Raw genomic sequence first — 57,671 nt, forward strand, 5'->3', positions numbered from 1 at the left:
AGCACTTGCCAAGGAACTGGCGGAGCACGCTGTGCCAAACCCTGCGCTAACGTTATATTCCCCAACATATGGTGACCGCGGGGCGGATCTGGATCAGGTCATTGCAGATGCACAAACCAAATATATCATGGGCAAGATCGATCGAAGTGGCTGGGAAAAGGAAATTGAGAATTGGGGCAATGCGGGTGGAAACAAGATTCGTGAGGAATATGCCGAAGATTATAAAAAACAGGCTCAATAAAGAGCCGGAAGCGGAGGCTTGATCATGAAGGAAACATTGCAACTCACATCGGTGCGCATGGCACAGCAATTCATGGAAAGTTATCGCAACCATGAGCTGTACTCCACTTGGCATTATGAGAATGGCTGCTTTCTGAAAGCACTCGAGGAGCTGTACACGCACACCGGGGAGCAAAAGTATTTTGACTACATCCGTGAGCTAATGGATCATTTTGTTCAGGAAGATGGCTCGATTCGTTCCTATACGGTTGAGGAATATAACCTGGATCAGATCAATCAGGGAAAATCACTGTTCCTGCTGCATGAGAAAACGGGTGAAGAAAAGTACCGCAAAGCTGCGGATTTGCTTATGACTCAGCTCAAGGGACAGCCACATACGAGTGAAGGCGGATTCTGGCACAAAAAGATTTACCCTTTCCAGATGTGGCTGGATGGTTTGTATATGGCTACTCCATATCTCACCCAGTATGGCGCGGTAACGGGTGAAGAGAAGTGGTTCGACAAGGCGGCTCTGCAGCTCTTACTGGTGGAGCAAAGTACACGTGATCCGCGTAGTGGTCTTTTGTACCATGCCTGGGATGAGAGCAAAGAGCAGCGTTGGAGTTCGGGGGAGACGGGATGTTCTCCACATGTCTGGAGCCGGGCGATGGGCTGGTATGTGATGGCGGTTGTGGATACACTGGATCATCTGCCGGTAGATCATCCGCAGCGAGGGCAGATCGTGGGCATCTTCGAACGGGTAGCAAACGCATTAGTACATGTTCAGGATCAACAGACCGGACTATGGCCACATCTGCTGGATCAGCCGGGAAGAGAGCGGAACTATCTGGAGGCTTCAGGCACCTCAATGTTTGTCTATGCATTGGCCAAGGGTGTGCGTAAAGGATATCTGAGCGGCAAGTTCAAAGCGGTTGCGGAAAAAGGGTATCAGGGTCTGCTGCAGCATCTGCTGCAAACGGATCGTGAAGGCGTGCTGTCCTTGACGCAGTGTAATGGCGGAGCCGGTCTTGGAGGAAGCCCGTATCGTGACGGGTCCTACGAGTATTATGTGACCGAGTCCATTCGGATCAATGATCCGAAATCGGTCGCTCCGTTCATTTTGGCAGGGGTGGAGATTGAACTGGCGTAATGCTGGTTCTTCTCTCTAAATTATTTATGATAGCGCATACATGGTTGATATGAGTGAAATGAGGCAAGTTTGCTGAACAAATTGGCTAACCAAAAGGAGAGATGGTTCATGAGTCCAAAAGGTCCAATGTCCCGTTTAGGCGGAATCGTTGTAATTGGTGCAATGTCCGCTGGATTGCTTGCAGGTTGCGGGGGAGAAAAAGCGCCTGCTGCAGGGGAAGGTAAACTTCCCATTTCCATCTCTTTAATGCAGGTAGGTGATATACCGGCCAAGGAGAATGGGATTGAACAGAAGATTGAGGAATATACCAATACGGATGTCAATGTACAGTGGATTCCGCAGTCTGCTTTTGATGATAAAGTGAACGTTATGGTTGCATCGGGCGAGATGCCGACCATTATGCGTGTGAATTATGTACCGACAACGTTTAATGCCGCCAAAACGGGACTGTTCTGGGAACTTGGGCCTTACTTGAAGGATTATAAGAACCTGTCTGCCCAATCCGAGGCTTATTTTAACAATATCAAAATTGAAGGCAAGATCTACGGTATTCCGAACTTCCGGGATATTGGACGGACTGCGATCGTATATCGCAAGGACTGGTTCGATACATTGAAGCTGGATATACCCAAAACGCTGGATGACTGGTATGAAGTGATGCGCTCTATTCGTAAGGATGATCCGGACGGAAATGGTAAGGAAGATACGTACGGTGCACTGTTATTTAAGAAATATAACGAGGGAGTCTCTTCGCCACTGACGCGTATTGCTGTAAGTATTGGCGGTGTCAACAAATGGGGTGTGGATGATGCTGGGAAACTGACCCCGGAGTTCTTGACTCCCGAATATGTGGATACGATGAAACTCTTCAAGCGATTGTTCAGCGAGGGTCTGATTAACAGTGACTTCCCTGCCCTTGATCCTTCAGATGCAGACAAAAAAATGGATTCGGGCCTCGTTGGCATGAAGCTGAACGGTGTGGCTCAGAACGGAAAATCTTCTCAGCAACGGCTTACGCCAAATGCTCCGGATGGAGAGATTGATGTAGCTCCGTTCCAGGGACCCGATGGTATTCGCATCGCCGGAGAGCCTGGGAACTACGGAATGCTGGTCATTCCGAAAGCATCCGTTACAGATGAGGAGCAGCTGAAGAAGGTCCTTACGTTCCTGGATCAGTTGATGGATGAGGAACTGAGCACGTTGCAGCTCCGTGGATTACTCGATGTTCACTATACCAAGACTGCGGATGGGAAAACCGAACTCAAGGATTTCGACGCCTATCAGCGTGAAGTGAAGCCATATCGGGATAATTTGTTAAGCATTGAAGGCTATAACGTGGCTGAACTGGTCGATGTTCCCATTGGTATGAAAGGTACAAAGATGGCGCGTGAGAATGAGCAGTACGCCATTGCCAATCCGGCACTCACCTTGTCTTCGGCGATCTATACCGAGCGTGGTCAGGAGCTGGATCAGATGATCTGGGATGCGCAGACCAAGTACATTATGGGTAAAATCGATGATGCAGGTTGGGAGCAGGAAATTGCAAGCTGGAGAAAAGCCGGTGGTGATCAATTGATCACGGAATTGGAAGCTTCCTATAAGGAATTAAACGGAAAATAAAGCTTAGTGAGAAAAAAAGGTTGATCAATTGGAATGATATGGTTTATTCTATGAGTAAGTTGATTTTTCCAATATCATAAGAAAGACCACACACCTTAAAGCATAAGGCTATGAATCTGCGGATTCATGGCCTTTTTTTGTTTTAAGCGAATCAAGTGGGTCTATGGAAGGAGCGTTGCACGCCTTGAAGTGGTGGGGATGGACGAAAAATAATACCAATAGCCTAGTACAACATGGTAGAATATTGATTATTATGGCAAATTTAGGTTTTGGTTATGAAGAGAAGTACGAGAGGTTTTTTTTACAAGCAGTACTAAGCAGAAGTTGACCCCATATTAAATTAAGGTACATAGGAGGAAAGAAAATGAAAAAAGTAATGTTAACAGGAGTGGCCGCACTAACTTTACTTTCCGCTCAAGCATCCATTGATTTACATCCCGTAAAAGCAGCAATTACCGATGACCACAAGGTTGGACAAAAATTTAAAGACATTACTGGCCATTGGGCAGAGTCTAGTATTTTTCAGGCTATTCAACGAGGCTATGTCGATGGTTTTCCAGATGGAAAATTCCTCCCCAATAAAGTAGTTACCAGAGCAGAATTCATGAAAATGACTGTGTCTGCTTTAGAACTGGAGGTCGGCTCTACATCTGGGAGTTGGTACACTTCGTACGTCAATGCTGCTCAAATAGCAGGAATTTATAAAGCAGGCGACTTTTCAAGCTTAGATTGGACAAAGCCGATGTCTCGAGAGGAAATGTCAAAAGTAGCTGTTCGAGCACTTGGAATTACTGACGTTGAAGAAAAACAATGGATGTACTTGGCCACCAAGAACGGTGTTATCACAGGTACTGCACCAGGTGAAGTCTCACCAGAGGGAACAACCACTCGTGCTCAAGCAATTGCTGTTATTGAACGGGTGTTGTCGATAAAGGATGGTAAAACATTGGCATCCGATAAGTATGCTGTTGCGGCTGCGGAACTGTACTGGCACAAGACCAATATTTTCACTGTTGCAGAAGAAATCTTTAATGGTCCGAAAAACTCCAATCACAGATTTGGTATTACATCATGGAAACAGTCCAACCTCATCGTTTCAGCTCCTAATGGCTCTGTTCAGGGGCGCGTAAACAGTCTAATTGCAATTGATTGGAATGACCCGAAAGACCCTAATCGAAAATTGCTCCCCTCCAAAGATAAGTTCTTCTGGCTCTACGGGGGACAAGAAAAGAAATTCGCGGACAATGATGAGTGTTATATCTTGATACTTGACTCCGAACTGACACTTAATAAGAATCCACAAGGATACAGAACGAACCGGCTTGCCCTTTCTGTTCGAGGATATGACGGAGCACCAAGTAAAGATAAAATTAATCAAGCGATGCCTATTCTCTCTATTGATCCAAAAAAAGAAATATACGGCTTAGTGATTCCGAAGAAAGCTCTTTATTATGATGGCTCTTTGCAAGTTGGTGTAGAAACAATTACTGCTGGAGCTCCTGTCTACCAAAAAAGATTAGCAGTATCCGAGCTTTAAGAAGTCAGGAAGTGGTTCTTTGAAAAACAAAATTGTTCCCATCGTGTTGTTGATAGTTTTCCTTTCACAGTTACTACCAACTAGCATTTTTTTTAATACTATATCAGCCGCGGGAGAAGTTACAGCAATTATAGAGTATGAGATGAAAGGGGACGCTGATGATTATCTGTATGGAGGGCTTTTTTTCTCGGATAAGTCTACCTTGCCAACCGTTCCAATTGTAGTTCCCTCAAAGCCTGGGAAAATTATCAAGAAAATGGAGTGGACAGATAAGGACGGTAGGGTACTTCGTGTACTTTCCATTCCTACAGGAAAAGCGGAATTTAAAGCAATCGATAATTTGAAAGATACTTTAAACGGTACAAAGTATACTGTGCGTTCTAAAGAGAATTCAAATTACGGTGGAATTTACTATTGGGACAGATGGACAGCTGGTGATTCTGGAAACTTTAATGGTAAGTATTGGCGCGCCGGGGGAGGACAGGTAAGCGTTTATACCAGCGAACCTGGCCCAAACTGTCCAGGTGGTGTACCCACTGAAAACAAAAATCCTAATACGGGGCAAAGTTTCAACGGGAATTTGCCACGTTATCCTGGGTGTACAGACCCTAACTTGGCTGCCAATATTCCACGGACGGCAGCATTCTACATTGTTGCTAATGGAAATTCTCTACATGGTTTATGGATTAGGGATGGGGGCATCTCTAAGACTGATGTAAAAGCATCAAGAACTGAGATTGATTCCACCACTTTAATCGATGATGTGCATGGAACTCAAGGTTATACTGATCCAAGTACAGTTGCAGGCCAAGTAATCGACGTACCAAGCTTGAACATGACTACGATCAGTTTTAAACAAACATTTAACAATGATACGTATAGAAAATACTGGGCGAATCCAGGTGCAAAACAAGTATGGTACTTTTCGAAATTCATAGTCGACTTTGATTCCTATACCTACGTATATAAAGATAAGAAATTGAAAGTTACGTATGCGGATGGGACATCGGGACTCGAAATCAGTGGAAACACCTGCGTAGCGCCAAACGGAACAACCCAGTTAACAGCAACTTTGACAAAGATAGATGGAAGTGTTTGGCCATTACAGGGTCATGCCAAGCTCACATGGTCAAGTTCTGACACATCTACAATGACGGTCAGTAATACCGGATTAGTAGCGGCGGTCGCCTCAACTGGCACAGCAACGATAACTGCACATTTTATGGACGCGGCCCAAGCGCTTGATGAAGAGGATACCTTTGAGATGACAGTGGGTTCGGGAGCCTCCTGTACCGATAGTGGTGGTGGCGATAGTCCAGAAATACCTGAAGGTAATGGCTCGGGACAATGCAGCTGGACGATTGGGAGTCCCTCTCCAGGAATATCTATGAGGCAAAGTGACATGGATCCAGGTGCCAACGGAGTTATTCGGGCTGATGCTAGAGATTCCGAAAAATTCGATGTTCTTAAAGGGATTCCAACATCTGAATCTCTTTATACCAACGCGTTAGCTGATGAATATTTGTTCAAACAGGACTGGGGGAAAATGTCTGGAAAGACCACATATGACTGTACGGTTGAAGTTACTTATGCGCGTCAATGGACAGTACCCGGCCCTCAAGTCTGTACTGAAAATGGTTGTTCTCCAGGACCACCAGTGACAAAAACGGATACTCAACCCAAAACATATTCATTTCAATTATTCAGGGACTATTCGTACTGGCAAATTAATAATTTGGAAGTATACAAGATAGATCAGGCTGAAATGAATAATTATGCCTTGCCTGGCGGGAAGGTCACCATGGTACCCTCAGGCTACACGCCACCTTTACTGGAATCGAGTAATAATTCCGATGTTAATAGTCACGTAAGACCAGCTAATACATCATCAATCACTTTTTCTCCTCCGCTTCTAACAGGGGGCTTGAACTCGCCACCATCTCTTCCGGATCACACATCCACGCTTAAAGGGATGGCTGAAAGCAATACAGCCCAAAGTAAAGTTAGTAACGATATGGTTAATTTTAATGGCTCAACACTCATGAGTTCTTCGGAAACGATAAAGGATGGCCCAATGCCATCTAATATTCCAAATCCGACTACTATTAATCGTGATGTACTGTATAAGCCAAATAACATAATCAGCAATGCGCTCATAAATAAGGAAAATACCGAAAGTTTCGGTGAAATTTCTTACGATTTGCTCCCTGGCAATGTTAACGGTGGGCAGGATCAGAAGTTCCCCATTCTGGGCATCAACTCGGTGACAGTGCATACTCCAGTTGTGAACTATGCCTGGGTATCCGATGATCAGCCGCATAACCAGAAGACTACGCCTGATCCGACCAGAGCTGCACTTATTCTAGAGCGTCCATTTGTTGTACGAATTCCAACTTCAGGTCAACATTTGGATATAGGGAGTTACCCTGGTTATGGAAACCGTGATTATGCGAAATATTTCCGGATCAAACAGGTTCGTTTCCCATTCGATGTTTATAATGCAGCCAGAAGCCAATTTATCCCGGCCCTGACATGGGTGGATATTCCGGTAAATCAGTTGGACACCCCTTTTTATCTTCCTGTATGGGTAGATGAAGGGAACTATCAGATAGAGTTTCGTAATATTGCCGAAAATGCACCTGCAAACTTTACAGAACAACAGGATGCCAACACAAATCTGACCCATCATGTTGCAGCAGATACCGTTGCTGTAGAGGTTATCGGACGATTGTATGATTTTCACATCACCGATATTTCAGACTACAACTGGGAGAATGTGTTCCGCAAGCGGATGGGCAGCCCCGAACCAACGGGTGTGAGCTACTGGATCGGTGGAAATAGTATCGACGGAGATCCCCGAGGTAATTTGGCTCCTTATGTCCTGCCTATTCGTCCCGGCAGTCATCCGGTACAAGGCTTCCGAAATGCAGCGGTGAAGACGGGTTACCATTTTAAGTTTGATCTGAAAACCAAGGGTAATATGTTTGGGAAACAGGATGGTATCCGAATCACGCCAACGTTCTCTTTTGTGAGCAAAGATGGCACCATCCGGCAAGAAGTGGATTTATACTACCATCGGGGACAGGAACGACTTATTCGTATCGGATCGGCACAGGATTTAGAGAAACGCTTTGTTGTGCTGAACTCACGGTTGCGGAATGTACCCGGTACGGAGTTGGGGGATACGGCGCGCTACCAGTATACCTATGAACTGTCGGAGGAAGAACGTATTCAAGGGTCACTCGCCGAACATATGGTTCGTTTCGTGGATCAGACCTCTCATTATAAAACGTGGGTAGGTCGGTATAACTGGATGATTCTCCCTTCACAGATCCGCACACTTATTGGCCCAAATACAGATATTCCCTCCAGTGTTAATGTGGATCGGGCGAATGCAGCGATTCAGCGCTGGTATGGGGAATATAGCTTGCCAGCGGATGTATATGCAGCGCCCAAAGGAACCGATCTCGAATTACTTGCCAGACAAAACCAGTTGGATGAGAAGGCAACAGTATTTCTGAGGGACGGTTACATTGTAGTGAACTTCAATATCGAAACTTTGCGCAGTGGAAATACGAATGCACCCCATCTGCAATACATTCATGCGCCGTTAATGAATCAATGGCAAATGGAAGGTTTCGATTACAGCCCGGTAGATAGTCAGGGGAGAAGCTGGCCGATGCAAGATGGGGACGTGGTTTGGTACCACGCCGATCAATCCAGCCGTAATGATTTCCAATCCCAGGTACCGCATTAGAGAGAAGTTATCGATCCATTAAGAAGGCAGACGTTATGTGAATCTACATGACGTTTGTCTTCTTTTGTCTAATTGGGATTATGGTTGGGCAGCAGAACGGGTATAAAGGGTAAGGAGCACTCGTTCTATCCATATTCATAATTTTCTCAACGAGAGGGGAACAACACATATGATTGAAGAGGGTAAGCAGGAACTATTGATTTCAGATGATACATACAGAGGAAGAGATTTAGGTGTCACCTTAGAAGCACAAGCCTGTCGCTTCAAAGTCTGGTCACCGTTAGCCGTTCAGATGGAACTACTTCTGTACCCGCCTTTGACAGGAGGGAACCCTGAAGAAGAGCCCAATCAACGGAAACAGCAGGCGATACCTATGCAAAAGAAAGAACAAGGCACCTGGTTTCTGGAACTGGAGGGCGATTTAAGCGGCTACCGTTACATGTACAAGCCTACTTTCGAAGATGGACATTCGACCAATGCTGTAGATCCTTACGCACGAGCCGTGACCATGAATGGAGAAATGGGTGTAATTGTCAGACTGGAGCAGACACATCCGAACGGATGGAGTGAGGATATACGCCCCGAATTGACCAGTCCTGTAGATGCAGTCCTGTACGAACTGCATGTCCGTGATTTCTCCATTCACCCTTCGTCGGGAATAACGAATAAAGGCAAGTACTTGGCTTTTACCGAGACAGATCTGCGTGATTCGAAGGGCAACACACTAGGGATCGATCATTTGGTTGAACTCGGGATTACCCATGTGCATTTGCTACCCGTATTTGATTTTGCGACGGTAGATGAATCCAGAGTAGATGGTGATACGACGGATGCCTCCAACTATAACTGGGGATATGACCCGCTCCATTATAATGTGCCGGAAGGTTCCTATGCATCACGTGCAGACGACCCTGAGACACGAATTCGTGAGTTCAAATCCATGGTGCTTGCCCTTCATAACAAGGGAATAGGTGTCATTATGGATGTGGTGTATAATCATACGTTTGATACGGAAGGCAGCTCTTTTGAAAAACTTGTACCAGGGTACTACTATCGTCAAAACGCCGATGGGACCTATAGCAATGGTTCAGGTACGGGTAATGAAGTGGCTACTGAACGCGCCATGGTTCGCAAGTTTATCATCGACTCGGTACGTTACTGGGCAGAGGAGTACCATGTGGACGGTTTTCGCTTTGATCTGATGGGCCTGATCGACACCACTACGATGAAACAGCTTGCAGCGGAATTACACGCCGAAGTGTCACCTTCCATATTGTTATATGGTGAACCATGGGGCGCACTGGATTCGCCTCTTGGGGATGATATGACCCTAAAAGGAACGCAACGCGGGGCGGGTTTTGCTGTGTTTAACGATAATTTCCGCGGCGTGATCAAGGGAGACAGCGATGGAGTGGGTACGGGATTTGCGACGGGGGCGGACGGGAAAGAAGACGAATTGTGGATTGGCGTCCGGGGAGCCGTTCAGGATTTTACGGATGGTCCATCCGAGACGATCAACTATGTAACGGTGCATGATAATCTCAACCTGTGGGACAAAGTTGCACGTACACAAGGACTCCACGATACCTTGAATTTCCTCACCTATGACGAGGATGGGTGTATTCGCGGTTGCGAAAGTGTGGAAGAGGCTGTAGAGAAGGCTGAGCCTTACCTGCAGATTGATCCGGAACACATTCTTGAGAATGAGACCGTTAGGCGTTGTTTGCTTGCCAACGGTATTGTTCTAACCTCCCAGGGTGTACCCTTGATCGCCGCTGGAGATGAGCTGCTTCGCAGCAAATATGGGGATGCCAACAGCCACCAGAGTGGAGACGCAGTCAACGCCATACATTGGGAGCAAAAGCAGCTGTTCAAGCCAGTGTTTGACTATTACCGTGGGCTGATTCTTCTTCGGCGAGAGCATCCCGTATTTCGGCTTCGTACACGGGAAGAGATCGAGAAGCATGTTCGTCTAATCGAAAAAGATAATGGGCTACTGGCGTATGAACTGAACGGTACAGCAGCCAGCGATCCTTGGGAACGTATTGTCGTCATCTATAACTCGGCAAAGGAAAACCGAGACCTCTCTGTTCCCACAGGAACATGGAATGTAATTGTTGAGAAAGGACAAGCCGGCGTTGATACGATACGCACTGTACAGGACGGACAGGTACATGTGAATGGGCTATCCATAACGGTGATGTATTCCAATTCCTGATCGACCCTAATCCTCAAGCAAGAGAATGTAGTGTGCTAGTAAAAGGGAGCGTGCTTACAAGGACATGTCCAATTGTCCTGTAGATTGGGTTGAAAATGAAAATGAGTCGTCCTTCCAATCGGAAGGGCGATTTTTTGTCGAGCTAAAGAGCGACGGCTCGACCATAAACAGGAGTTTGTTATACTCGGAAGTACTAAAACATCCGCCAGTTCAATGCGTAGCTAAGTATAGCTTTGTTTAAAAGCAAATGACATCCTGCTGCAATATATTCTTGTATATTTTTTTAACTTTTTTTGTCAGGACAGGTACATATGCTGTCAATCTATGGCACTTGTTTTCATATCCTATATTTTGAAAGCGATTGCTAATTGAATACACAAATTGAACCGATATGATGAGTACAGACAACCCCGGGTTGACAAATCCCGTCCCGCTCCGTAACATCGGGACAACACGAAAACAATGGATATAAAGGCGGTGGGAACGATGCCGGAATGGACTTCTTTTCGTTACGAAGGCAACGATCTTGGCTTAACATATACTCGTGCTGCAAGTACTTTTAAATTGTGGGCACCTACGGCACAACAGGTTGATATATTGATTTTTGAAGATGAAGGGCATTACAACGAGGAAGGTAAGGTGCAAGAGCATAAGGGTGAAAGGGAACATTCCTTGACACGTGATGCGGATGGAATATGGACTTTAGAGCTTACAGGCGATTGGGCAGGTTATTATTATATGTACCGTATCACTCATAATGATCAGCGGATTGAAGTCGTTGTTGATCCTTACGCGAGAGCGGTAACGGCCAATGGGCAACGAACGGCTATTATAGATCCTGACACCACCAATCCGGTCGATTGGGAACTGGATGTCAAACCTGCTTTTCTGCGTCCTGTCGATGCCGTGTTATATGAGTTGCATGTCCGTGATTTCTCCTCAGACCCACATGCCGATATTCCGTATAAGGGAAAATATCTGGCATTCACAGCATCCGGTCTGACGGATAGAGCAGGCAATAGCATTGGTGTAGACCATCTTGCCGAACTGGGAGTCACTCATGTACATCTTCTGCCTGTGGCGGATTATCAGACGGTGAATGAACTCGCTACAGCTGACGTTGGTTCCAATGTCCGAGCACCATACAACTGGGGATATGATCCGCAACATTATAACGTTCCCGAAGGTTCCTACGCTACCGACCCTCGTGATCCGGCAGTTCGAATTCGGGAGCTCAAATCACTCGTACAATCTCTGCACCGACAAGGTATTCGTGTTGTACTTGATGTTGTCTATAATCATACGTACAGCGTGGAAGAGGGACCGTTTGAACGGATCGTACCCGGCTATTATTACCGTTATCGGGAGGATGGCACCCTCAGTGATGGTTCCGGTGTAGGCAATGAACTGGCGACTGAGCGTCCAATGGTGCGAAAATATATTGTGGATTCTCTCCGATATTGGGCAGAAGAATATCATGTGGATGGATTTCGATTTGACCTTATGGCTCTAATAGATACGGAAACGATGAATGAATTGACACGCGAATTGCGGGAACAGATCGATCCGGCATTTCTGATCTATGGGGAACCTTGGACGGGTGGAGATTCGCCTTTGGACCGCAAAACATTAAAAGGAACCCAGCGAGGTCAGGGATTTGCAGTATTTAATGATCATTTTCGCAGCGCAATCAAGGGGGATAGTGATGGAAGTGGCAGAGGGTTTGTCACGGGTGCCGGAGGACAGGAATATGAGATTCTCAGAGGATTAGCCGGGGCACTGGATGATTTTACATCTTCACCTGTGGAAGTTGTCAATTATGTAACTGCCCACGACAACCTCAATCTGTGGGATAAAATTGCAACAACCATGAACCTAAGACATGAATTAGGATTTCCCGTATGGAAGGACGGACAGCCCGTGGGTGGTGGAAGTGCTGAGTCCGCTGTAAAAGCAGCAGATCCTTATCGGTATGTGGATGCAGATAATGTTTTGGATGATGAGATGATTCGACGCTCGTTACTGTCTTCCGGCATTCTGCTGACTTCTCAAGGCATTCCGTTCCTGCATTCAGGGGATGAGTTGCTCAGGTCCAAAGCCGGTGATCATAACAGTTATCGGAGCGGGGATGCGGTGAACGCCATCACATGGGCCAACAAATCACGGTTCAGACCGGTGTTTGACTACTATCGTGGTCTTATTCACCTGCGTCGCACACATCCCGCTTTTCGTATGATTGATGCTGAACAGGTACGAAATCACCTTCGTGTAATTCGTGCGGATGGCAATGTAGTTGCCTATATGCTTCAGGATGGTGCGAATCAGGACACCTGGAATCAGATTATGGTCATTTATAACGGAACGGAACATGAGCAGCATGTGGACCTGGGAGAAGGGGACTGGCATGTCGTAGTCAATGCTCATCAGGCAGGTACAGATCGGATTGAGACTGTTCGTGGTACTGTGCAGATAGAACGATGGTCATTGATGGTACTGTATGACACAGAGCGTGCTGGAGGCGCTGAGCCGTCAACAGTGGAGATTAGTTTTCCTCGCCAGGTATATAGTCCGAAGGAGACCACGCAACTGCGAGCAATCGTACGGGACAGCATTGGCAATGTGGTAGAAAAAGCCCCGGTTACCTGGACTTCTTCTGATCCGGATATTATTCAGATCCAGCCTGATGGAACAATCCATGCACTGGAACGAGGGGAAGCTTCGATTACAGTCCACTGTGGGGACATAACGGCAAGTTGTATGTTACAAGTGGATTACCGTCATGCTGAACGAATTGAAATTGTGGGCGAACCCGTCATGTACATGACCCGCATCAGCCGCTTCCGTGCCTTGGTCCTTGATCAATTTGGTCAGCCGCTACAGGATTCGAATGTACGCTGGAGCTCTTCTCACCCTGAACTTGCAGCGGTGAGTGCGGCAGGGATCGTACGTGCGATGACACCCGGAGTAACCCATATTATTGCTGAAGCAGGAGGAATTCGCGCAACTCTTGCCGTGACGATTCATAAACAGATTTCTCGAACCGTCACGCTTCGATACGAACGGGAAGACCAGCAGTATGAAGGTTGGGATGTCTGGGTATGGGGCACTGGTATGGAAGACGGAGCAGTAAGGTTGGAACGAGTCGGAAATGCCGCTGAAGCCCGCTTTCGCGTTGCTCCGGGTCTGCATCATTTGGGATTGATCATTCGATTGAATGAATGGGAAGCTAAAGATACGTGCGGAGACCGTTACGTGGACATAGTACCTGAAGATGGGGACGTGCACATTATTGTCCATAGCGGGTCAGACGAGATGCAGATCATTCGCGAAAGCGAAAAAACGGAAGATCGTGATAGCGCATAGTTTCTTTATTTATAACTTTGAACGTAGTTCGTCAAACCCTTGCTAAACCAGCAGTTGGAAGAGATTCCGACTGCTTTTTTGGTCTGAATATACGGAGAATAGCTTGGCCGAAAATAAAGAATTGTCCTGTTTCGTGTTTGAGATCCTCTATCATTGGGGTAAATATAGATATGGCCCACGATTCGGCCAAAGGAAAAAAGACCATTATGGTCTATAAGCGAAGCTTTAACGCTTTCCAACAAATATAATGTAGTGATCCCTTGAAGGAGGATGTTCAATCATGAAATCCAACGGAAAAATGGCTCAACTTACAGCAACGCCAAGAACGGAAAAGAAAGGTGCAGCACTGCGCTTGTTAAGACAAGGCGGACGAGTTCCTGCAGTCGTTTACGGCCCGGGACTTGAAGGTGCTTCAATACATGTAGATGAAAAAGAGATGCTGAAAGTGGCACGCACAGGCCGCTCCGAAATGTTCAACCTGAATGTTGAGGGTGGTAAAACGATTCCTGTACTGATCAAGGATCAGCAAGAGCGTAATGGACGTTTGCTGCATGTAGACTTTTTGCAGATTTCCAAGAACAAGCCAATCAGCGTAAGTGTATCGATCGACTTCCAGGGTACAGCAGCCGGTTCAAAAGCGGGTGGTGTATTCCAGACACAGGAGACACAGCTGGAGGTAGAAGGATTGCCTGCGGATCTGCCAACGTCCATTGAAGTTGATGTTAGCGGATTGGATATTGGTGATCGCTTGACTGCAGCGGACGTCAAACTGGATAAAGGTTTGACACTCGTAACATCTCCTGAATCAATCATTGCGTCCGTCATGCCGCCACAAGCGGCTGAGGAAGAGCCAACAGCTTCTGCTGATGAAGCCGCTGAACCAGCAGCTGAAGAAAAAGCTGAAGAAGAATAAGCCAAGCTTGGTGATCTCATCAGACCCCATGCTTAGCCGAAGCCCAGTCCCCGGACTGGGCTTTTTATATTTCACGGATGAGAAGTTATGATAGTCGCATGAAGGAAAAGAATGTACTACAATACATGTTAAAGGGCAAGAAAGTAGGTATATTTCAATGTTTGATCCAACGGTGTATGACAATCTGAAAGTAGGGTTTGAGAATTATCTCTATGATATGGATAACCTGGATGAACGTATTCAGATTACGGGGCGTAAAGATCGGCTGGAGATGGCAGTGATGTCCAGAGAGTTCACAATACAGTTCTGTCTCAGGGATCGTCCGGAAGTAACAGGAGAAGTCATATTAAGCAGTTCCCTTGAGGAACTTGCAGCAGAGATATTGGAGAAGCCTGGAGCGCATCCGGGTTGCCGATTGGAACTGCGGTTTGGTATGGATGTGAAGGAGACCCAGACACAGTGCTCGGCTATTCGTTCATTATTGCAGATGGGCTGGCCTGACCAGCGGATGTGCCTGAACATCCGCTATATCTTTGATGAAGAGCCAATCACATACAACGTCATGGCTCATGTATACTTTGACCGTAGTGTGAATGAAGACCAGATGGGAGATATTCCTGAACTATGTGAGCATATGGTGAATGTGATGAATCAATTATTAGAGTTGTTGCATAACCAGTAATTCCAAGAAAGCCTTGTCTCTTTGGTGAGATTAGGCTTTTTTTTTGCATTTTTTTAAAAGTTTGTGTAGGCTTTCAGGCTTAGGTTTAAGGTCATTGGGGTTAATGTTTTACGCAAGCAAGTAAGAGAATGTATATTAAAAGGGGGTAAGAGTGCAATTGGACTATACTGAAACGGTGAAATTGCGAAAAATAATATTGGGACTAAAGATTTAGTTCTGTACTAAAGGAACTAGTTTTCCTTGCCGATAAAATATCGAAGGGGAGAAACTACATGACAGAGAAATTAATTCGTCTGCTGCGTATACTTCAGGCTATACAAGCAAATCCTGGAATTTCGGCCAAAGAGTTGGCGCTGAAATGCGGTACGACTGTACGCACGATATATCGTGATCTCCGGATTTTGGACAGGGTTGCCCCGATTATGAACGAAGGATATGGCAAAGGTTACCGATTTATTGGTGAGTTTGCCATGTATCCATTAGATTTTACTGAACAGGAGGCAATGGTCTTCTCCATGCTTCCGTCCGTAGTTGATACCTCCAAGTTACCTGCTGAGTTCGATTCGGCTTTTGACAAGGTCATGTCGGCTCATACCAAATTAAAATCAAGAAACAGTGACATTGTAGAGAATATTGCGGGAATTATTCGTATGGGCACGCCAGCTTATCGTGAGGAAGGAAAAGATCCTAATCTGCTGATTCCCATCATCGAAGCTATTCTAAGCCAGCAAACTATTCGTACTCAATATCATACGCTGACAAGAAATGAGATTACAGTTCGCGATATCGATCCTTATTATCTCATTCCGCGTGATCAACGTTTTTATCTGATCGGCTACTGTCATTTGCTGCAAAAAGTTCGATTGTTCCGAATTAGCCGTTTTTTGGATGTAACACGAACCAATGCCGGTTTCGACAAGGGTGACTTCAATATAACACAGTATATGAAGAACACATGGTCTATTGACCGTGGAGACGAGCATATCCATTTCAAGGTAAGATTCTCTGAGAAAATAGCCCCCTACATAAAAGAAGAAGAGATGTTTGTTCGCCCGCGAATGACGAATATGTCGGATGGGGGATTGTTATTTGAAGTGACACTGAATAGCAGCCGAGAATTTTTGAAATGGTTGTATCAATTTGGACCCGAGGCAGAGGTGCTTGAACCACGGGAGTTTCGTAGAGAGATACGCAGGCAACTTGTCGAGTGGTTGGAACATTATGAGACTGATGTATCTTTGTGAATTTTAATTATGGACAAATACAAGAGAAGGAGCAGGTCGTATGAGCACTAAATTATTCGCAGCTATGTATGGGATGGACCACTATCATGGAGTACAGGTTTTACATGTGGGGGATACCGTGTATCTCGTCAAAGATCCAGACAATCGATTGGATCAACAAGCAATTAAGGTCGTTATTCCACCGATTGGAGCGGTAGGCTATATCGTTAATGATCCGCTTGTCGTACCTCATGGATGTTGGACCGGGAAGGCATTCTACGATGTATTTCATCAACTAACGTGTGCCAAAGTACGATTCATGATGAGAGATATGGTTATTATGGAGTTAATTGAGATGAGTCACATTCCTGTTCCACAGATGGATTCTTTGATTGCGGGATGGCAATTTCGTGAAAAAGCTTGATCATCTTAAAGAGCAGGTTTACATGGGGCAAAAAGCTCATAACAGAAGAAGGCTCATTGACGGATGAGCCTGGTATAGGTGGCTTCCAGATGCATGGCTGTTCTGGCCCAACTGAAATGTGCCTTTGCGCTGTCTCGGCCAGCCTTCCCTAACATCTCGGCAAACGTGGGGTTGCTTGCAAGTTTGTACAGGCAGGAGGTGAAACGTTGGGGACGCTTATAATCAGTGACAAGGTATCCATTAATACCTGATTCAATAATCTCACGAATGCCTCCGTTATCAGAAGCAATGACAGGTAATCCTGAAGCCATGGCCTCAACATTGACCAGACCAAAAGCTTCATGTTCTTGGGAGGGACACACCAGACAATCGACGGCCCGATACAACTGATCGATATGCTCATGGTTTATCTGACCACGAAAGGATACATGCACTTTTTGTTTATGGGCAAGTTCGCGAAGTTTACGCATGTAATACGGAGGGCCTTTGCCTGCAACGACCAGTTGGACAGGCATCTGTCGCTGAAGGAGGGCAGTCGCACGAATTAATACGTCTACGCCTTTTCCAGGGATGAGCCTTCCGACATATAAAATAGAGAATGGTTTAGTCACTCCAAATTGTGTACGCAGTTGAATCTGTTCTTCGCTGGATTCAGCAGGCCTGAAGCGGCTTAGATCCGCACCCAATGGAACCACACTCATCCGGCGTTTTACCAACGGAAATCTGCGGCCTAGCCTTTGTCGCAGGGATTGGCTGTTAACGGCAATCCAATCCGCTTTTTTCATCAATGTGAGTCTGGAAGTTCCGGGCTGAGCAAAGGTTAACGAGTGAAGATAGAGTACAACGGGAGTGCGTGGAAAAGCTTGTTTGATGTTCGCCATACTTCGTGGCCTGTTGTCCACTTGAATTACATCGTAGGGTTGTTTGGATAACTGACGTATGACGGCTTTGGTGTATCTGACAGGACTCGATGCAGGGACACGTTGAATGGTGATGCCATCAATCTGTTCTGTGGCAGCGAGACCTTCCATTTGACGAGTTATGATAGTCACCTGATGGCGGTGTGCAAGTTCGCGGGCAATCCCTAATATACAGATTTCCACGGAACCATTACCGGGCAAAGGTAATTTCTCGGGTGCAACCATAGCAATTTTCATTAACTGGCTCCTCCTTGTCCGACATCGGTAACAATCTTCGTCGTATATCTTATGAGAAGCTGAGGTATTTGGCTCCTGCAAAAAGGCAGGTGAACACCCATATAAGCGTGCAGGAATAATCTGCTGCGTGGAATGAAGCGGAGATTTTCAGCTTTTGTGATATACTGTACGGGAACAATTGAATTCGTTACATGTATAAAAGCAGGAGGAAAATAATGTTACATTCTATGCTGGGACGCTTCCGGCTGATGTTGTGGTTGCAGGGAATTTCGTATGTATTGTTACTGTTTGTTGCTTTTCCGTTGAGAGATGCCGGAGTTATGCCGCAGGCTGTCACTTGGTTTGGAAATTTGTACGGTTTTTTATTTTTAATGTACTTGTTATTTATGGTGAGCATGTACACCTCACAGAAGTGGCGTCTGCGTCGTCCAATTGCCCTCTTCTTCATTTCTTTCATTCCACTGGGGAATATGATTTACGATGTTGTCGTATTCCGTAAGCTGTACCGTCAACGAAATAAAGCTTGACTTTATTTAAGATTATGAAATATGATGAGTACAGGTTTAACAACCCGTTCCAACTAAAACTACATATTCCTGTTAAAGGGGAGTAGCTTTTACAGTAAAGTCGTCAATTCGGGATCGTATCCCCGGCTTTATTGGCAGCAAATTTGTTGTTAGCGAGACCTTTACCAAGTTTTCATGCTCGGTAAAGGTCTCTTTTTGTGGATATAAAAGGACCTTACCAGCGATGGTAAAGGTCCTTTTTTTTGTACATCATAAGGATATTAAGGAGGAGTCAACGTTGGAAGTTTCATTATTATTGGAATATGGGTGGGTGTTGGCTGTCTTAGTAGTTCTAGAAGGATTACTTGCAGCAGATAATGCATTGGTACTCGCAATTATGGTTAAACATCTACCTGAAGAGAAGCGCAAAAAAGCGTTGTTCTATGGTCTGATGGGCGCATTTGTTTTCCGTTTAGGTTCATTGTTCCTGATCTCTTTCCTCGTCGATGTGTGGCAAGTACAAGCGATCGGTGCCCTGTATCTCCTATACATTTCGATTAACCACATTGTTAAAAAGATACTGGGTAATCGCAATAAAACAGATGAAGCTGCTGATTCGACGCCAAAGAAACCGAAAAAACAATCTGGTTTCTGGATGACCGTATTCAAAGTCGAAGTAGCCGATATCGCATTTGCAGTCGATTCCATTCTTGCTGCAGTTGCCTTGGCCGTGGCGTTGCCACCAAGTGGATTGCCTGCAATCGGGGGACTTGACGGAGGACAGTTTATCGTTATTTTCCTCGGTGGATTCATCGGGCTTGTGATTATGCGTTTTGCAGCCTCATACTTTGTGAAATTGCTTCATTCCCGCCCAGGGCTTGAAGTTGCGGCTTTTGTGATCGTAGGTTGGGTAGGGGTTAAACTGGCAGTTATTACACTTGCACACCCTTCATTGGGTGTTCTAGATGAGCATTTCCCGGAAAATAAAATTTGGAAATTCGGATTCTATATTGTACTGATCACCATTGCGGTATGTGGTTGGTTCCTGTCTTCCAAAGTTCCTGAAAAAGAAGACGAAAATCCGGTTGATGAGTTGGAAAAACAAGCAGGTTTGTAATAATCATGTTACGCTAACAACATCATTATTATTAAGAAAAGAGGGGACTGTCCTAGGACGGTCCCCTCTTATGGTTTATACATAAAGTCTGCACCATGGACCTATTTCCAAGAAAAGGGTTGACACATGAATTTCAGTCCCTTTATTATAAGACTTAACATTAACGAAGGGAGGCCGAGAGACATGATGCTTGGTTATGATCTGAATCTAACAGGGCGCAAGGTGGATACAACTGCATATCAGGCTCATCGTCTCATTGGCCTCATACGGTCGACATAGGGGATAGGCATATCGTTTAGCGGGTTTTATAATCGATATGCGTTCTTCGCTTATATCATAGCGATGGATAACAGACACACAAGCATGTTTAAGCTGTTCTGTTCTCCGTTATTGTCATTCAGTAGAAGTCATGGGCGACTAGCCTATGGCTTTTTTTAGTTTTATTTTATAGATGAATCAGCAAACCGAATTTGCTGAACGTACAGGAAGGAATAATACACTTTTATGAATACAGACTTTAATTTATTTAATGATCCAAATGAAAACGCAGGTGGCTATCGCCATGAAGTGAAGTTGCCCGCGGGCGACCTAACCGTATATGCAGCACAACAACTCTTTTCCTCGCTCGATTACAAGGTATTCGAGATGGCGAACAATAATCTGCAGATTCCGGGAATCTCTTATATGAGTTACACGCCAGACGTACACGTCGGTGTAGGTACATGCATTGGCACGACAGCCGTGTGGGATGCACAGAGCGGATACGTTTCTCCCTCCATCGTTGGCAGTGACATTGGCTGTGGCATGCGAGTGCACATGACGAACTTGCACAAGGACGAATTGAAAGACATCAAGCTTCGCCGTAAACTTGTCAAAGCCATAGAGAAAGTATTGCCAATGGAGGCGAACCAGCGAGGTCATTACTCGGATATAAGACTGGAGCACATTGTTCGTAAAGGGCTGCATGGTTTACCCAAAAAATATATCCCTGACAGCTTTACACCGAAAAAATCAACCTCGATAACCCATGTGGAAAGCAGCAAATTCAGTTACGATGAGGATGTGTTAAATCACATTCCTGATATGACGTGGCATCGTTCGCATCGTCAGCTCGGTACACTGGGCGGAGGGAACCATTTTGCCGAGATCCAGGCGATTGAGATCACCGAAGAGAATCGTGAAATCGCAGAAGCTTGGGGATTGTACGATGGACAGATCGTGGTCATGATTCATTCCGGCTCTCGTGCATGGGGCGGATATGTCAGTCAGACGAGTTCTTCAGCGATTGCGAAAGTCATGCAGCGTCTTAACTTGGGCACATCCGATCCAAGACTGGTATTTGCGCCGCTGGAGCATGCAGAAGGTCGTCATTATGTGAACATGATGTATTCTGCATTGAATTACGCTGTTGTCAATCGTCACCTGATTGCGTATGCTATTCGCGAAGCATTCCGGGATGTGTTTGGCCCCAAATGTGAATTTCGTACGTTATACGACCTGATGCACAACTACGCCTGGGAGGAATCCCATGCAGACCAAGACTCCGTTTTTGTACATCGAAAAGGAGCGACACGTGCGTTGCCGGCGGGTCACCCGGACAATCCCAAGCCTTATCTGGCAACTGGACATCCGGCGCTTATTCCCGGTTCGATGGGAACTGCTTCATATATCATGGTCGGTCAGCCACAGGGCGCTGATAATTATTATTCCATATGTCACGGCGCGGGTCGCATACGTTCACGAACAGCAACGAAACGATTGGTTACTGTAGAGGATTTTGCTACGGCACTTGGCGTCGGCACAGAAGATGAGATCGTGGTAAACCAGCGCTCACTTGAATCCATTATTGATGAATCACCACAGGCTTATAAAAATGTAGACGAAATCATAGACAGTGTAACCGGCGCAGGCTTGGCTCAAGTTGTAGCCAAATGCAAACCGCTTGCCGCGGTAAAGGGAGCGAAATAATGACAATACACGAACAACAAGTAGATCCTACCCGGGCAATCTATAGCTACGATGAACAACATGATACCCGTATTCGAGTGGAAGGGTACGCCATCTATTCAAGGCTGATTCGTGGCATCAGCGAGGCGCTACATCAGCGATATGGGATTGAATACAAACTGTATGCCAGTTCTGACCCGAACAATGAATATTGGGAGTTACTCCGGGAAGACTTGCAAAATGGAAGTACCGAAGTGGAATTGGTAGCCCGCATTTTCGAGGATCTGGAGCTTCAGACGTTGCATTACGATGATGATGGTGATGTGCCCACGTATGGTGTGCACTACTCCATCCGCAACAACGTATTTGCCTATCCAAAATGGGGCGTTGCACTTGTGCGGGTTCCATTTTTCCGAGAGAACGGGATCTATAGCGAAGACTTTGTATTTGCTGTCGGGGATGAAGAGATGAAGCAATTTCTCGGAAGTGTCCGGGAACGGGAACGTCAGCAAAATATGAAAAAAGTGACGGTGTATACCGATGCCCGCAATGGCAGCGACCGTCATGTCGAATCGATTACTCGCTCTGTGAGAAGAGAGGATGTTGTTCTCTCTGCACAGATTAAACAGGATATTTTCCGCTCGCTGGATCAGTTCTTCGAAGCGGATCGTTCCTTTTACAGAGATTACGATATCCCATACAAACGGGGCATTCTATTGTATGGACACCCCGGAAACGGTAAGACCACATTGGTGAAATCCATTGCAGGAAGTATCCCGGGACCGGCTGCGTATTGGCAGATAACGGAGTATACCAACAGTGAATCGGTGCGTGAAGTGTTCGAGGCTGCCAAGCGACTCGCACCGATGGTACTGATCATTGAGGACATCGATTCGATGCCGGATGAAGTTCGTTCCTTTTTCCTGAATACATTGGATGGAGCTACGTCCAAAGAAGGCATTTTCTTGATCGGGACAACGAATTATCCTGAGAAAATCGATCCTGGCCTTATGAACCGTGCTGGACGGTTTGACCGGGCTTACGAAATTCCGTTGCCAGATGAAGCACTGCGCCTGCAATATTTACGCCAACGTGGCTTCACCGTATTCGCGGGTGAAGAGGGCACGGTAGAAGCAGCTCGTCTGACCGACACGTTTTCTCTTGCGCAGCTAGGTGAGTTGTATGTGAGCGCTGCGCTGGAATGGCATCAGAATGGACAGACCGATATTGTAAAAGTCATTCAGTCGATGCGTGGCGAGCTGGACAAGAGTCACAAACATACGTGGCTGGCGCAGCCAGGTAAGGGCCGTGCAGGCTTTTATTGATCAGATCTAACCCATCAATCCTATAATATGACGCAAATTTATAAATAATCCTACCTCAATTGGTGATACTAACCTTGTCTGCTCTAACATACAATGACTTTCGGGAGGTACATAACGCAGCCCTGAGCTGGTGAGATGCCGGAAAGTGACGTGATCTGTTTCATACTGGGCCACAGCCTATTTTGCAGAGAAGAATGCATGGGACAAACGGTAATATGCAAAAATTTTTATGCCAATTGTTTAAATGCTTCTGTAGCGGTTAATAGTAGACAGACAACAACAAAAACTTTAATTAGAGGTGAATGATATGGGTTGGTTATGGTCATTAATTATCGGTGGTATCATTGGTTGGTTGGCAGGTTTGATCGTTGGTCGTGACATTCCAGGTGGTGTTATTGGTAACATCGTTGCGGGTTTCATCGGTGGATGGTTAGGTGGAGTAATCTTGGGTGATATGGGTCCTGAGATGGGCGGATTCTACATTGTGCCTGCATTGATTGGTGCGATTGTTCTTGTAGCCATCGTAAGCTTGATCTTCCGTTCGATGGGACGTAGTCGCGGGTAACACATTCAAGATCAGTTCTTGAATAAGTTGTTGCTACATTGCATTACCTAATGAATAAAATAAATTACCAATGAAGAGGTTGATTGAGAGCCATAACGATGGCTTTCAATCAACCTCTTGTTGTTTTAGAATATAAGAAGGTATGCGTAATGGCTATCTATATTCATACGTAGTTTAGATAAGAGGGGATGAACGGAATGGAAAAAGCTACATTCGCCGGCGGATGTTTCTGGTGTATGGTTACACCGTTCGAAGAACAACCGGGCATTCATGGGATTATATCGGGTTATACTGGCGGTCACGTCGAGAATCCAACATATGAGCAGGTCAAATCAGGGGAGACCGGTCATGTCGAAGTGGTTGAAATTACATTTGATCCGGAAGTATTCCCTTATGAACGACTGCTGGAGCTATACTGGCCTCAGATTGACCCGACAGATGACGGAGGACAGTTCCAGGATCGGGGGACACAGTATCGTACGGCAATCTTTGTGCATAATGAACGTCAACGTGAGCTTGCTGAACAGTCTAAACAGGAACTGGCAGCCAGCGGACGATTCACTCAACCGATTGTTACGGAAATTCGGGATGCCGTCGTGTTCTATCCTGCTGAAGACTATCATCAGGATTACCACAAGAAAAACGAGAAACATTATAAGGAAGACCGTGCGTTATCCGGACGGGACGAATTTATCGAGCAGAACTGGAAATAATGCATCAGATCACATGAAAAGCCGGGCGAGTTCCAGTTGGAACTCGCCCGGCTTTTTGGCTGTATGGATGCTGAAATCAGCCATAACGGTTATCTGATTGTTCCCACCAGTATTTCTACGTCAATGGTAATCTTCGACAAGGAAGTTTGAATTCTCACCAGGGATGATCCCGACCGATGCCAGGAAAGTGGTGTCATATGAACGAGTGAATCCAGCATGTTTGCGGTGACGGGCAGCGTGTAGGTCAGCGGAATGCTGGCGATGAGATGATGATGTTTGCGGAATCGGTCCAGCGTAAGTTCCCGGCCGTCTGCTCGATCAGGTCGATTCAGGAACAGCATTTCTCTTAGTTCAATTAAATATCGTTCACGGGGGATGACTTTGATGATCCATCCCCCATCTTTCAGAATTCGTCCAAACTCTCCATAATTGGAAGGAGAAAATATATTCAGGATGATGTCCAGCTGACCTTCTGCAAACGGACTGCATGCAAGATCGCCGACAAACCAAATTTGCTGGTTGTAGGCAGAGGAAGCCATGGCAATGCCTTCTTTGGCAATGTCAATGCCCCAGCCAACGGCTGGAGTATCCTGCGTAATCTGCTGCAGAAATGTTCCCTCTCCTGTGCCGGCATCCAGAATATGCACGGGATAGCTGATGTCAACCGAATAACGTGAGATCCACCTGCGTAGTACTTCGGTCAAAGGAGCATAAATACCGGTTTCCGATAAGATATTCCTTTTGGCAGTAAATAAACGTTTGTCATAGTTGCCCTTGAAAAAACGTGTCATGAAATTGATATAGCCTTGTCTTGCAAAATCAAAGCTATGCCTGGACACACATTGAATGCTCCCTGAGTTAATGGTTGCCATAGGGCTATGACAGATGGGACAGTTCAACATATGGATGTATGGATTAATAAGCGCAGCGCTACGTTCTCTGCGATGGACTGACATGGAATAACACCCCATTCATTCAGATTTGGATAACTGAAGAAAAGGGCATAACAAATAAACCTCTGCACGAAATTCAAAAAAAGAGGTTTATGGCTATGCCCCAAGTTATCTATATCGAATGAACTGAATAATCATAGGAAGGTTAAGCTCCTTTTGCCTATCAAGATTAGGGTGAAGCAAGAGAACGTTACTAGTATAACAGGATGAGAAGAAATGACAAGTAAGGGGAGCCAGGTGAATTTGAAATAAAAGAGCGCCCTGTCAACCGTTTAGACGGTCATACAGAAGCGCTCCGTTCATTATTTTGCAGCAGCCTTTAATACATATTTGGACAATGTCTCATCGTTCATCGAATAGATGACATCATCGACATAGGTAGAGACACCTTCTAATGAAGGAACGGAGGCACTGGTCGTGTAGATATGCACATCTTCCAGTGTCTGCGGATCAAGAATGTATCCTGTTTTGGCAAAATCAAGCTGGTACTGACCATCCTGTGTCTGGTCAACATGCATTAATGCAGGCTGTGCGTCCTTGAACGTACGCTCGGTCACTTTGCCTTTCATCGTATACAGTTCCAGCTTCTGCCCTGTAAGGACCGTATAGCCGTTGCCAGCCGTTTGGATGTAGGCATCACCGGCAATGGCACGTCCCCATGCAAGCTTGCCGTCGGTGCCAAAGCCCATCAGTCGGTTACCCGTATTCTCGAAATTGGCACGCATAAGGATGGAACCATCGTCCAGAATGGCCAGCGATTCACCGCCGCCATCTCCCAGTGTATTGGCATTGGCAGGGAATTGGTAGAAGGCCAGACGATTCAACGTACGATCATAGATCTCCACCTTGGGATTCGCAGCTTGCTGCCAGAAGTTGCCTACCTTGGTTTGTTTGCTGGCATCCACTACAATTCGACCATGATCAGCCTTGAGCACGCTGCCGTTAATGGTCTTTTCGGTAATTAATTTGCCCTTTTTGTCATATAACGAGATGGCTGAGCGAACGGAACCATTTGACTGCACGCCCTGACTTGAAGCAACCATCAGCGTATCGTTATCCAAAAGGGATATGCTTGCAGGTGAGTTCACCGTTTTGATCCAGTTGGTTTTACCGGATGTATTGAATGAGTACAATTTTTTGGTTTTGTCCGAATATTCCATATACACATAAGCTGTACCGTTACTGGCATATACCGAATCGGAGTATGTGGTGTAAGGACCGCTTTTCTCATGGAATATCGTATTCCACTTCAATTGCCCAGTTGTAGCATCGAATGCTTGGAGAGAGTCCAGTTGCCAGTCCAGTGTAGTTTTGCTGCTTGTTTTTGTTACGGCCTGGGAGGCATGTACATATACAAGATTTTTGGATGGCACGGCATGGATTGCCTTGATCAGGACATCTTTTTCGGTATTGGCCTCAGATAACATCAGGGAAGATGACGTCCACGCTGGTTTGGGCATGGATTCGGTTGAGGCAGCAGCGTAACTTGTTGTATTCATGGTGAAGAGGAGCATGCCGCTAAAAATGAGGGCAGCCCATGTTTTGGACTTGTGTTTGGTCAATGTATGCAAGTGATAAACCACCTTTCTTCTTCGGTTCAAAAGAGAACCGATTGTTGAATTTTACCATTGAAGTGAAGTGCAATTCAACCGAACACACTGTAACCTTTTATCATGGATTTGTCGAAAAAACTATGTTTGGAGAAGTCTGAGGGTTACAGGGAATTCATCTTCTTTCGATCAAGGTTGAAGTCTGATATATTTAGTGCGGTGATAAGCCATATCTAATTAAGACGTTGGATAGAACATAGGGAAAAGAACAAGGAGAAGAGCTATGAACTGGAGTGAAAATGTGACCCTATGGGTCATCGGAATTATTGTCATATTACTATTGTTGGCCTGGATTATTCGGCGTATTATCGGGCACGGTCAGCGGATACGAAGTGAAGCCAATCCCAGGAAGATTACGATAAAGGACATCGACAAGATGGAGGATGGTTCGGAATTTGAATTATATCTTTATCATCTATTCGAAGAACTCGGGTACGATGAGGTTCATAAAACGACGAGCAGCCGGGATTTCGGTGCGGATCTTGTATTTGTGGATCGACTCGGCAGGCGGAGTGTTATACAAGCGAAGCGATACGGTGCGAACCATCCGGTAGGATTAAGCGCAGTGCAGGAGATCTATACATCCATGCGTTATTATGAAGCTGACCGGTCGATTGTATTAACGTCCGCCCGTTACACGGAAGCTTGCCGGACGCTTGCGGCAGTCAATGGAGTGAAGTTGCTGGACCGGGAAGATCTGATGGAATTAATCCTTTTATTCAAGGCGAGAAGAGTGGAGGAAGCATTGGAACTGATCGAAGAAGATGATCATGAACCAATCGAAACGTGGCAGTCTCGGCGAAAGCGGCAATCCCGCTAAGTACGCGGTGGAAGCCTTCTTAAATATGTATATGCCCATTCCAGCAGGAAGCACCTTCACTTGCGTAGCTGCACATGATATATTGAGTGTATATCAACCAAAGGAGTGTGTAATCCATTATGGCACGTACACAAACACAAAAAGCATTACGCAAAGCAGAGCGGTCAGGCAAGTGGTGCTCGGAACAGAGCCGACGAGTTAACGGAGATTATGGTGCATTATCCCAGCATGTACGTCTCATGCCTACGAAGCAGGAAAAATTGCAAAAGGTCAAACACAAGAAGCAGATCATCCAGGATGGTGGTGCTTCTTTTTATTTTGTCTATGAGAAACGGATTGCTGGATAAGTAAGACGATTATAATCCTTTCTTTGGTTGGAAAGTAATCATGTGGACTGTTAAAATCGATCTTATAAATTGGCTATAAATTCTGTACATATAATGAAGGGGAGAACCTATACATATGACAACAGAGCTGCACATGAATAAAAAAATCGTTCGGCGTTTCTTGCTGCAAACGCAAGCTTTACTGGAACGTTGGCCCGCAGTTTCCTTACCATCGGGACCCGATCAAGTTCTGAGTTTGATTCGCTCACTTGGTTGCGTGCAGATCGATCCTGTAGCTGCTGTAACCGGAAACCAGCATCTGGTGCTGGGTGCCCGTGACCCGGGTTATACGGCTGACAGCTTAAATTCGCTGCTGAGTGATCATAAGGTGTTTGAATATTTTGCAAATGCTGCCTGTGTCATTCCAATCGAGGATTATGCTCTCTTTGAACCTGTGCGTGCCCGATTAAGGGAGCGTCTGGCTCCATCCTTACAAGGTCTGGAGAAAACAGTGCAGCATGTTTTACAGCGTTTGAAGGAGGAAGGACCTTTACCTTCAAGAGCCTTCCGTGCTGTTGAACGGGTAAGTGGTTATTGGGACAGTGCAGATGTGCCAAAGACGAAGGATACCACACTTGCTCTGAATCTACTGTTAGACTCTGCTGTGATTCGTGTGGTGGCGAGGCAAGGGAATGAACGTTATTTTCATATTACCGAATCCGGATTGCAACAACAGGGACTTCCGATGAAAGAAGATATGGATGTGTTGGCCCAGAAGCAGGCTCTGCTGGATAAATACATTCATGCGTATCGCGTTGTAGATGCCCGGGATCCCCGTCTGGGTTGGCTAAAATCTACAGCGGCTGAACGACGCGCCGATATTGCTGCCCGTGTGTCAGATGGGCGAATGATCCCGCTTAAGGTGGAGGACGTGGCGACGCCTTATTATATTCGAGCTGAAGATGAGGATTTGTTATTGCACATGGAGAGGGAAGAGCCACACTATGATCCATCAGGCCCGGTCCGTTTCCTGCCGCCACTGGACAATCTGTTATGGAGAAGAGAACGTATTGTCGATTTATTCGATTTTCATTATAAATGGGAGATCTATACACCAGAGGTGAAAAGAACCTACGGTTATTATGTCATGCCGATTCTTCATGGTGATCGGTTAATCGGACGTATGGACCCGCGACTTGATCGCAAAACTGGAGTGCTTACCGTTCGTTTGTTATCAATGGAAGAGACTGCTCCACCTGTGGAGGAATGGATTGCGGATTTTCGGGAGGGCCTTCAATTCTTTGCGTCCATGCATGGAGCGCATTCAATCACTATTGAGAAGACGGTACCGAAAGAGTTGAAAAAACAGCTTAAATCGATTTGATCAGGGGATACACGAAAGAATGTAAGGATATGAAATTAAAATGGCGTAGAAAGGATCTAGGATGAAAGGATCTAAAAAATAGACAAAAAAGGGGAGAACCCGGTGGTTTCCCCTTCATTGATTGTACAATCAGATCTTTAACATGGCATTAGAAGTGCTAACGAAAATCTAAGTTTGCGTACTCGCCAAAACTTTTTTAGTTCACCAGATGGGGCACTTCAACGTTTGGATCAACGTCTGCTTCATAATCCACACCGTCGGTTTCAAAACCAAACAGTTGGAAGAATTCGCGACGATAACCTTCCAGATCGGACAGATCATAGATGTTCTCTGTAGTCAATTCATTCCAGAGCTTCGCGACTTCTTGCTGAACGTCATCTCTCATCTCCCAATCGTCGATACGAATGCGACCTTCTGCATCGGTTGGAACTTCTCCTCCTGCATACAGGCGATCAGCGAACAGACGCTGCAATTGCTCGACACATCCCTCATGCAAGCCTTTTTCTTTCATGACTTTGTACAATGCTGAGATGTACAGCGGCACGACTGGAATTGCGGAGCTGGATTGAGTCACCAGCGCTTTGGCGACAGTTACATAAGCACGTCCACCCTTGGCACTTAGACGATCATTCAACTTGATTGCAGTCGCTTCCAGATGATTCTTGGCCTGACCGATGGAACCATCACGATAGATGGCATGGGTAAGTTCAGGTCCGATGTAGGAGAAAGCGATCGTTGTTGCATCATCCGCAAGTACGCCGCCTTGTTGCAGGGCATCCATCCACAGTTCCCAATCGTCTCCACCCATTACGGTTACGGTCTGACGAATTTCCTCTTCCGTTGCCGGCTCCAGCGTAACGGAGCTGATTTCGCCTGTGTGGAAGTTTACTGTTTTATTCGTGTAGGATTGTCCGATAGGCTTCAGCACAGAATTGAACACTTCACCCGTGTTTGGATCGGTACGGCGTGCCGAGGCTACGCTGTATACGACCAGATCCACTTGACCGAGTTCACTGCGAATCAGTTCAACGGCTTTGTCCCGTGTTTCGTTTGCGAATGCATCACCTGTGATGCTGTACGATTTGAGGCCTGCTTCTTCAGCGGCTTTTTCGAATGCAGCGGAGTTGTACCAGCCTGCGGAGGCTGTACGTTTTTCTGTGGAACTGCTCGGACGGTAAATACCGATCGTATTCGCTCCCGCTCCAAAAGCGGATACAACGCGTGACGCCAGACCGTATCCGGTGGAAGCGCCGATTACGAGCACATTACGGGGGCCTTTGAGATCCGGCTGTGATTTCACATAATCAATCTGTTCCTGCACTTGCGCAGCGCAACCTACAGGGTGGGAAGTGGTACAAATAAAACCACGTGTTCTTGGTTTAATAATCATTTATTTGCATCCTTTCATATTCAGCTCATGTTTCAGCATTTCGATCAAATGCTCGTATACATACCTCCTTATTGTAAAACAATTACTACGGAAACGGAAACCGTTTCGTTTGATTTCGCCGGAAGGGTGGCGTTATATCTCTAATTTTGCGATGATGTGCATATAATGTACTCGCTTGTTAGGGTAGAAAGGACAGGAATGCCATGCTGAAGGAACGCATTGAACTGCTAAGCAAAAGAAAACAAATCTCCCGTAAAGACCTTGTGGAAGGTCTGGTCACGCAGGCCCACTTTGCCAATATTCTGGCGGATCGTTATCCGCTCCCTGAGGATTTGGCAGAAGCTATCGCCGGACGTCTGGGGGTATCCCCTTCCTATATTCTAAAGGCTGCGGCTCAGGACGAGGAAACACTCGAACGGGCAGAGGTCATCTTCGAACAAATGTCTGTTCCAGCGTCGTCGATATCCGAAGAGACGGTGCATGCGCTGTCAGATCGGGATGACACACTGACTGTTGAGCTGACAACGGCTTTGATGAAGGCGGTATATTATCAACAGTTAAATGATGCAACGGCACATGAATATATACATACGTCCTATCTTAATTTTTACCTGGAGAAGTATGGTCGCCCAGACGATATTGATCTGCCACGCCCGTTAGTCAAGGCACTTTTATTCTATAAAATACAATATTATCGCTCCAAAATGGCCTTTGTAGATGTACTAACTCATGCAACCAGGCTCAGTGAGCTGGCGCTTCCTGGCAGTGAATTCTGGCTGTCTGTGCAAAATATCAAGATGGAAGCCTACATCCAGGTTAAACAGTATGAAGAGGCGAAACAGGTATTCGAGCTTACGATGCGTCATGTATATGATCAGCGGCTGTTCCATCGATTGTCCGGGTTATATGTGGCATATAGTGGTTATTGTTTCGCAATGGGACTGGTTCAGGAGGCACTCTCGGCATTAACCATGGCGGAGGCGAACCTCGTATATGCGGGGAACCAAGGCGATCTGGTGACCGCAATTGCCAACAATCGGATTGTTATGTTAACGATGACAGGTGAATTGGATCAGGCACAGGCGGAGATTGAACGATTTGAGTCACTATTGCAGCAGGAAACGGAAGAAACACAGCTCGCGATGCGGCCGCTCGTCTGTATATATCAATGCGAAGTGGCTCTGGCGCGGAAGAACTGGGGCGTACTTGCACAAAGTGTAGATCAACTCTTGAAATGTGCAACAACCCAGGACCATCAGATGAGCGGAACCTTCTACCAGAGCCAGCTGGCTCTTGCGCATGGAGATCGCGAAGTTTTCATGGAGCGTGCGCTTGCCTGTCTGCCTTATTTTGAATCCGCGCAGCATGTCGTGCGCCTTGAACCATTATACGAAGGATTGGCCGTGGTGTCTGAGGATCAGCGCAAATACAAGGAAGCGGCGATGTATTATCGGAAGCTGGTATATTTGTTACGCAAAAAATAGAGCGGTAGCATGATATCATCCGTTTGGAAGAGATGGATCACTATGGGTCTCTTATAAGTATGTTTCCTGGATACAGCCGGCTGACAAGTCGGCTTTCTTTCTCATTCCACTATAAATTTGATTCCATTTCAAGAGCATAAGCCGTACTAAGCTCCACAAAGTTCAGAACTTCGTCAGATACGGGATATAGTCCTGACTCTGTAGCAGGAAGCTTCCTCACTTCCCAAAACTTTTCGATCAATGTCTCATCACCATTAAAAGTATCGTGAGATAACTTCATTAATTCACAGGCAATGTTATAGCCTTCATCCGATTGGGGAGGAACAGATTGTTGTATGCACCACTCAATCCGGCGTATCAAGGAGACATATTGCTGAGTAATCTTATCATTATTATTAAGTTTCGGTAATGCTTTCTGTAGAAAGGCAACTTCCTCAGCATTGAAGTAATCCATCCACTGTTTAGCAACGGGCTGTACGTTTTGAACCAGATGTGAAACCCGATCCCAGGAAAGTATACCTTCCAGATCAATCATATTGATCAAAGATGTAGTATTTTCAATACTGCCCTGAATTGAAGTTAATTGCTCCTGAAGATGATTATGATGTGCGATCAGAATATGACGATAAGATAGTTTGTTCATTACAGTTTGTATGTCTTCAAGCGATAATGATAGTGATTTGAGCAACGTGATTTTTTCAAGCGCAAATAAATCTTCCTCTGAATAATAACGGCGACCGTTGTCTTCCTTATGACTCGGTTGTAGTAGACCGATCTGATCATAATAACGTAGTGTTCTCACGGAGATATCTCTCTGTTTGGATACTTGTCCTGTTGTCCATCTCTGCATGTTTTTTTCCTCCCAAAAAGTGCTTGCAGGTGACGTTACGTCACCTAATATCATTATAATATATAATAGAGGATTGAGGGATCGAGAATGACTAGAGCGGTAATGTGGAAAAAGACGGATCAGTGGACATGGCGTGAGTTACTAGTATTGCTAACGCTGGAATTTGTATTTGTAATATTCGTGATTAAATACCCGATACAGTCCGGATATGAGGAGTGGTTGGATAATACCCTTTATTCTGGGACACTAACAGGGCTTACCATCGCAATTACACTTTTGACGGGACTGTACTTGGTTGCTTTACGACCGAAGAAGCTGTCGTGGAGAGAGGTGGGCGTGAAGGGATTCTCCATAAGGGATTGGTGGAGAATTGTACTGTGGCTCCTGCTTCTCATCATTTTAAGTGTGATGGCAGTATATCTTACCAGTTTTCTTGGAAATACGGTAGACAACAGCAAAACAGAGAGTCTGCAGCAAAATGTCACTCTTTTTACTATCGTTATCGGTATCGTTTCGGCTGGATTCGTGTCACCTCTCTATGAGGAGATCTTTTACCGCGGGTTCATATATCGCTGGCTACGGACTCGTATCAGGATGAAATGGGCGATTGTGATTAGTGCTTTAATCTTTACTCTTGCTCACTTTCCAACGATTAATGCCATGCCCGTAAATTTCATTAGTGGTGTTGTGTTTGCATGGACGTATGAACGGACAGGATCGGTTGTGCCAGGCATGATTGTTCACGGTGCGTTTAATACGATTGCCGTAGTGTTAACCGCAATGAGTTAGAATGATGATTATAGTATGGATACACATTCAAAAATGAGTATATTGAATATGATTTGGTGCAATGCCACCGCTTTAACCACAAATAATATCTGCCAAACGTAAAATGAAGATCGCATTAGCAGTTGCTTTTTTGCGGAATTGGCATAATGCCTTACCAAAGAGATGATTATCCGGTAATTCGATTACCGGATTTTTCGTTTTTTTTGTATGCCGCCAGAAGGGTATTCAAAGACAAGCCGTGGTGTTTATAATTTAATTATAAATAAAATATAACAAATGAGGTGCTTACTATGGGATGGTTCGGTAGAAAGAACAAACAGGAAGATGCGATTGCGAAAGCAGATAAAATGATGAATAAAGGGCTCACTGGCATGATGATGAAAGGTTTCGTATCCAAGGAACATCGGGAGGCGATCAACCAAAGTCTGGATTCGGCAAAACAGGCACAATTGGCTGCGAGTGGTTCGCTTCCATTAACGGCAACAGCAACGGTGGTGACAATCACCGATACGGGCAAACTGATCAACTTTGATCCGATTGTTGTGCTTGTATTGGATGTGACAGAGACAAACGGTAACCAGTATCAGCGAACCTTGGAGACACTGGTGTCCAAAATGCAGATTCCACGAGTTGGAGATCGAATAGGATTGGGTCAGAATCCAGCGAATCCGACGGAACTGATCTATATGGGACTAGTTTCCATCTAGAAGGTTTTGCTTGTAGGACAGTGATACTCCATTTATTAAATACGTATAACAACTGATTACAGACATAACGTTAGAGGTTTGCATAGAGATATGAAGAGAAGGATGAAGAGAGGGTGGGCCATATGGTAGGTTTTCTGAGATTGATTGGCGTATTAACTGTGTTTGGAGTGGGGTTCTCCCCATTTCTGGCACAGAAGATGTGGGATGATCCATTTATCATCATGCAAGCCTGGTGGTATAAACCGGCGATCTTTGCCGGGTTCGGGTTGATCTTTGTTCCTGCGATTTTGAGTAATATTTTTGGTGTAGGTCGAGTCAAGACAGGTTTACCGGCAGTGGGTGTCATTAAGAGCATACAACAGACTGGCACGTATATTAATGAGCAGCCGGAGGTTCGATTGGGTCTGACGGTGTCGCGTAAGGGGCGTGAGAAATACGATACGGAAATGAAAACTGTTATTCCCCTGACATCCATGGCTCAGTTTCAGCCGGGCAGCTTCATTCCGTTAGTGGTCTCTGTGAAGGATGAACGCAAGGTAGGGCTTGATATGAAAGGACAGTTATCACAGGAGGATATGCAGCAACTGTTGGATGAAAAGATGGTACAACAAGGGGTATCCCCTGAGATGATGGATATTGCACGAACAGGCGAAAAAGCGATGGCCAAGATTCTCGATGTCACTCCACTTGGCAGTGGAGGCAGTAATAAGATCAAGCTTCAACTCAAACTCAGCATAACCAAGACGAATGGTGAAACGTTCACTGTGACAACGCAAAAAGAAATTTTATCTACTGCGCTGCCGCAGGTGCAGCAAGGGCATATTATTAACGTCATTTATTCAAGACAAGACCCGACAAAATTGGTGTTGGCATTGAATGTACAGGAGCGACAATTAAGTGACTTATTCTCATCCTGAGGATATAGATAATAAGGAGGTCGTACAGGTCATGGTTATGACGTGTACGACCTCCTTATTACATTTGGTATGTAGAAGGGATGCAAACAACGTACTGCTTTCAGACAATACCAAGGCGCATGCGATAAGAAAAGAGTACTGTTCTGGATTGTCCGTCAAATACACGATTAGCCAGCGCTCTGAACTCATCGGCAGCTGTTAATAGTTCATCCGCTCCAAGTTTCAACGCCGTTTGCAAGCCGCCTTGGCTCAAGGCCAGGTTCACGTATCGGTCTGCATCAAAGGTCTCGTGGTGATGAAACACGATTTCCCGCACATATCGGAACAGACCGGACTCCTGAATTTGCTGTAAATGCCCATCCTTGCTCCATTTGTGTGCCTGACTATTCTGGGGAGCCAGACTGGCTGCCCGTTGATCTGCTTCCTTATTCAGCTTCAGATAAGCTTGTTCTAACTGCCAGTCTAACATTGGCGGCCAGTCACAATCATAGGCAGCAAATATGCCGCCTGTACGGAGTACACGTGCAAACTCGCGTAGTGTAGGTTGCGGCTCCATCCAGTGAAATGATTGGGAGCAGGTAAGCACATCCACACTGCCATCTGGTAATCCAAGGTCGTGAGACAAGCCGGACACAAACCGCAGGTTATCTGGCTTCCCGGCAGATTCCCACTTGGATTCTGCTACAGACCTCATGTCATCGCTGGGTTCGAAGCCGATGATGCGTTCTGCCTGATTCAGCCAGATCCACGAGGATAAGCCGGTGCCACAGCCAACATCTGCGACCATGCGCGGTGTGCTTCCAAGATATGTCGTTAGAATATCCACCACTTCAGTGGGAGCAGCGGGTCGGTTCTGATCGTATAACGTACCAAAACCTTTGAAACGTTCCACATTGTTGCGTCTAATGTCTTACATGGATAAACCTCCTTCGGTCAGATGGATGACGGAGAGTCAGCTGTGATCAAAAGTTGTATAGGCCTATATTATATCATTCATTGTTGGGAAGGTTGTTCATGACAGGCTGTAAATGTTCAACGGCTTGGATATGGCGTCTGAGCAATTCCTGTCCAACATGTACAGGCTCGATTACGGTCAGCTCTGAACCGAACGATAGCAGGAAGGAGTAGAGCCATTCCCCTACATTTAATTCGAGAGACACACGGAGCCTGCCATCAGGCTCTTTTTTAATGAGGGACGGTTCGAAAAAATCATACACCCGGTATGCAATATTACCGGAGAACGAGAGTGTCAGAGGAGTCAGGACAGGAGCTGCCTCTGATTCAGGGCGGGCTGACCCCACATCAACAGGATCGAGTTTTCTCGTTAGAAAGGTCAATTGGGTGATCCGTTTCATCTTGAATGTCTCGAATTCTTTCCGTTCAGGATCATCATGAATATATCCTCTGAAGTACCATGTACTGTTCTTGAATATAAGCTTCTGAGGTTCCACTGTTGGAACGCTCTTCTCTCCATCCGAATTAACATAGTGGAACGTAATCAGTTGATTGGTTAATATGGCTTGTTTCACTTGATTAAAAAGTTCTCTCTCTTGCAGGGGAATGCTGCCCCATGGTGAGAAATTGAACTCGATCCAATCCAGCTTGTGATCAAACAGGGCGGTCAGCCGTTGCAGCATATGAGCACTATTCAGGTGTGGGATTGCACTGATGCTGTATAGTCCCATCAAAATTTCGTTCTGGTCTTCTTCCGACAGCAGGGACTTGTCCATGACATAGTTGTCCATGAGATGAATGCCGCCATGCTTGCCGGTCGTCGTATAGACGGGGATGCCCGCAGCGCTTAGCCGGTCGATATCACGGTACACCGTACGTACAGAAATCTCGAACATACGGGCGAGTTCGGGTGCAGTGGCTTTCTTTTTCTCCAATAACAAAAGCAACATTCGAAATAATCGGTTATTTTCCATGCTCTGATTATACCATGACAATAGGTGTCAGGGTATGGGTGGTACACTGGTTACATAGTCTTACGAAGACATTTTGACTCAGTCTTATAACTTGTTCTTCATTTATTGCGAAGTAGTGAAGGGGACGATATCGATTCTGACGAAACGAAGTGTTCGCCTTCATCATCCGAGGATAACAGCGATCAGAAGAACGATTCGTGACCGGAACGGCTACTCGCATAATATCAAGCATTTTATATCGAAATGAGTTAAATATGAAGGAGGAACTGGTCATGATAATGAAAGAAGGATTTTACTGGGGTGGCGCAACAGCTGCCAATCAATTCGAGGGTGGATGGAACCAGGGTGGCAAAGGGCCAAGCACATCTGACATGATGACAGGGGGAACCCACACGATTCCACGCCGGATTACACCTGTATTGGAAGAGGGCACGTATTATCCGAGCCATGAAGCGGTTGATTTTTACGGACATTACAAAGAAGATATTGCCATGATGGCAGAGATGGGCTTCAAAATGTTCCGCATGTCCATCAACTGGTCCCGGATCTATCCGAACGGTGACGAACTGGAGCCAAACGAAGAGGGATTGCAGTTCTACGATAATGTCTTTGCTGAGTTGAAAAAGTACAATATTGAGCCGCTCGTAACGATCTCCCATTACGAAACGCCATTTGGTCTGACACAGAAGTATAACGGCTGGGCTTCCCGTGAAGTCATCGATTGTTATATTCGTTATTGTACAACTCTCTTCAACCGCTACAAAGATCAAGTGAAATACTGGCTGACATTTAACGAGATCAACTGTCTGACGATGCCGTTGGGTGCTTATATGGCTGGAGGTCTTCTGTTTGAAGGCAAAGAGACGTTGGTCGACGGAGTGGATGATCCACAGACTCGATTCCAGGCATTACATCATCAATTCGTTGCGAGTGCCAAAGCAGTGAAGCTGGGACATGAGATCAACCCAGACTTCCAGATCGGTTGTATGGTTGCGTTCATGACTACCTATCCAAATACATGTAACCCGGACGACATGCTGCTTGCGCAGAAGAAAGACCAACTGTCCAACATGATCTGTGGTGATGTTCAGGTTCGTGGTGCATATCCTGGATTCGCTAAACGTTTCTTCGCCGAAGAGGGCATTAAAATCGAAATGCAACCAGGAGACGAGCAGACACTGCGTGAAGGTTGCGTAGACTTCTACTCCTTCAGTTATTACATGTCTCTGGTAGAAAGTGCGGATGAGTCCCTGGAGAGAGCTGAAGGCAATCTGCTAGGGGGGGTCAAAAATCCATATCTCGAAGCTTCTGACTGGGGATGGCAGATCGATCCAAAAGGATTGCGTTATACGCTGAATCATCTGTATGATCGTTACCAGATTCCACTGATGGTCGTTGAGAACGGATTGGGTGCTGTCGATGTGGTAGAGGAAGATGGTTCCATTCAGGATGACTATCGTATTGATTATCTGAAAGGTCACATTGAACAGATGAAAGAAGCGGTAGCGGATGGCGTGGATCTGATTGCCTACACCATGTGGGGATGTATTGACCTGGTTAGTGCGTCCACTGGAGAGATGAAGAAGCGTTATGGCTTCATTCATGTCAACAAGGACAACGACGGTAACGGAGATTTGAGCAGAACACCGAAGAAGAGCTTCCACTGGTACAAAAACGTTATCGAATCCAATGGTGAAGAGTTGTAATTTGGTATAAAATCAATACCCGCTTGTTCCTTGAAATAGGACAGGCGGGTTCTTGTGGTTTCTGAATTCGTTCAGGATGGATTCAGGATCAAATATAAGAATATAAAAATACCCGGCAATCCTTGAGTTAAGGAAAGCCGGGTATTTCCATATGCATGCGCTCGTAGAGACTATGCCAGTTTTCTGCTATGCAGTTGGGACATACGCTCCAGATGCCGCTGGTAAAACCATATGCAAGCGGAGAGCCAGCAACCACTCAAGAAATAGCCACCGACGATATCACTTGGATAGTGCACACCCAAGTAGATACGACTTATGCCAATGGTCAGTATAAAGGCGGCACTGGCCATGATCATCAGTACACGTCCGGTGACGGTGGGTACATGTTTCCAGATGAGAAAGGCCAGTCCACCATACAGGCTAAATGCAGCCATGGAATGTCCACTGGGGAAGCTGTAGCCGCTCACTTCAATAATTCGGTTAATGGTAGGTCTGGCACGTTGGAATACCAGCTTGAGCAATGCATTTAAAAGGGTTGAACCGGCGAGCACACAAGCGAGGAAGAGTAGTTCGCGTTTGTGTCGCAGCCAAACGTATAACACAATCATGGAAATGATTGTAATGAAAACTACAGGCATTTCACTGCCGATCCAGGTGAAAAACTGCATGAATTGTGTCATGCCAGGGGATTCCAACCCCTGAATCCAGCCGATCAGCGTATCATCAAATCGATGAATCTGGTTATCGCTGATGGATAGGGCGATGCTTATAAAGGCGATCATGCATAACGCTGCAACGAGCAGCGGGAATGAGAAGTTCTTTTTCCAGTTGTGCATCAAATGTTGAGATCCTCCGTGAACGTTAATTTCGTATGTTGGCTCCTTGCGTATGTTGGACATAACGATATTTGTATTGTGCTATAATTTTACAATAATTATAGCAGCAATAAAAATATGTAACCTTTACAACGTTTGTTCAAGCAGAGAATGTAGGAGGGGAGCGGTCGGAATGAAACAACGGTTGGTGATGTGCACGTTGGTCTTACTGTTGGTTACGTCGGGGTTAGCTCTATTTTCCGGAGAGAAAGTGTATGCTTGCAGTTGTGTGGAGAGTGGTGTCCAAGAGAGATTGAAGACAAACACAACTGTATTTACAGGAGAAGTGGTAAGGAAAGGACCATCGCAGCAATCGAAGAATGATGGCATGTTAAGAGAGTATACCTTTGATGTAGATACGGCATGGAAGGGGGTTAACGCCAAAAAGATGAAAATCATCGCGAGTGACGGTGGGTCTGAATCATGTGGTATTCAATTCGAAAAGAATCAGTCCTACCTGATCTATGCGTATCAATCTGAACTGGATCATAAACTGCATACGAATCTGTGCAGTCGCAACGTTCTTGTGGAACAAGCCGGAGATGACTTGAAATTGCTGGGCGCAGGCAAGGTTGTAAGTAAAGAAGATTTTGGAGAAACCAGTGATGGCGGGCGAAGTGGACCTGTCTATCTTATCTTATCTTATACGGTACAGTCATTTTATTAGCAGCATTGGCAGTCGTGTGGTTTTGGAGACGAAAGAAAAGAATCTGATTGCCCAAGGACGGAAAGAACCTGAAGAAGCGAAGCGTTCGCCTAAAAGTTTTCTGAAAGAAAGCTGCATCGAAAGCGTACGCTATCCCCGGATTTTACCTTTATAATAAGGGATCAAAAAAATCTGGGGATAACAGTGATCAGAAGGTTACTCTGTCATCGGAGTGGCCAGTGTTAATATTCTGTAGTTCAATTTTTATAGTTTAACTGCAACATGTATTCATAAGCTGTGACGCCAAATACCCGTTTGAAATGCCGGTTCAGATGGGTCAGATCCACGAATCCGCAATCGGCAACAGCAGCGTAGACGTCCTTCTGCATTTCGATGGACTGACGGGCACGCTCCACCTTGCAGTTTAAGAAAAACTGGTAGGGAGAAATACCTGCTTGTGACTTGAATTCACGGATAAATTGAAACTTGGACATGCCAAATTCGGCGCTCAGGTTGTCCAGCTTGAGCACATCTTCGGTGCTGCAAAACATCATTTCCTTAGCTTTTCGAACCAGGCTGTCCTGAGGCACCCAGAGCTTGGGATGCATCTCCTTCTGAGCCAGAAGGTGAACCAGATCGAAGACCCGTTCGCTGCACTCGGCTTCGTCCTGTCTGTGCTGAACGGCATCGTTCAGCATCAGGATCTTCCGTGCAAGCTCGGGATCATAGACGATGGGATTTCCAAAACGCAATTCCTTTTTGCCTATAATCTCCTCTACCAAATCCGGCTTCAGATACAGCATCACGTAATCAATGCCTTCTCTATCATAGGAGCTACCATCATGGGACTGCTCACGATTGAACAACATGACACCATTTTGGTGAGATGCCTGATATTGTCCGTCCAGGTTGTATTGTTGAATGCCACGCAGGGTTACGCCAACCGCGTACTCTTCGTGGCAATGTTTTTTGTATGCAAAATCAGTAAAGCTGGCGGATAGTGCCAGCACGTCTTGTGACTTTTTATAGTTGAACCGTTCCATGCAGCACACCTCCCAAGCTTTAGATCAATCCGGATACTATAATGGCTGAGTATAACAAAAAAAGGGCCATGAGAATACTCAGTAATTTTTGGTGGCGATTCAGCAACGTTCTGAAAACCGTGCCAAAAACAACCCAACTGGAGTAGGCTAGAAAACCAATGAAAGTAATGAGCAATACGAACAGGAACGATGAAAATGAGCTGTGGTAAAAGGGCAATACATAGCTTGGAAGGACTGTGAAGGTAAACAAGACCACCTTGGGATTGACAAATTGCATAATAAAACCATTCCCAAATCCGGTAACTTGGGTTAGTGCATCCTCAGTGGTACCCATCTTGTAGATCTGATACGCAAGATATACCATATAGATGCCGCCGACAATCTGCATCACCTTCAGAATTCCGGGCAACACGTCGGCAAGAAGATGATTAAAGAAAGCTGATGCGGTAAGCAGCAGACCAAATGCCAGCGTAGCTCCCCACACATAGTTCATCGTTTGTCGCGCGCCTACCTTCTGGGTGGACGATAGAATGACGATATTGCTAGGCCCGGGGGTAAAGGTGACGACGATGCAATAGATTAAAAAAGATGCAATACTCATGACGAAGCGCTCCTCTGGTTGTAGTCTAGTTCCATGATCATACGTCCAGAGCGAAAAACCATATAGTACATTATTGCAGCAGGTACATGGATAGCAGCACGGCTTCCGTTTAAAAGATAAGGGGTAGTTTTCTTTTTGAATGATTGCGTTTACAATTTAGACGGAGCATAGGATGATCAGACCACTTGAGGAAGTGAATGTAATGAAGAAAATGCTGCTAGTCTATATTTTGCTAATCTCGGCATTTGCGCTGTATGTGTTGAGATTCGAATATACCAGTCAGGTTAACAGTTCATGGGAGGACCGGGGGCTGCGCGGTGATATCGGAGAGACGTATATCATGATTACATTCCAGTCCGGGCTGGAGTATTGGAAGAGCCCGCTTAAAGGATTCGAGGATGCCGCGGATGCGCTTGGAGTGACCGTAGAATATCGCGGAGCTACCCGGTATGATGCGAAGGAGCAGACGATGGTGATCGAGCAGGCCATCGCTCGTAAACCCGCGGGCATTGCCATATCTGCGATCGATCCCCAATCGCTAGTTCCAGCGATTAACAAGGCAGTCGATGCAGATATCCCTGTTGTATTATTTGATGCGGATGCACCCGATAGCCAGGCCTATTCATTTCTGGGGACAGATAACTACAAGTCCGGTGTAATGGCCGCTGATAAAATGGCTGAACTGCTGGGGCGTGAAGGAGAGGTTGCGGTATTAACCTTGCCTGGACAACAGAATCATGAAGAACGAACGAAAGGCTTCCGCGATACGATCGAGGAGAGATATCCTTCCATGCAGGTCGTTGAAGTTGCAGATGGGCACGGTGATGCGATGGTGTCCAGAGACGAAACACTGAGAATGATGAAGGAACGTCCGGAACTGGTGGGTATTTTTGTGACTGAAGCCACCGGAGGAGCAGGAGCGGGAGAAGCCGTTCAAACTGCCGGGGGCAGCAGACATCCTATGCAGATTATTTCATTTGATACGAATAAGGCTACATTGGATATGATCAAGAACGGGACGATCTCGGCTACAATTGCACAGGGAACCTGGAATATGGGGTATTGGTCACTCCAATATTTGTTCCATCTGCATCACCAGTTGACGGTTCCTGCTCCATCGGCATCCGGTGAAAATGCACCGCTTCCCGTGATGGTGGACACGGGGATCTCTGTCGTGACACGTTCAAATGTGGATGATTACTATGCCAAATAACAAGGAGCATTTGAAGAGTGAGAGGTTTTGGGGCAGAAGAGCGATTCTCTCAACTTTCAGGAACGGGATTCGGCGTTTGCGCTTGCGTAATATGCCCCTTCGCTACCAGCTAATGCTGCTTTTTTTGCTATTCGCCATTGTGCCCTCTGTAGGACTCGGCCTGCTTGTCAACTGGACAGTGGAGCGGGTTGTTGAGCGACAGGTTGAAGGGCATACGATGCAACTGATTGGTAAAGTGAATGAAGCCCTGAACAGCAAGATGGAGAATTTGCAAAATATGACGTATCTGATTGCATTTGACCCGGATATTGATGCTTTTATGGACGACAATATGTCGTTGAATGATGATGCAAGCGGTGAACGGATGAATAAAAGCGCAATTGCCGAAACGGAGCAAAATCAGTTGTATGGCATCAAGCAAACCTTGCAGGGGTTCACAACGTTGTATCCTGAGATCGCTGGGATTGTTCTCGTCAATGGAAGTGGTGACTATATTAGCAACGAGATGTATCCCCGAGCAGAGCAGAGCTTGATCCAGGAAAATTGGTACCGAGAAGCCGCGGCCAATCCGGGCATATTCATGGTGTTGGGTCAGCCCAAAGAGCGTAATCTCACGACACATGTACGGTATAAGGATGATGAGATTGTATCGGTTGCACGTTCCATCACGGATGAAGCGTCAGGACGTGTGCGAGGCGTTATTATGATTGATCTTAAACTAAGGTCCGTCTCTCAGGCTGCCCGCAATGTGACCTTGGGTAAATCTGGTTATGTGATGGTGACGGATGCCGAAGGTCAAAGTGTATACAAGCCGGAGCATCCGTTAATCGAACACATCCCCGCAGAGTGGTTTCCCTCCGGGGAGAGTGGCACGTTTACCGCCGAAACCAAGGGTGGAGCGTTATTATTCATGTATCAGTCGTCCACCTTTACGGGCTGGAGAACGGTAGGGGTATTTCCCACAAGAGACTCGATATCCGAAGTACGCCAAATCCAGTTTTATGTGGTTAGCTTTGTATTTGTGGTGTGTTTATTCGGACTTAGCGCTTCTTTATGGTTCTCGCGTTCCATTGCCCAACCGATTTTCCGACTCATGTCCTATATGCGCAGGGCGGAGACGGGTAATCTCAGACCAGGCCGGTGGAGCGATCGGGCGGATGAGATTGGAATGCTTGGCAACAGTTATAACCGAATGCTGGTACAGATTCAAGAACTGATATCGCTGAATGAATTGCGAGAACGGCAGAAGCGCGATGCTGAAATGCGAAGCTTGCAGGAGCATATCAAACCTCACTTTTTGTACAATACCCTGGATACAATTCATTGGATGGCACGCAAAGAGGGTGCAGACGATGTATCCGGCATGGTTGGCGCGTTATCTCGATTATTTCGGATCGGGCTTAGTAAAGGACAAGATTACATTCCGCTGCACTCTGAGCTTGAGCATATGACCAGTTATCTGCAAATTCAGCAGACACGATACCGCGACCGGCTTCAGTATACATTGAATATTCCAGAGGAACTGCGGGACCTTTTCGTGTTAAAGCTGCTGCTTCAACCCTTGATAGAAAATGCAATCTATCATGGAATCAAGGGCAGGCGTGGGCCCGGACACATTCGGGTGGAGGCCAGATTGGAACATGGCAGACTGCTGCTGACCGTTCAGGATGATGGAGCAGGGATGTCCAACGAACGGCTTGCCGAAATGCTGCATCTGCTCGAAGCTCCTTTGGCAAGTCTGGAAGCGTCTTCGCCTGGGATCACAGGCAAAAGTTATGGGATGTTGAACGTGCAAGCCCGTCTCCGGCTGTCCTTTGGCGATGAGTACGGTATTCTGCTGGAGAGCGAGGAGGGTCAAGGAACTCGCGTGACCATCATTCATCCGTTGACGCGAGAGCTGCCACCCATCCAGCAAATCAATAACAAAGAGAGGCAGGAGAGTGAATGGGAAAATTCATAAAATCGAACGCGACAACTTCCACTGGGGTAGATGGGACATCCGCATCAAACACGGTTATGGAGCTTACACCGGATAGCCACGTCACGAAGAAGTATCGCGTGCTCATCGCTGATGATGAGCCAATCATTCGTGAGGGAATCCGGGATGCAATTGACTGGGAGATACTCGGGATGGAGGTTGTGGGTGAAGCGGAAGACGGTGAGGAAGCACTGGAACGGGCTGCTGACTTGGGCGTGGATATTGTTCTGGTCGATATGAATATGCCATTCCTGAACGGAATCGAACTCATACGTGCTCTACAGCAGAAGTGCCCGGACTGTCGTTACCTAATCATTTCGGGGCATGATGAATTTGCATATGCGCAGGAGGCGGTTCGGCTTGGCGTAGAGGATTACATCTTAAAACCTGTACAATCAGAACAATTACATGTTGCGCTTGAGCGATTACATCAGCGACTTACGGAAGAGCACCAGAGGACGGCTTATGTACAACAGGCAGCCCATCAGATTGAACGCAATATCCCTCTGCTTCGCCAGCGATTTATGCTGGAGTGGCTGGAAGGGCAGGCTGCAGGGAAAGATCTGATGGAACAGCTTGAGTTTTTGCGTCTACCCGCGGTTCCACCTGTGCAGATCGGGATTGTGCGATGGCCTGCCGCCGAAGCTCGTCAGACGATACTGAGAGAGAATGATCGTCAGTTGTTTCTGTTTGCAGTGGAAAATATAATCAGTGAACTGCTGGCAGATCTGCCACATGTTCTGTTTCGGGACGTAAGCGGATTGATTGGCATATGTCTATGGCAAGAAGCTCCCGAAGAAATAGAGTCCCTTCTGGAACAGCAGATCAGTTCATGCCTGAATATTGCCATTCATGCTCATCTGGAGATACATGCAGGGACACTGGAACAAACGCCGGATACGTACCGTCATTGCCGTGAACAGGTATACGAAGAAGTGCAGTTGTCCCCTCTGGTTCGCCGGGCAAAACAACTTATTCAAGAAGAGTATGCCGAGCGGGAACTAACGTTGGAATCGCTTGCTTCCCGCCTGCAAGTATCTGCCGTATATCTTAGCCGTGTGCTGAAGAAAGAGCTGAATGATTCTTTCGTGACGCTTGTCACGCACGCTCGCATTCGCAAGGCCATACAGTTGTTGGACTCCACAACATTGCCGATGCACACCATAGCCGAACGTGTAGGTTACGACACCCAGCATTATTTCAGCACCGCGTTCAAAAAAACAATGGGCATTTCGCCAGTGCAGTATCGAAAGAACGGAGGAACGGCTTATCGTCCTTCGGCGAATTGATTATGGTTGTACAGTTGTTCATTCAGCTATGTGGTACATGAGATGGATGTGCTCTACTTCGTGTGAAGCGAAGCGGAGCATGTCCTTTTTTTTGATCTTAATCTGATTTTTGATGGACCAGGCTCACAACGGAAGTTTCCATCAAAAGTTAAATTTTTATAAAAAAGGTTCAAAACGTGCAAAGACCTTGAGGCTCGTGCAATGCTACCATTGATCTCAGACAGGGACAGCAAGGAACAGGATGCACTACATGCATTGTAAGCGTTATCTTATAACTCATTTAGAACCGTATGACGTGAGGAAAGGGGAACTTCATATGAAAAAAGGAGCAGTGCTCATCTGGCTTCTGGTGATGACTCTGATGCTCTCGGCCTGCAATCTGGCAGAGAGTGGTGCAGGCAGCAAGGAAAAGGGATATGTCGGTATTTCGATGCCAACCAAATCATCAGAGCGATGGGTGGGAGATGGGGAGAATATGGTCCGTCTCTTTCAGGAGCAGGGGTACAAAACCGATCTCCAGTATGCTGAGGATGTGGTCGAGAATCAGATTTCACAGATTGAGAACATGATCACCAAAGGTGTGGATGTGATGGTCATCGCATCTGTGGATGGCAACACACTAACGGATGTCATCAAGAAGGCCCATGACGAAGGAATCCAAGTGATCTCGTATGATCGGCTCATTCGCAATACGCCTTATTTGACCTATTATGCCACGTTCGACAATTTTAAGGTGGGTGTGCTTCAGGCCTCCTACATCGAACAAAAGCTTGGACTCAAGGATGGAAAAGGACCGTATAACATTGAATTGTTTGGCGGCTCTCCAGATGACAATAATGCCTATTTCTTCTTCGACGGTGCGATGTCTGTGCTTAAGCCGTACATTGATTCCGGCAAACTGGTCGTACGCAGCAAGCAGATGACGATGTCTCAGATTGCGACCTTGCGCTGGGATGGTGCACTTGCCCAGTCTCGGATGGATAACTTGCTGAGTGCTTATTACTCAGGTGATCATCTGGATGCCGTGTTATCTCCTTATGATGGAATCAGTATTGGTATCATCTCATCTTTGAAAGGGATCGGTTACGGTACTTCGAACAAGCCGCTGCCCGTTATTACAGGACAGGATGCCGAACTTGCCTCAATCAAGTCGATTGTGGCCGGGGAACAGACGCAGACCGTGTTCAAGGATACGCGCAAGCTAGCCGAGAAGACGGTAGAGATGGCCAATAGTATCTTGCAAGGTAAACAGGCGGAAGTTAATGATGAAACATCATATAACAACGGAATTAAGGTTATTCCAGCATATCTCCTGGATCCTGTCTCCGTGGATCGTACCAATGTGGAACAGGATATCGTGGGTACCCAGTATTACACGAAGGAAGAAATCGGACTGAAATAATAAATGAAAGGAGCACATCCCATGGCCGGAATCATTCTGGAAATGAAGAACATCACCAAGACCTTTCCTGGCGTTAAAGCACTGGAAAATGTCAATCTGAAAGTCCGTGAAGGCGAAATTCATTCCATATGTGGTGAAAATGGTGCAGGTAAATCTACATTGATGAAAGTGTTAAGCGGAGTATATCCACATGGCACGTATGAAGGCGACATTTTATTTCAGGGCAACAAATGTGAGTTCAAGGATATCAAGCAGAGCGAGGATCTGGGAATTGTCATTATCCATCAGGAGTTGGCCCTGATTCCCTACCTTTCAATCGCGGAAAATATATATCTGGGCAATGAACGTGCCAACAGAGGCATTGTGGACTGGAAAGAAACATTTGTGGGTACAAGGGAGCTGCTCTCGAAGGTGGGGCTGAGCGAAAATCCGAATACACTCGTATCCAGTATCGGGGTAGGCAAACAGCAACTGGTCGAAATTGCGAAAGCGCTCTCCAAAAAGGTACGGCTCCTCATCCTGGATGAACCAACCGCTGCGCTGAATGAGGATGATAGTGAAAATCTGCTGCAATTGATGCTGGAATTCAAGAAGCAGGGCATCGCCTGTATCCTGATCTCGCACAAGCTGAATGAGGTGTCCAAGGTGTCTGATTCCGTGACCATTTTACGGGACGGCAAGACAATTGAGACGTTGGATATGAAGAAGGAGAAAGTGACGGAGGAGCGGATTATCAGCGGGATGGTAGGACGTGATCTCACCAGTCGTTACCCGGAGCGTCATGCCACCATAGGTGAAATTATCCTTGAGGTGAAGGACTGGACGGTATATCACGAACATCATGCCGAGCGGAAAGTACTGGATCAGATCCATATGAATATCCGACGTGGTGAGATTGTGGGTATTGCCGGGCTGATGGGCGCAGGGCGTACGGAGCTGGCCATGAGTATCTTTGGCAAATCCTATGGCCGAAATATTTCGGGACAGCTCATCAAGAATGGTAAGCCGATCCAGAACAATACCGTCACAGAGGCCATCCAGAATGGATTCGCCTATGTGACAGAGGACCGTAAGGAATACGGACTTATTCTAATGGATGACATCAAGCGCAATATTTCACTGACGGGTCTCAGCAAGCTGACGCGAAACGCAGTAGTGAACGAGCGCGAAGAAGTGCTGGTAGCGGAAGAGATGAAGAAAAGCATGAACATCAAAGCCCCAAGTATTTTACAGAAGACCGGTAATCTGAGCGGGGGCAACCAGCAAAAAGTGGTGCTGAGTAAATGGATTTTTGCCGGACCGGATATTCTTATCCTGGATGAACCTACACGCGGGATTGATGTGGGAGCTAAATTCGAAATCTATACCATCATTCATCGGCTTGCCGCTGATGGCAAGGGTGTACTGGTAATCTCATCCGAGTTGCCGGAGGTTCTTGGCCTGTGTGACCGGATCTATGTGATGAATGCCGGGCGAATCACCGGCGAAGTCAGCCGGGAGCAAGCATCGCAGGAAACATTGATGAGATATATGACCAAGTCTGGAGGCGGCAAGCATGGAAATGATAACAAAACTGTTTAAAAATAATATTCGTCAATACGGCATGATTATTGCCCTGGTTGTAATTATGCTTTTGTTCGAGGTACTGACAGGTGGACTATTACTCAAGCCGATTAATATAACGAATCTGATCTTGCAGAACAGCTACATTTTGGTGCTGGCGATCGGGATGGTGCTGGTCATCATTACCGGACATATTGACTTGTCTGTTGGTTCCATTGCAGCCTTTGTTGGTGCTGTTGCCGCAATTATGATGGTAGATTGGCAGCTTCCGGCCTGGCTTGCGGTTATCGCATCCTTGCTGGTAGGCGCTTTGATCGGGGCATGGCAAGGCTTCTGGATCGCATATGTGCGTATTCCGGCATTTATCGTGACGCTGGCAGGGATGCTTCTGTTCCGCGGTTTGACGATGATTGTACTGGAGGGACAGTCGATCTCTCCTTTTCCGGGTGGGTTCCAGAAAATAAGCTCGGGTTTCCTGCCGGACATTCACTTCTCAGGCTTCGGTCTGGTATCCATTATTGTGGGTCTTGTACTCACCGTCTGGTACATTGTTAATGAACTGCGGGAACGCCGTTCCCAGCGAAAATATGGCTTCGAGGTGGTGTCACAGGGGCTATTTCTGCTCAAGTTGATTGTGGTGGCTGCCGTGACGAATCTGTTTACATTTGTACTCGCGAGTTACGCGGGGATTCCGAATATTCTGATCCTGTTGTTTGTCCTAATCATCGTATACTCCTTCGTGATGAACCGTACCGTTATGGGCCGGCATGTGTATGCGCTTGGAGGTAATGAGAAGGCCGCGGGACTGTCCGGAGTGAAAACAAAAAAAGTAACCTTCTGGGTTTTCGTGAATATGGGTACGCTTGCCGCGGTATCCGGGTTGATCTTCGCCGCACGTCTGAATGCCGCTACGCCAAGGGCGGGTACCAACTTTGAGCTGGATGCCATTGCGGCCTGTTTCATCGGAGGTGCTTCCGCTTCAGGGGGCATAGGTACGGTATTTGGAGCCATCATTGGTGGTTTGGTTATGGGTGTGCTGAATAACGGGATGTCCTTGATTGGTCTCGGTATTGACTGGCAGCAGGGAATTAAGGGATTGGTACTGCTGCTTGCTGTGGCGTTTGATATTTATAATAAAAATAAAAGATCGGCGTAAAACTGGATAAAATGCAAAACAGACCTTGATCTCAGGATCAGGTCTGTTTTGCTGTATACACCACTTGTTTACATCAATGCATCGAGGAAACGTGTGGCGATCCCAAAATAGATAAACAGGGACAAGATATCATTCAATGTGGTGATTAACGGACCCGAAGCGACAGCAGGGTCAACCTTGAAACGACTAAGTAGAAGCGGAATGCATGTACCGGTTAGTGTACCGATCACCAGAGTGAAGAATAGAGAAACCCCGATAATGGCGCCGAGCAGCCAGTCCCCTTGCCAGACATAAGCAATGACGGTGATCAGCAATCCACAGACCAATCCAATCATGATGCCCACTTTGATCTCCCGACCAATCAGTGCGAGTACAGTGGATTTGTCGAGTTTACGTCCGATTAGTCCTCGTACCACGACAGCCAGAGATTGCGTTCCTGTGTTACCAGTCATACCCGCGATCATCGGCATAAAGAATGCCAGTGCGACAACCTGATTCAATGTATCCTCGAAAAAATCCACGATGCTTCCCGAGATCAGGCCAATCAGCAGCAATAGAATGAGCCAGGGGAGTCTGCGTCTGACGGCAACGAGTGGTTTGGTATCGAAGTCGATATCCTTGCCGCCCCCACCCATCTTGGCCAAATCTTCACTGGCTTCATCCATAATAATATCGATGACATCATCCATTTGGATAATCCCGCATAACCTGTGATTCTCATCTACTACTGGAAGCGCCATAAACTCATAGCGTTGCAGAAGCTGTGCTGCTTCTTCCTGGTCCATATCTACCGTTGCGTGGATCACTCGTCGGGTCATCAGTTCTTCAACCTGGGTCTTGTCGTCAGCCAAGGCAAGGGATCGATAACTCACTACTCCGACCAGTTTACCTTCATCATCCGTCACATAAAGGTAACTGGAGGCGGAGATATGCATGGTGCCTTGCGATTGTCGCAAGGCTTCCTTGGCTGTCTCATGGGCAAGCAGGGTCCGATATCGATCTGTCATGATGCGTCCAGCCGTCTCCGGCGGATAATTAAGCAGGGACCGGATAATGGCAGAGTGGTCCAGATTCATGGTGGACAGCAATTCTTCTCTTCGTTTGGCAGGCAAATCGTGCATGAACCGGATCAGATCACTTTTGTCCATCTGCTGCATGACTTCAAGCGTTCGTTCCGGCCCGAGTCGTTCAAACAGTTGAATCTGTTCGTGCAGCTTCAGGGTCTCGGCGAGATCCGCCAGAGCATCGGGTTTGAACAGGAGCAGAAACCGAGTGGTTTCTTCTTCAGGAAACTTTTTATATACGAGTGAGAGGTCGTAGGGATGCAGTTCTTTCACCAATTTATAGAAATCGGGAAGGTTCCGGGATTGCACATGTTGCACGAGTTGTTCGGTGATCTCCTCCACGGAGAAATCTTTCTTGGTATGAGGTCCGTTCATATCGACACTCCTTTCTAAACGGTCAGCTTCATATTTTTAAACGAAATGGGTTGGCAGTTAAACAAATGGAGGAAAAGAGAGTACCCAAAATGATATTGTAATCTTGCTCAAACATTCGATATGGGCTTACAAACGGGCGTTGCAAGGATATACTTGTTGTACAGCAACAGACGAGGAGGACGTGTGCGGTGGAAGCAGAAAATATTAGAACACAATTGCTCAGTCTGGCCGAGCCGGAGTATCAGAAATTCTCGGCTGCGCTTATTCCCAACATCACAAATGTGTTAGGCGTGAGATTGCCAGCCTTACGAAAGATTGCCAAACAGATCGCCGCCGGGGACTGGCGCACTTATCTGGAGACGGCAGACGATGAATACTTTGAAGAAGTGATGCTGCAAGCCATGGTCATTGGACATGTCCAGGCTAATCTGGACGAGCTGCTGAAGGTCATTGAAGCATTTGTACCCAAGATCGATAACTGGTCGGTATGTGACAGCTTCTGTGCGGGACTAAAATATACGAAGGTGCATTCGGAGCCGGTGTGGGCATTCTTGCAGCCGTATCTGAGATCAGAGCAGGAATATGAGATTCGGTTTGGCGTGGTGATGCTGTTGAATTTTTATCTGGATGAGAGATATATTGATGGGGTTCTAATCGCATTGGATCGGATCAGGCACGAAGCTTATTATGTGAAAATGGCGGTCGCGTGGGCCATCTCGATGGCTTATGTGAAACAACCTGAGGTTACTATGCGTTATCTGAACCATAATACCCTGGACGATTTCACGTATAATAAGGCACTTCAGAAAATCACGGAATCGTATCGCGTTGATCCGGAGAGCAAGCAGATGATCCGCAGTATGAAACGTAAGGTGAAGAAGCGAATTTCCTCATAGTCCTAGCATGAAGCATTCCACCAGGGAGAGGGCGATAAACGAATGAGAAAAAAGTTAATGTATACCACGATGCAACTGGACGGTCGTCCATGGGTGTTGCTCGCTACGGAACAGGGAGTGTGCCGAGTGGTCATGCCCAACGAAACACTGGAGGACTGGAACGGCTGGATGCAGAAAGTTGCACCTGACGTGGAACTGGAAGAGAATGAGCATGCGCTGAAACAAACAGGTATGATGGATTGGTTGCAGTCCTATTTTGCAGGGGAACCGATGGCTTATACCGATGAAATTCCACTGGACTTGATCGGAACGAACTTCCAGCAGGAGGTATGGAGAGAACTGGGCCGCGTCCCCTACGGTGAAATTCGGACCTATGGTGACATTGCCGCATCGATTGGAAGACCTTCGGCTGTGCGAGCGGTTGGGGCTGCAAATGGAGCCAATCCGATTCCGGTTCTGTTACCCTGCCACCGTATTATTGGGGCTAATCGCAAGCTGACCGGGTTCCGTGGAGGGTTGGAGATGAAGCGCAGACTGCTGGATATCGAACAGATTGAAGGCGTGACCGATGGAGGGCATGCACGGTTTTATTTTTAATATATTCACGAAATTAAGGAGAATAAGGTGAGTGGACAGGACAGGCACGTATTGTGCCTGTTTTTTGGCATGAATCAAGGTAGAGCAATACAAACGTTCCGCATATGGAACACCAACGTTTTACGTATTTTTGCCCTGTGAAACCGTATGGTAACATGGATCATAGATCAATCGGTATCCGGGGGACGTAATGCCGGGTAAGAAAAGAGGGATGACATAATGAAGCAGGCCTATTGGTTAACCAATGTGACTTTGGAACAGCGTTATGTTTGGGAAGGGGAACAGGTGACAGGGACACGGACAAGCCTCGCTCATCTGCGGATTGAAGATGGACGGATTGCGGCGATTGTGGAAGGAAGCAACCCGCTGTCTAACGATCTGCGACAAGTAGATGGCAAGGGACTTTTATTGCTGCCTTCGTTCGAGGAGGCACATATTCATCTGGATAAAACCTACTACGATGGACCATGGACAGCCGTCAAACGGATCTCCAGTATTTTCGAACGTATTGAAGAAGAGAAGGTTCTGTTGCCCAAGCTGCTACCAGATGCCAAGCGTCAAGCGGAGAGTATTCTAACCTTGATTCAGGGGTACGGCTCCACCCATGTACGTAGTCATTGCAATATCGAACCCGTCAGTGGCTTGAAAAGACTGGAAGCGACGCGGCAGGCTCTGGAATCATTTTCGGGCAAAATCTCTTCGGAGATTGTAGCTTTCCCGCAGCATGGACTGCTTCGCTCCCATTCAGTGGAGCTTATGGGCCAAGCGATGCAGGAAGGTGCAACGCATGTGGGTGGACTCGATCCCCATACCGTGGACGAAGACATCGAGAAATCACTGAATGTCATGGTCGAACTGGCGGTTCAGCATCAGGCGGGCATCGATATTCATCTGCATGATGGCGGGCAGGCCGGCAAACAAACACTGCTGGAACTCGCGAATCTGACCGAAGCAGCAGGGCTTCAGGGTAAAGTTACGGTAAGTCATGCGTTCTGGTTCGCCCGTGCAGAACAGCAGGAAGCAGAAGATATGGCGCAGCGAATGGCTTCGCTTGGCATGAGCATTGCTTCCACAGTGCCTATTGGCAGAACGATGATGCCTCTTCCCATGCTCCATCGTATGGGCGTGAACGTGAAGCTGGCCACAGACAGCCTTACAGATCATTGGTCTCCTTTTGGCAATGGAGATCTGCTTGAGAAAGCGGGTCGCTTCGCAGAACTGTACGGATATAGTGATGAATTGTCCTTGTCTCAATCTTTGGCGTTCGTAACAGGCGGTGTGACACCGCTGGATTCACAAGGGGAACACGTATGGCCGAAGGTGGGTGACACAGCAAGTTTTGTATTGGTGCATGCAAGTTGTTCGGCGGAAGCCGTTGCGCGGCGATCTGCGCGGCAGGCCGTATGGTACAAGGGACAATTGGTGAGCGGATCGACATCGGATTGAGAAAAATAGAGCGGGTGCAACCACGGGAAACCGTGGTTTTTTGGCATGGGAAAAAAAGAGGAAGGAACTGTTCGCAACTACCACATTTTGGGTTATGATGGACGTAGTTAATGAAGGGAGCAAAACGAATGAAGATTGAATATGCAACGGAAGCTGATTTCGACTATATCATGGATCGAGATCGGCATATCCATCAGGCACTTGTGAAAACGAAGATTCATGAAAAAGAAATATTCATCCTCTGGAACGAGGACGAGGGATCAAGAATTGGATGGATGAGGTACGGTTACTTTTGGGACAACCTTCCCTTTATGAATATGATCTGGATTGATGAGCCCTATCGCAACGGCGGAATTGGCAAAAAAGTGGTGCATCACTGGGAAAATCTAATGAAGCAACAAGGCTTCGATACCGTAATGACTTCAACGCAGTCAGACGAACATGCCCAACATTTCTATCGAAAGCTGGGGTATGTTGACGCAGGGGCTCTGTTGCTGGATACACAACCTTTGGAGATTATATTGATCAAGAAAATCTAGTGATAAGCTTCAAGGAGAGAGGATGGTAGGTATGGAGCAAGTGAAGTTACAACCTATAACCAAAGATAATGAACTCGAGTGCATGCACCTTAAACCAAGGGAAGATCAGCTGGATTTGGTAGCTAGCAATGCGGATTCATTGATTCATGCGACAAAGGAAATTACGTCCAAACCATATGGCATTTTCGCAGAGGATCAGATGGTCGGTTTTATTTTATTTGATAATGAGGTCTACAATGACGGGTATTACTGGATTCTGCGCTTCATGATTGATGAGAAGTATCAGGGGAAGGGCTACGGTAAACTTGCTATTCAAGAAGTGATTCGTATGTTGCAAGATAGAAGTGATTGCCAGCAAATCAGGGTATCCCATGTTCCTCATAACATCGCGGCTAATGCGCTGTATAAGCGTTGCGGATTTCAGGACACGGGTGAATTCGAGGACAACGGGGATATCATTTTAAGTTATCAAGTGAGGTAACAGGAAGGGGGAGCTTGATGATAAGAGAGGCAGAAGCTAGGGATGCAGAGGTTATCGAGAGACTGTATAAAGAATTATTGCCGAACAACTTAAATACAAAGGTACTGGCAGAACGGATTGAAGAAGTTCGGAATAACCCGAATAGTTTCTTGTTCGTATATGAACTGGGTAATCAGGTGATCGGCACGGCTCATTTACATATTTGTTTGGATGCTTTGGTGGAAAATAGACCATTCGGCGTCGTTGAGCGGGTTATCATTACGGAACATGTGCAGAGCAAGGGATATGGATCTGAATTGATGAAATATGTGGAAAACATATGTGTGCAGAAAAATTGTATGAAGGTGTTTCTTACCAGTGGATCATCCAGACATGAAGCACATCACTTTTATACGAAATTGGGGTACGACGGAGAATCCAGCAAGGCATTTAAAAAGTATTTATAACGTATAACATCATCAAGGAAAAGGAAGTAGAAGCAAAGAAATGAAAGATAACAAACATCCGGTACAAGATCCCCGACTCATCGTTACCTTGCTTGTGGCTACTTGTTGTTGTTTAGGTGTTGTGATGTATTTACGAGCCCAAACAGAAACGAATATGTATCGCTTTTTAAGTTGGGATATGTTCCTGGCATGGGTGCCATTCATCATCTCATCCTGCATTAGATACATATTCAATAAGAAATTAACCACAACGAGCGTTATATGTATATGGGTGATGTGTGCAGTTTGGCTCTTTTTTCTGCCCAATGCGGCCTACCTTTTTACAGAGATCCTGCACTCATTCCGATATTTTGATGCTCAAGGGGAGGTCAGGTTTTGGGTTAATATTGATTTTTGGTATGGACTCACCTTGACGTTTGCTGTAGCGATCATCGGATTGCTGCTCTCGACTTGTTCGATTATTCAAATCCAAGGCATGTTAAATAAATTAATAAATAAGTACATTAGCCTGACGATTGTAGGCATTATTTTGCTGTTGAGCAGTATAGGTGTCTACATTGGTAGATTTAATCGCTGGAATTCATGGGATGTATTATCCAGACCGGGAAAGATCTTTGTGGATCTTGCGAATGATTTCAATGCAGCGAACAGCATGATGGTTGAATTTGTCGCCATTGTATTTACGGTTCAACTTTTTGGCTACGTTATCATCTTTTTGCTAACCTCAAGGTCGAGCAGTTAATTCCCATTGGAAAGGGCAA

General features: G+C 46.3%; 50 protein-coding genes (1 of these 50 only partly in view). 39 read left to right on the plus strand and 11 right to left on the minus strand.

Going from position 1 to position 57,671, the window contains the following annotated elements; genetic code table 11:
• From ACX9NY_RS00525 to ACX9NY_RS00575, 11 genes are all read left to right on the plus strand, one after another.
• A protein-coding gene (locus ACX9NY_RS00525; RefSeq protein WP_339236881.1) for an extracellular solute-binding protein crosses the window boundary here: on the plus strand, positions 1-241 show its final stretch. It extends 1,259 nt beyond the left edge of the window; the window shows 241 of its 1,500 coding nt (coding positions 1,260-1,500); its start codon lies beyond the left edge, outside the window; its stop codon occupies positions 239-241.
• Between the two features lie 24 nt (positions 242-265).
• Positions 266-1,369, plus strand: a complete 1,104-nt coding sequence (locus ACX9NY_RS00530; protein ID WP_472476676.1) for a glycoside hydrolase family 88/105 protein — start codon at positions 266-268, stop codon at positions 1,367-1,369.
• Positions 1,370-1,477: 108 nt separating this feature from the next.
• Positions 1,478-2,989 carry an extracellular solute-binding protein gene (locus tag ACX9NY_RS00535; RefSeq protein WP_472476677.1) on the plus strand — a complete coding sequence of 504 codons (1,512 nt, stop codon included), beginning with the start codon at positions 1,478-1,480 and terminating at the stop codon, positions 2,987-2,989.
• 364 nt (positions 2,990-3,353) lie between these two features.
• Complete coding sequence (locus ACX9NY_RS00540) at positions 3,354-4,526, plus strand: S-layer homology domain-containing protein (RefSeq protein ID WP_472476678.1); 1,173 nt, start codon at positions 3,354-3,356, stop codon at positions 4,524-4,526.
• Between the two features lie 844 nt (positions 4,527-5,370).
• Positions 5,371-8,283 carry a DUF5704 domain-containing protein gene (locus tag ACX9NY_RS00545; RefSeq protein ID WP_472479169.1) on the plus strand — a complete coding sequence of 971 codons (2,913 nt, stop codon included), beginning with the start codon at positions 5,371-5,373 and terminating at the stop codon, positions 8,281-8,283.
• 169 nt (positions 8,284-8,452) lie between these two features.
• A complete protein-coding gene (pulA, locus tag ACX9NY_RS00550; RefSeq protein ID WP_472476679.1) occupies positions 8,453-10,501 on the plus strand; it encodes a type I pullulanase in 2,049 nt (682 codons plus the stop codon).
• A 486-nt stretch (positions 10,502-10,987) separates the two neighbouring features.
• Entirely contained in the window at positions 10,988-13,864 is a 2,877-nt protein-coding gene (pulA, locus tag ACX9NY_RS00555) for a type I pullulanase (RefSeq protein ID WP_472476680.1), read from the plus strand.
• A 280-nt stretch (positions 13,865-14,144) separates the two neighbouring features.
• Positions 14,145-14,777: a 50S ribosomal protein L25 gene (locus ACX9NY_RS00560; RefSeq protein WP_339236868.1), complete on the plus strand. Its 633-nt coding sequence runs from the start codon at positions 14,145-14,147 to the stop codon at positions 14,775-14,777.
• Between the two features lie 157 nt (positions 14,778-14,934).
• Positions 14,935-15,459 (plus strand): hypothetical protein, encoded by a 525-nt coding sequence (locus ACX9NY_RS00565; RefSeq protein WP_472476681.1) that lies wholly within the window; start codon positions 14,935-14,937, stop codon positions 15,457-15,459.
• A gap of 272 nt (positions 15,460-15,731) precedes the next feature.
• Positions 15,732-16,703 carry a helix-turn-helix transcriptional regulator gene (locus ACX9NY_RS00570; protein WP_339236864.1) on the plus strand — a complete coding sequence of 324 codons (972 nt, stop codon included), beginning with the start codon at positions 15,732-15,734 and terminating at the stop codon, positions 16,701-16,703.
• Between the two features lie 40 nt (positions 16,704-16,743).
• Positions 16,744-17,106 carry an HIRAN domain-containing protein gene (locus ACX9NY_RS00575; protein ID WP_339236862.1) on the plus strand — a complete coding sequence of 121 codons (363 nt, stop codon included), beginning with the start codon at positions 16,744-16,746 and terminating at the stop codon, positions 17,104-17,106.
• 53 nt (positions 17,107-17,159) lie between these two features.
• Here ACX9NY_RS00575 and ACX9NY_RS00580 read toward each other — a convergent pair whose 3' ends face one another.
• Positions 17,160-18,263, minus strand: coding sequence for a glycosyltransferase family 4 protein (locus ACX9NY_RS00580; protein ID WP_472476682.1), 1,104 nt, complete (start codon positions 18,261-18,263; stop codon positions 17,160-17,162).
• A 215-nt stretch (positions 18,264-18,478) separates the two neighbouring features.
• Here ACX9NY_RS00580 and ACX9NY_RS00585 point away from each other — a divergent pair, with 215 nt between their 5' ends.
• From ACX9NY_RS00585 to msrA, 6 genes are all read left to right on the plus strand, one after another.
• Complete coding sequence (locus ACX9NY_RS00585) at positions 18,479-18,790, plus strand: DUF3817 domain-containing protein (protein WP_339236856.1); 312 nt, start codon at positions 18,479-18,481, stop codon at positions 18,788-18,790.
• 277 nt (positions 18,791-19,067) lie between these two features.
• Positions 19,068-19,886, plus strand: a complete 819-nt coding sequence (locus ACX9NY_RS00590; protein WP_339256909.1) for a TerC family protein — start codon at positions 19,068-19,070, stop codon at positions 19,884-19,886.
• A 504-nt stretch (positions 19,887-20,390) separates the two neighbouring features.
• Positions 20,391-21,854, plus strand: coding sequence for an RtcB family protein (locus tag ACX9NY_RS00595; protein ID WP_472476683.1), 1,464 nt, complete (start codon positions 20,391-20,393; stop codon positions 21,852-21,854).
• Complete coding sequence (locus ACX9NY_RS00600) at positions 21,854-23,158, plus strand: AAA family ATPase (protein ID WP_472476684.1); 1,305 nt, start codon at positions 21,854-21,856, stop codon at positions 23,156-23,158. The genes ACX9NY_RS00595 and ACX9NY_RS00600 overlap by 1 nt, the downstream gene beginning before the upstream one ends.
• A 307-nt stretch (positions 23,159-23,465) precedes the next feature.
• Positions 23,466-23,723 carry a GlsB/YeaQ/YmgE family stress response membrane protein gene (locus ACX9NY_RS00605; RefSeq protein WP_315938471.1) on the plus strand — a complete coding sequence of 86 codons (258 nt, stop codon included), beginning with the start codon at positions 23,466-23,468 and terminating at the stop codon, positions 23,721-23,723.
• A 197-nt stretch (positions 23,724-23,920) separates the two neighbouring features.
• Entirely contained in the window at positions 23,921-24,436 is a 516-nt protein-coding gene (gene msrA / locus ACX9NY_RS00610; protein ID WP_472476685.1) for a peptide-methionine (S)-S-oxide reductase MsrA, read from the plus strand.
• A gap of 89 nt (positions 24,437-24,525) precedes the next feature.
• Here the strand turns inward: msrA and ACX9NY_RS00615 are convergent, their stop codons facing one another.
• Complete coding sequence (locus ACX9NY_RS00615) at positions 24,526-25,407, minus strand: putative RNA methyltransferase (RefSeq protein WP_472476686.1); 882 nt, start codon at positions 25,405-25,407, stop codon at positions 24,526-24,528.
• Between the two features lie 284 nt (positions 25,408-25,691).
• On the minus strand, positions 25,692-26,960 hold the full coding sequence (locus ACX9NY_RS00620) for a hypothetical protein (protein WP_472476687.1): 1,269 nt from the start codon (positions 26,958-26,960) through the stop codon (positions 25,692-25,694).
• A 262-nt stretch (positions 26,961-27,222) separates the two neighbouring features.
• On the opposite strand from ACX9NY_RS00620, the gene ACX9NY_RS00625 reads away from it, so the two are divergent.
• The 3 genes from ACX9NY_RS00625 (at position 27,223) to ACX9NY_RS00635 (ending at position 29,529) form a co-directional block, all read left to right on the plus strand.
• Complete coding sequence (locus ACX9NY_RS00625) at positions 27,223-27,819, plus strand: restriction endonuclease (RefSeq protein ID WP_472476688.1); 597 nt, start codon at positions 27,223-27,225, stop codon at positions 27,817-27,819.
• A 119-nt stretch (positions 27,820-27,938) separates the two neighbouring features.
• On the plus strand, positions 27,939-28,166 hold the full coding sequence (locus ACX9NY_RS00630; protein WP_339236837.1) for a hypothetical protein: 228 nt from the start codon (positions 27,939-27,941) through the stop codon (positions 28,164-28,166).
• Between the two features lie 115 nt (positions 28,167-28,281).
• Positions 28,282-29,529 carry a DNA glycosylase AlkZ-like family protein gene (locus ACX9NY_RS00635; protein ID WP_472476689.1) on the plus strand — a complete coding sequence of 416 codons (1,248 nt, stop codon included), beginning with the start codon at positions 28,282-28,284 and terminating at the stop codon, positions 29,527-29,529.
• A gap of 196 nt (positions 29,530-29,725) precedes the next feature.
• Here the strand turns inward: ACX9NY_RS00635 and fabV are convergent, their stop codons facing one another.
• Positions 29,726-30,919, minus strand: a complete 1,194-nt coding sequence (gene fabV / locus ACX9NY_RS00640; protein ID WP_472476690.1) for an enoyl-ACP reductase FabV — start codon at positions 30,917-30,919, stop codon at positions 29,726-29,728.
• 203 nt (positions 30,920-31,122) lie between these two features.
• On the opposite strand from fabV, the gene ACX9NY_RS00645 reads away from it, so the two are divergent.
• On the plus strand, positions 31,123-32,403 hold the full coding sequence (locus ACX9NY_RS00645) for an XRE family transcriptional regulator (protein ID WP_342570838.1): 1,281 nt from the start codon (positions 31,123-31,125) through the stop codon (positions 32,401-32,403).
• Between the two features lie 109 nt (positions 32,404-32,512).
• On the opposite strand, the gene ACX9NY_RS00650 is transcribed toward ACX9NY_RS00645, so the two are convergent.
• Positions 32,513-33,253 (minus strand): MerR family transcriptional regulator, encoded by a 741-nt coding sequence (locus ACX9NY_RS00650; RefSeq protein ID WP_339256895.1) that lies wholly within the window; start codon positions 33,251-33,253, stop codon positions 32,513-32,515.
• Positions 33,254-33,340: 87 nt separating this feature from the next.
• Here ACX9NY_RS00650 and ACX9NY_RS00655 point away from each other — a divergent pair, with 87 nt between their 5' ends.
• The 3 genes from ACX9NY_RS00655 to ACX9NY_RS00665 all read left to right on the plus strand — a co-directional run bounded on the left by ACX9NY_RS00655 (position 33,341) and on the right by ACX9NY_RS00665 (position 35,666).
• Positions 33,341-34,042: a lysostaphin resistance A-like protein gene (locus tag ACX9NY_RS00655; RefSeq protein ID WP_472476691.1), complete on the plus strand. Its 702-nt coding sequence runs from the start codon at positions 33,341-33,343 to the stop codon at positions 34,040-34,042.
• Positions 34,043-34,332: 290 nt separating this feature from the next.
• Entirely contained in the window at positions 34,333-34,749 is a 417-nt protein-coding gene (locus tag ACX9NY_RS00660) for a hypothetical protein (RefSeq protein ID WP_472476692.1), read from the plus strand.
• 122 nt (positions 34,750-34,871) lie between these two features.
• Positions 34,872-35,666 carry a hypothetical protein gene (locus tag ACX9NY_RS00665; RefSeq protein WP_339308494.1) on the plus strand — a complete coding sequence of 265 codons (795 nt, stop codon included), beginning with the start codon at positions 34,872-34,874 and terminating at the stop codon, positions 35,664-35,666.
• Positions 35,667-35,766: 100 nt separating this feature from the next.
• Here the strand turns inward: ACX9NY_RS00665 and ACX9NY_RS00670 are convergent, their stop codons facing one another.
• Positions 35,767-36,558 carry a class I SAM-dependent methyltransferase gene (locus ACX9NY_RS00670; RefSeq protein WP_472476693.1) on the minus strand — a complete coding sequence of 264 codons (792 nt, stop codon included), beginning with the start codon at positions 36,556-36,558 and terminating at the stop codon, positions 35,767-35,769.
• A gap of 97 nt (positions 36,559-36,655) precedes the next feature.
• Positions 36,656-37,594, minus strand: coding sequence for a helix-turn-helix transcriptional regulator (locus tag ACX9NY_RS00675; protein WP_472476694.1), 939 nt, complete (start codon positions 37,592-37,594; stop codon positions 36,656-36,658).
• A gap of 272 nt (positions 37,595-37,866) precedes the next feature.
• On the opposite strand from ACX9NY_RS00675, the gene ACX9NY_RS00680 reads away from it, so the two are divergent.
• On the plus strand, positions 37,867-39,300 hold the full coding sequence (locus ACX9NY_RS00680) for a glycoside hydrolase family 1 protein (RefSeq protein WP_472476695.1): 1,434 nt from the start codon (positions 37,867-37,869) through the stop codon (positions 39,298-39,300).
• 170 nt (positions 39,301-39,470) lie between these two features.
• Here the strand turns inward: ACX9NY_RS00680 and ACX9NY_RS00685 are convergent, their stop codons facing one another.
• Positions 39,471-40,136 carry a phosphatase PAP2 family protein gene (locus tag ACX9NY_RS00685; RefSeq protein ID WP_472479171.1) on the minus strand — a complete coding sequence of 222 codons (666 nt, stop codon included), beginning with the start codon at positions 40,134-40,136 and terminating at the stop codon, positions 39,471-39,473.
• Between the two features lie 172 nt (positions 40,137-40,308).
• Between ACX9NY_RS00685 and ACX9NY_RS00690 the strand changes: the two genes are divergently transcribed.
• Positions 40,309-40,842 carry a hypothetical protein gene (locus ACX9NY_RS00690; protein ID WP_472476696.1) on the plus strand — a complete coding sequence of 178 codons (534 nt, stop codon included), beginning with the start codon at positions 40,309-40,311 and terminating at the stop codon, positions 40,840-40,842.
• A gap of 236 nt (positions 40,843-41,078) precedes the next feature.
• Here the strand turns inward: ACX9NY_RS00690 and ACX9NY_RS00695 are convergent, their stop codons facing one another.
• Both ACX9NY_RS00695 and ACX9NY_RS00700 read right to left on the minus strand, forming a co-directional pair.
• Entirely contained in the window at positions 41,079-41,864 is a 786-nt protein-coding gene (locus ACX9NY_RS00695) for an AraC family transcriptional regulator (protein ID WP_339256887.1), read from the minus strand.
• 19 nt (positions 41,865-41,883) lie between these two features.
• Positions 41,884-42,465, minus strand: a complete 582-nt coding sequence (locus ACX9NY_RS00700) for a LysE family translocator (RefSeq protein WP_472476697.1) — start codon at positions 42,463-42,465, stop codon at positions 41,884-41,886.
• 202 nt (positions 42,466-42,667) lie between these two features.
• Between ACX9NY_RS00700 and ACX9NY_RS00705 the strand changes: the two genes are divergently transcribed.
• The 6 genes from ACX9NY_RS00705 (at position 42,668) to mmsB (ending at position 51,066) form a co-directional block, all read left to right on the plus strand.
• Positions 42,668-43,678 carry a substrate-binding domain-containing protein gene (locus ACX9NY_RS00705; protein ID WP_472479173.1) on the plus strand — a complete coding sequence of 337 codons (1,011 nt, stop codon included), beginning with the start codon at positions 42,668-42,670 and terminating at the stop codon, positions 43,676-43,678.
• A gap of 91 nt (positions 43,679-43,769) precedes the next feature.
• Positions 43,770-45,638 (plus strand): cache domain-containing sensor histidine kinase, encoded by a 1,869-nt coding sequence (locus ACX9NY_RS00710; RefSeq protein ID WP_472479175.1) that lies wholly within the window; start codon positions 43,770-43,772, stop codon positions 45,636-45,638.
• Positions 45,623-46,945, plus strand: coding sequence for a response regulator (locus tag ACX9NY_RS00715; RefSeq protein WP_472476698.1), 1,323 nt, complete (start codon positions 45,623-45,625; stop codon positions 46,943-46,945). The genes ACX9NY_RS00710 and ACX9NY_RS00715 overlap by 16 nt, the downstream gene beginning before the upstream one ends.
• 316 nt (positions 46,946-47,261) lie before the next feature.
• Positions 47,262-48,347, plus strand: coding sequence for a multiple monosaccharide ABC transporter substrate-binding protein (gene chvE, locus ACX9NY_RS00720; protein ID WP_339256883.1), 1,086 nt, complete (start codon positions 47,262-47,264; stop codon positions 48,345-48,347).
• Between the two features lie 21 nt (positions 48,348-48,368).
• Entirely contained in the window at positions 48,369-49,928 is a 1,560-nt protein-coding gene (gene mmsA / locus ACX9NY_RS00725; RefSeq protein WP_472476699.1) for a multiple monosaccharide ABC transporter ATP-binding protein, read from the plus strand.
• Positions 49,903-51,066, plus strand: coding sequence for a multiple monosaccharide ABC transporter permease (mmsB, locus tag ACX9NY_RS00730; RefSeq protein ID WP_339236797.1), 1,164 nt, complete (start codon positions 49,903-49,905; stop codon positions 51,064-51,066). The genes mmsA and mmsB overlap by 26 nt, the downstream gene beginning before the upstream one ends.
• Before the next feature lie 68 nt (positions 51,067-51,134).
• Here mmsB and mgtE read toward each other — a convergent pair whose 3' ends face one another.
• The gene (gene mgtE, locus ACX9NY_RS00735) at positions 51,135-52,505 is read right to left on the minus strand and encodes a magnesium transporter (RefSeq protein ID WP_472476700.1); all 1,371 of its coding nucleotides are present in this window, start codon (positions 52,503-52,505) and stop codon (positions 51,135-51,137) included.
• A 188-nt stretch (positions 52,506-52,693) separates the two neighbouring features.
• On the opposite strand from mgtE, the gene ACX9NY_RS00740 reads away from it, so the two are divergent.
• From ACX9NY_RS00740 to ACX9NY_RS00770, 7 genes are all read left to right on the plus strand, one after another.
• The gene (locus ACX9NY_RS00740) at positions 52,694-53,401 is read left to right on the plus strand and encodes a DNA alkylation repair protein (RefSeq protein WP_472476701.1); all 708 of its coding nucleotides are present in this window, start codon (positions 52,694-52,696) and stop codon (positions 53,399-53,401) included.
• Between the two features lie 42 nt (positions 53,402-53,443).
• Positions 53,444-53,998 carry a methylated-DNA--[protein]-cysteine S-methyltransferase gene (locus ACX9NY_RS00745; RefSeq protein WP_472476702.1) on the plus strand — a complete coding sequence of 185 codons (555 nt, stop codon included), beginning with the start codon at positions 53,444-53,446 and terminating at the stop codon, positions 53,996-53,998.
• Between the two features lie 219 nt (positions 53,999-54,217).
• Positions 54,218-55,444, plus strand: coding sequence for an amidohydrolase (locus ACX9NY_RS00750; protein ID WP_472476703.1), 1,227 nt, complete (start codon positions 54,218-54,220; stop codon positions 55,442-55,444).
• 128 nt (positions 55,445-55,572) lie between these two features.
• Positions 55,573-55,983, plus strand: coding sequence for a GNAT family N-acetyltransferase (locus ACX9NY_RS00755; protein ID WP_339256870.1), 411 nt, complete (start codon positions 55,573-55,575; stop codon positions 55,981-55,983).
• A gap of 31 nt (positions 55,984-56,014) precedes the next feature.
• Entirely contained in the window at positions 56,015-56,464 is a 450-nt protein-coding gene (locus ACX9NY_RS00760; protein WP_339236783.1) for a GNAT family N-acetyltransferase, read from the plus strand.
• Between the two features lie 17 nt (positions 56,465-56,481).
• Complete coding sequence (locus tag ACX9NY_RS00765; RefSeq protein ID WP_472476704.1) at positions 56,482-56,910, plus strand: GNAT family N-acetyltransferase; 429 nt, start codon at positions 56,482-56,484, stop codon at positions 56,908-56,910.
• 178 nt (positions 56,911-57,088) lie between these two features.
• Positions 57,089-57,652 (plus strand): DUF1361 domain-containing protein, encoded by a 564-nt coding sequence (locus ACX9NY_RS00770; RefSeq protein ID WP_472479177.1) that lies wholly within the window; start codon positions 57,089-57,091, stop codon positions 57,650-57,652.
• Positions 57,653-57,671: the final 19 nt, after the last annotated feature.

The organism is Paenibacillus sp. CB74, assembly GCF_055687625.1.

Bases quoted from the DNA above. Each gene is read 5' to 3' on its own strand.
- ACX9NY_RS00530 (WP_472476676.1), top strand. From the start codon at position 266: ATGAAGGAAACATTGCAACTCACATCGGTGCGCATGGCACAGCAATTC.
- ACX9NY_RS00695 (WP_339256887.1), bottom strand. From the start codon at position 41,864: ATGGAACGGTTCAACTATAAAAAGTCACAAGACGTGCTGGCACTATCC.
- ACX9NY_RS00595 (WP_472476683.1), top strand. From the start codon at position 20,391: ATGAATACAGACTTTAATTTATTTAATGATCCAAATGAAAACGCAGGT.
- ACX9NY_RS00765 (WP_472476704.1), top strand. From the start codon at position 56,482: ATGATAAGAGAGGCAGAAGCTAGGGATGCAGAGGTTATCGAGAGACTG.
- ACX9NY_RS00650 (WP_339256895.1), bottom strand. From the start codon at position 33,253: ATGCAGAGATGGACAACAGGACAAGTATCCAAACAGAGAGATATCTCC.
- ACX9NY_RS00770 (WP_472479177.1), top strand. From the start codon at position 57,089: ATGTTCCTGGCATGGGTGCCATTCATCATCTCATCCTGCATTAGATAC.
- ACX9NY_RS00655 (WP_472476691.1), top strand. From the start codon at position 33,341: ATGACTAGAGCGGTAATGTGGAAAAAGACGGATCAGTGGACATGGCGT.
- ACX9NY_RS00580 (WP_472476682.1), bottom strand. From the start codon at position 18,263: ATGAAAATTGCTATGGTTGCACCCGAGAAATTACCTTTGCCCGGTAAT.
- ACX9NY_RS00565 (WP_472476681.1), top strand. From the start codon at position 14,935: ATGTTTGATCCAACGGTGTATGACAATCTGAAAGTAGGGTTTGAGAAT.
- pulA (WP_472476680.1), top strand. From the start codon at position 10,988: ATGCCGGAATGGACTTCTTTTCGTTACGAAGGCAACGATCTTGGCTTA.
- mmsA (WP_472476699.1), top strand. From the start codon at position 48,369: ATGGCCGGAATCATTCTGGAAATGAAGAACATCACCAAGACCTTTCCT.
- ACX9NY_RS00715 (WP_472476698.1), top strand. From the start codon at position 45,623: ATGGGAAAATTCATAAAATCGAACGCGACAACTTCCACTGGGGTAGAT.
- ACX9NY_RS00600 (WP_472476684.1), top strand. From the start codon at position 21,854: ATGACAATACACGAACAACAAGTAGATCCTACCCGGGCAATCTATAGC.
- ACX9NY_RS00575 (WP_339236862.1), top strand. From the start codon at position 16,744: ATGAGCACTAAATTATTCGCAGCTATGTATGGGATGGACCACTATCAT.
- ACX9NY_RS00700 (WP_472476697.1), bottom strand. From the start codon at position 42,465: ATGAGTATTGCATCTTTTTTAATCTATTGCATCGTCGTCACCTTTACC.
- ACX9NY_RS00660 (WP_472476692.1), top strand. From the start codon at position 34,333: ATGGGATGGTTCGGTAGAAAGAACAAACAGGAAGATGCGATTGCGAAA.
- ACX9NY_RS00705 (WP_472479173.1), top strand. From the start codon at position 42,668: ATGAAGAAAATGCTGCTAGTCTATATTTTGCTAATCTCGGCATTTGCG.
- mgtE (WP_472476700.1), bottom strand. From the start codon at position 52,505: ATGAACGGACCTCATACCAAGAAAGATTTCTCCGTGGAGGAGATCACC.
- ACX9NY_RS00535 (WP_472476677.1), top strand. From the start codon at position 1,478: ATGAGTCCAAAAGGTCCAATGTCCCGTTTAGGCGGAATCGTTGTAATT.
- pulA (WP_472476679.1), top strand. From the start codon at position 8,453: ATGATTGAAGAGGGTAAGCAGGAACTATTGATTTCAGATGATACATAC.
- ACX9NY_RS00635 (WP_472476689.1), top strand. From the start codon at position 28,282: ATGACAACAGAGCTGCACATGAATAAAAAAATCGTTCGGCGTTTCTTG.
- ACX9NY_RS00630 (WP_339236837.1), top strand. From the start codon at position 27,939: ATGGCACGTACACAAACACAAAAAGCATTACGCAAAGCAGAGCGGTCA.
- ACX9NY_RS00745 (WP_472476702.1), top strand. From the start codon at position 53,444: ATGAGAAAAAAGTTAATGTATACCACGATGCAACTGGACGGTCGTCCA.
- ACX9NY_RS00625 (WP_472476688.1), top strand. From the start codon at position 27,223: ATGAACTGGAGTGAAAATGTGACCCTATGGGTCATCGGAATTATTGTC.
- ACX9NY_RS00570 (WP_339236864.1), top strand. From the start codon at position 15,732: ATGACAGAGAAATTAATTCGTCTGCTGCGTATACTTCAGGCTATACAA.
- ACX9NY_RS00645 (WP_342570838.1), top strand. From the start codon at position 31,123: ATGCTGAAGGAACGCATTGAACTGCTAAGCAAAAGAAAACAAATCTCC.
- ACX9NY_RS00560 (WP_339236868.1), top strand. From the start codon at position 14,145: ATGAAATCCAACGGAAAAATGGCTCAACTTACAGCAACGCCAAGAACG.
- ACX9NY_RS00685 (WP_472479171.1), bottom strand. From the start codon at position 40,136: ATGCACAACTGGAAAAAGAACTTCTCATTCCCGCTGCTCGTTGCAGCG.
- ACX9NY_RS00665 (WP_339308494.1), top strand. From the start codon at position 34,872: ATGGTAGGTTTTCTGAGATTGATTGGCGTATTAACTGTGTTTGGAGTG.
- ACX9NY_RS00585 (WP_339236856.1), top strand. From the start codon at position 18,479: ATGTTACATTCTATGCTGGGACGCTTCCGGCTGATGTTGTGGTTGCAG.
- msrA (WP_472476685.1), top strand. From the start codon at position 23,921: ATGGAAAAAGCTACATTCGCCGGCGGATGTTTCTGGTGTATGGTTACA.
- ACX9NY_RS00710 (WP_472479175.1), top strand. From the start codon at position 43,770: ATGCCCCTTCGCTACCAGCTAATGCTGCTTTTTTTGCTATTCGCCATT.
- ACX9NY_RS00755 (WP_339256870.1), top strand. From the start codon at position 55,573: ATGAAGATTGAATATGCAACGGAAGCTGATTTCGACTATATCATGGAT.
- ACX9NY_RS00540 (WP_472476678.1), top strand. From the start codon at position 3,354: ATGAAAAAAGTAATGTTAACAGGAGTGGCCGCACTAACTTTACTTTCC.
- ACX9NY_RS00615 (WP_472476686.1), bottom strand. From the start codon at position 25,407: ATGGGGTGTTATTCCATGTCAGTCCATCGCAGAGAACGTAGCGCTGCG.
- ACX9NY_RS00750 (WP_472476703.1), top strand. From the start codon at position 54,218: ATGAAGCAGGCCTATTGGTTAACCAATGTGACTTTGGAACAGCGTTAT.
- ACX9NY_RS00680 (WP_472476695.1), top strand. From the start codon at position 37,867: ATGATAATGAAAGAAGGATTTTACTGGGGTGGCGCAACAGCTGCCAAT.
- chvE (WP_339256883.1), top strand. From the start codon at position 47,262: ATGAAAAAAGGAGCAGTGCTCATCTGGCTTCTGGTGATGACTCTGATG.
- ACX9NY_RS00690 (WP_472476696.1), top strand. From the start codon at position 40,309: ATGAAACAACGGTTGGTGATGTGCACGTTGGTCTTACTGTTGGTTACG.
- ACX9NY_RS00605 (WP_315938471.1), top strand. From the start codon at position 23,466: ATGGGTTGGTTATGGTCATTAATTATCGGTGGTATCATTGGTTGGTTG.
- fabV (WP_472476690.1), bottom strand. From the start codon at position 30,919: ATGATTATTAAACCAAGAACACGTGGTTTTATTTGTACCACTTCCCAC.
- ACX9NY_RS00675 (WP_472476694.1), bottom strand. From the start codon at position 37,594: ATGGAAAATAACCGATTATTTCGAATGTTGCTTTTGTTATTGGAGAAA.
- mmsB (WP_339236797.1), top strand. From the start codon at position 49,903: ATGGAAATGATAACAAAACTGTTTAAAAATAATATTCGTCAATACGGC.
- ACX9NY_RS00760 (WP_339236783.1), top strand. From the start codon at position 56,015: ATGGAGCAAGTGAAGTTACAACCTATAACCAAAGATAATGAACTCGAG.